A 57671-nucleotide genomic window follows, 5' to 3' on the forward strand; every position below is an offset into this window, starting at 1 on the left:
ATGCCGTCCGGCAGGTTGTGCGCGGTGTAGGCCGCCAGCGCGACCATCGGCAGCGCGATCGACTTGTCGGTGCCGGTCACCTTGAACTCGCCGTTCTCGATGACGATGTCGCCTTCCGACGCCTCGAGTGCGTGGGCCGCGATCTTCTTGGCCTTGGCCTCGACCTTCTCCATCGCCTTGAGAATGGCGGTGAGGCCGACGGCCGCCGAGCGCGAGCCGTAGGTACCCATGCCGAACTGCACCTTGTCGGTGTCGCCATGGACGATCGAGACCTGGCTGATCGGCACGCCCAGGCGGTCGGCGATCAGCTGGCAGAAGGTGGTCTCGTGGCCCTGGCCGTGGCTGTGCGATCCGGTAAGCACCTCGATGGTGCCGACCGGGTTGACGCGGATCTCGGCCGATTCCCACAGGCCGACGCCGGCGCCGAGGCTGCCCACCGCCTTCGACGGCGCGATGCCGCAGGCCTCGATGTAGCAGGACAGGCCGATGCCGCGCAGCTTGCCCTGCGCCTTGGCGGCCGCCTTGCGCGCCGGGAAGCCGGCATAGTCGATCGCCTTCATCGCCGCGTCGAGCGACGCGTTGAAGTCACCGGTGTCGTAGGCCATGATCACCGGGGTCTGGTGCGGGAACTGGGTGATGAAGTTCTTGCGGCGCAGCTCGGCCGGGTCGACCTTGAGCTGACGCGCCGCCGTTTCCACCAGCCGCTCCAGCAGGTAGCTCGCCTCGGGACGGCCGGCGCCGCGATAGGCGTCGACAGGGGTGGTGTTGGTGTAGACGCCCATCACCTCGGCATAGATCGCCGGGATGTTGTACTGGCCCGACAGCAGGGTCGCGTACAGATAGGTCGGCACCGACGACGAGAACAGCGACATGTAGGCGCCGAAATTGGCGTGGGTCTTGACCCTGAGGCCAATGATCTTGTTGTCGCCGTCGAACGCCATCTCAGCCTTGGAGATGTGGTCGCGGCCGTGCGCGTCGGTCAGGAACGCCTCGGTGCGGTCGCCGGTCCACTTCACCGGACGGCCGACCTTCTTGGAGGCCCACAGCGCCACCATCTCTTCCGGATAGATGAAGATCTTGGAGCCGAAGCCGCCGCCGACGTCGGGCGCGATCACGCGCAGCTTGTGCTCGGGCGCGATGTTGTAGAACGCCGACAGCACGAGGCGGGCGACGTGCGGGTTCTGCGACGTGGTGTAGAGCGTGAAGTGCTCCTCGGCGGCGTCATAGTCGGCGATCGCCGCGCGCGGCTCCATCGCGTTCGGCGCCAGGCGGTTGTTGGTCAGCTCGAGGCTGACGACGTTGGCGGCCTTGGAGAAGGCGGCGTTGACGGCGGCCTCGTCGCCGATATGCCAGTCATAGACGACGTTGCCGGGGGCTTCCGGGTGGAGCTGCGGCGCGCCGGCCTTCAGAGCGGAGGGCATGTCGGCCACCGCCGGCAATTCCTCATATTCGACCACGACCGCTTCGGCGGCGTCGCGCGCGAGGTTCTTGCTGTCGGCGATCACGACGGCGACGGCCTGACCGACGAAGCGCACGGTCTCCGGCGCCATCGCCGGCCATGCGCCCATCTTCATCGGCGAGCCGTCCTTGGAGGTGATGGCCCAGCCGCAGATCAGGTTGCCGACCTTGTCGTCGACGATCTGCTTGCCGGTCAGCACCGCGACCACGCCCGGCATCGCCTCGGCGGCCGAGGAGTCGATGCTCTTGACCTTGGCGTGGGCGTGCGGGCTGCGGATGAAATGGGCATAGGTCATGCCCAGAAGCTTGATGTCGTCGACATACCGGCCCTTGCCGGTGATGAAACGCTTGTCCTCCTTGCGGACGACGCTTGCGCCAATGCCTTCCATACCCATGCGAATCTCTCCCCTACCGGAGTTTTGCTGTCCCGCCGCGGCCATCGCGCGCAGCGGTCGTGGTCTCGGTATTGATTGAAGACGTCGAAAGCCGACGGTCCGGCAGCCTTTATTACTCGGCGGCCTGGGCGACCTTCATGCGGCCCGCGGCGTCGAGCACGGCCTTGACGATGTTGTGATAGCCGGTGCAGCGGCAGATGTTGCCCTCGAGCTGCTCGCGGACGGTGGCCTCGTCGAGCTCCCCTCCGTGGCGGTGCACAATATCGATGGCCGACATGATCATGCCGGGCGTACAATAGCCGCATTGCAGGCCGTGATTGTCGCGGAAGGCGGCCTGCATCGGGTGCAGTTCGTCGCCCTTGGCGATGCCCTCGATGGTGGTGACGTTGGCGCCGGCAGCCTGGCCGGCGAGCACGGTGCAGGACTTCACGGCCCGGCCGTCGATATGGACGACGCAGGCGCCGCATTGGCTGGTGTCACAGCCGACATGGGTCCCGGTGAGATTGAGATGATCACGCAAGAGGTGCACGAGCAGGGTGCGATCCTCGACCTCAGCCGAGACCGCTTTGCCGTTCACCGTCAGTTTGACTGTCGACACGAGTAACCTCCCGATGAATTATTCTTATTCTGATTAGAAACAGCGCCCTCAGAACTTTGCAACTCGAATTTTCGTCTGAGATGTCATTGCGACGTCTTGTACGAGCCGTCGCGATTCGGTCGCATCTGCCCGCCGCGGAGGAGGAGCCCGTTGGGTGTCGCCTCGACGCCGGACTGTATGCGGGTGCTGCCCATTTACTGGACCTTAGCCATTGTGACCTAGATTTGATCACGTTCGGGTGCGCTGCGCCCGGCTGGCCCGTTCTGGTCACACTCGAGAATCGACGTCGGGGGTTGGGAATGTCTGCGCGTCTGGCGCCGCAGTCGCGGCGTGGCAACGGTCTTGCCTTGCGCTTCCGCGCCAAGATATTTCTCGGCTTTGCGGTCGTCCTGGCGATCTCCGCCGCCAGCATCGGGTTTGCGTATGTCGGCTTCGAGAAGGTGGCGGCCGCCGTCGAATCCTACCGGATCAGCGTCGCCGAGGCCGATGCTGCCAGGACCATCGACCGCGAGCTCGTCTCCTATCAGGCGCTCGCGCGCTATTTTGCGCTGACCGGAAAGCCGGAGGACGAGGCGGCGGCCACCGCCGCTCAACAGTCGTTGCAGACCGCGATCGACAAGTCGATGGCGGCGGCCGGCGCGGCGGACCGGCGCGCCCAGCTCAGCAAGCTGCAAGCGCAGTTTCAGACCTTCGCCAAGATCTTTTCCGAGATTGTCACGCTGACGCGCGACAACGCCAAGCTGGCCACGGATCAGATCGGGATCCTTGGCAACAAGATCCGCTTCAAGTTCGACGATCTCGCCGATACGGCGGCGCTGGCGGGGCTTCCGACAGTGCAGACCACGGCCAAGGACCTGACCGGCCAGTATCTCACCGCCTCAGCCCTGGTCGGCACCTTCCTGGCCAAGCCGGATCCGAAGACGGCCGATGGTGCCATCGCCCGGACGCGCTTCCTGGAGACGTCGCTGGTTACGATCTACGCCAATGACGAGAAGATCACCCAGCGCGTTGCGGAGCTCGGCGACCTCATCAAGCAGTACCGTGCCGCCTTCATCAAGTTCTCCGACAATTCGAAGGCGCTGGCGAAACTGGTGCAGGACATGGGCTCGGCAGCGACCGAGATTCTCGGCCTGTCGGGCGGGCTGCGGTCCGACCTCGCGGCCGACCAGCAGCGGATCGAGGCCGCCAGCAAGGCGACCATCGGCGAGATCGAGCGGCTGATTGCGATCCTGGCGATCGGCGGCCTGGCACTCGGTGCCGCGCTGGCCCTGATGCTCGGCAACGGCATCTCCAAGCCGATGATCACGATGTGCAAGGCGATGCGCGAGCTCGCCTCCGGCAATTTCGATGTCCGTCTGCCGGGCCTCGGCCGCGCCGACGAGATCGGCGAGATGGCCGCGGCCGTCGAGGAGTTCAAGGTGCAGGCGGTGGCCAAGGCGGAGCGTGACGCAGCCAGCCAGGACGCCCAGAACAAGGTCGCCGGCGCGGCGCGCCGGGCCGAGCTGATCCGCTTTGCCGACCAGTTCGAGACCGCCGTCGGCTCCATCGTGTCCAACGTCTCGACCTCGGCGCAGCAGCTCGAACACGCCGCCTCGACGTTGACGCGGACCGCCGAGACCACCCAGTCACTGGCAAGCCGGGTCAGCGGCTCCTCGGATCAGGCCACCGGACGGATCCAGTCGGTGGCGAGCGCGACCGACGAGCTGTCGGCCTCGGTCAACGAGATCGGCCGCCAGGTTCGCGAATCCAACCGTATCGCCGAGTCCGCCGTGGCGCAGGCCGAGGAGACCGACGGCCGCATCGGCAAACTGTCGCGGGCGGCGCAGGAGATCGGCGACGTGGTCAAGCTGATCACCGCGATTGCCGAGCAGACCAACCTGCTGGCGCTCAACGCCACCATCGAGGCGGCGCGCGCCGGCGATGCCGGGCGCGGCTTCGCGGTGGTCGCCTCCGAGGTCAAGTCGTTGGCCGAGCAAACCGCCAAGGCGACCGACGACATCTCCAACCACATTTCCGGCATGCAGGCCGCGACCCAGGAGTCGGTGACCGCCATCAAGCAGATCGGTGGCACCATTCGCCAGATCTCGACCATCGCCTCGTCGATCGCGACCGCGGTCGAGCAGCAGGGCGGGGCGACCCAGGAGATCGCCAGGAACGTGCAGAGCGTCGCCGCCGGCACGCAGGCCGCGGCGACCGACATCACCCAGGTCAATCGCGGTGCGACCCAGACCGGCGAAGCCTCGGAGGAGGTGCTGCGCTCGGCCCAGTCGCTGTCGTCCGAGAGCGCAAGGCTGCGCGAGGAGCTCAACCGCTTCATGGCGAACATCCGCGCGGCGTAGCGGCGCTGGATCGGCCACTGCCCGCTCCATCGCTGCCCGATCATTTGCCGCGATAGCCGCCTCACATTCCGCTGTCGTCCCTGCGAACACAGGGACTCATACGCCGCGGCGGTCGTGTGACGGGTGGTATTGATCGCCTGCCCCAATCCTGCATCACGCGGTATGGGTCCCGGGTCGGCGTCCGCCGACGCTTCGCGTCAGCGGACTTGCCCGGGACGACAGTTGTGTGTGAACGCGGGACAGGGGGCCAACTTGCGGGCAACGCCACTGGCACGCCTTCCTCAGCCGAGTTCCCCCGCCATTCCCGGAACCCACGGTCCGACGAGACGTTGAGTCGCAGCGGCGGGACATCGCTGCCGCAATTGCTTCATCCTCTCCGGTCAAGTTGTCGGTGCTGTCTCGCGCCGTCGCAGTGGGATTCCATGGCACCCCGGCAGGCATCGTTCCCCAATCTGCGCGTCATCACATCGGAGCCGCCCGGCGAGGCCGCGCGGAAACCGTCGGCTGACGACGACCGCATCATCGAGACCAACATCCCCGCGCGGCTCGATGATCTCCGCTGGAGTCCGTTCCACACCCGCGTGGTGCTGGCGCTCGGCATCACCTGGGTGCTCGACGGGCTCGAGGTGACACTCGCCGGCGCGCTGTCCGGTGCGCTCAAGCAGAGCCCGACCCTGCACTTCTCCAATCTCGACATCGGGCTGGCCAACAGCGCCTATCTCGCCGGCGCCGTGCTCGGCGCACTCGGCTTCGGCTGGCTGACCGACCGCATCGGCCGTCGAAAACTGTTCTTCATCACGCTGGCGCTTTATCTGTCCGCGACCGCGGCCACCGCCTTGTCGTGGAATGTCGCGACCTACGCGCTGTTTCGTTTCCTCACCGGTGCCGGCATCGGCGGCGAATACACCGCGATCAACTCGACGATCCAGGAACTGGTGCCGGCGCGCTATCGCGGCTGGACCGACCTGATGATCAACGGCAGCTTCTGGCTTGGAGCCGCGCTCGGTGCGGTCGGCGCCATCGTGCTGCTCGATCCGGCATTCGCCGGACCGGACGTCGGCTGGCGGCTGGCCTATGGCATCGGCGCCTGTCTCGGCCTCGTCGTGTTGATCATGCGCATGTGGATTCCGGAAAGTCCGCGCTGGCTCATGATCCACGGCTACCCCGAGCAGGCGCATGACATCGTCACTGCGATCGAGCGCGACGTCACCGGCCACGACCGCGAGGAGCGCGCGACATCGCTGCCCAAGATCAAACTGCGCATGCGCGATCATACGCCGCTTGCCGAGGTCGCACGCACGCTGTTCTCGGTCTATCGCCAGCGTTCCCTCGTCGGCCTGACCCTGATGATCGCGCAGGCGTTCTTCTACAACGCGATCTTCTTCACCTTCGCGCTGGTGCTGACCGACTTCTACGGCATCAAGGCCGATCACGTCGGCTGGTACATCCTGCCCTTCGCGGCCGGCAACGTGCTCGGCCCGCTGCTGCTCGGCCGCCTGTTCGACACGCTCGGCCGCCGGGCCATGATCACGTTCACCTACGGGGTCTCGGGCGTGCTGCTGGCGATCACCGGCTATCTGTTCTCGATTGACGTGCTGAGCGCGCAGACCCAGACCGCCGCATGGATGGTGATCTTCTTCTTTGCGTCGCCGGCGGCGAGTGCCGCGTACCTCACCGTGTCGGAGAATTTTCCGCTCGAGGTACGCGCGCTTGCGATCGCGCTGTTCTATGCTGTCGGCACCGGCATCGGCGGTGTTGCGGGGCCGGCATTGTTTGGCGCGTTGCTCGACAGTGGTGCGCGCGGTGCGGTCTTCGCCGGCTATCTGTTCGGTGCGGCGCTGATGGGCGTGGCGGCGTTCGTGGCCTGGCGCTATGCGATCGCGGCCGAGCGCAAGTCGCTCGAGCAGGTTGCGCGGCCGCTGGCCGTGTTGGAGTAGTCGCGCATGTCCGATAATTCCGAGTTGATCGTTCCTCAGACCTCCGTGCCCGCGGAGCTGGTTCCGACGCCGGTCAGCCTGGTGCCGCATCTGCGCGAGGTCGCGATCCTGCTCGATATCGACGGCACGCTGCTCGATCTCGCGACGACGCCGCGCGAAGTGTGGGTACCGCCTGGGTTGTCGGAGACATTGAACATCCTGATGCAGCGCACCTCCGGCGCGCTCGCACTCGTGTCCGGCCGGTCGTTGAACGACATCGATCTGATCTTCGCGCCCGAGATGTTTCCCGCTGTCGGCGGCCATGGCGCGGAGATGCGTCTGGCGGGCGGCAGCGAGGCCGACGCGATCAAGGCGCCGCCGCTGGACAAGGAACTCAAGCGCAGGCTTGCGGCGATCGCGAAGCTCAGTCCCGGCATTCTGCTCGAAGACAAGGGCTATTCGCTGGCGCTGCATTATCGGCTCGCGCCGCAAGCGGAGAAGGCGATCTACGAAGCGGTCTCGCGCATCCGCGCCGAGCTGCCGGGTGCGCCGATCGAGGTGCTGCCCGGCAAATGCGTCTGCGAGATCAAGCCGGCCGGCTTCACCAAGGCGAGCGGCGTGCGCGAGCTGATGCGGCATGCGCCGTTCGAAGGGCGCAGGCCGTTCTTTATCGGCGACGACGTCACCGACGAATCGGTGTTTGCGATCATGCCTGACTTCGCAGGCCTGTCGTTCTCGGTCGGACGCCGCGCCCTCGGCGTCGACGGGCATTTCGACGCACCGGATGACGTGCGCGCATTTCTTTCGCAATTGGCGCAACTCGGAACTAATTCGACATCTTCACGATAAGCCTCGTAGTTCCATCTGCGTGGTGTTCGCACATCGTGCGTGATGTCTTCGATTAGAAATGCTCTGAGATGGCGTACGCTGCGATGACATCGCGCGGCTGCCTGAATTTGGTTTCAATTGGTTGAAAGGGTGGCCCGGAACCATATTGATGAACAGCTGTTAACCGACATGACCAACAGGAGGGGAGCTGTGAACCTCGTCGTGGTTTCGAATCGGGTGGCGCGTGGCAAGGCCAACGAGCCAATGACCGGCGGACTTGCGGCAGCTCTGCTGCCCGTTGTGGAAAAATCCGGGGCAGTATGGGTGGGTTCCTCTGGTCGTGTGCGTGATGGCGCGCAGATGGAACCGATCGCGGAGATCGAACAGCTCGGTGAGGGCGCGCTGGCGCTGCTGGATCTGCCGGCGGCACATTATGCCGGCTACTACGAAGGCTTCGCGAATTCCGCACTGTGGCCGGCGCTGCACTCGCGCAGCGATCTGATCCGCGTCTCTCAGGACGACTACGACTCCTATCGCGAGGTCAACGCCTTCGTCGCGCGTGCGCTGCTGCGCTTCCAGAAGCCGGACACGCTGTTCTGGATCCAGGACTATCACTTCCTCTCGCTCGGAGCCGAGCTGCGCAGGCTGGGCGTGAAGAGTCCGCTCGGATTCTTCCTGCACACGCCGTGGCCGGCGCGCGGCGTCATCGACAGCGTGCCGAACCACCGCGATCTCGTCACGGCGATGCTTGCCTATGACCTGATCGGCTTCCAGACCGAGGACGATCGCGAAAACTTCACCGCCTGCGTCCGCGCCGATCTCGGCCTGCAGGTGCGCGACGGCATCGTCAAGTCGCTGCATGGCCGCACCCGTCTCGCGGTGTTTCCGATCGGCATCGATGCCGACAGGTTCGCGCAGCAGGCGGCGAAGGCGGTCGCGCATCCGGACGTCTCGCGGCTGCGCCGCAGCCTGCACGGCGAGAAGCTCGCAATCGGCGTCGACCGGCTCGACTACTCCAAGGGGCTCGTCAACCGCATCAACGCCTTCGACCGGATGTGGACGATGCACCCGGCCTTGCTGCGTACTGCGTCGCTGCTGCAGATCGCGACACCGTCGCGCGAGGCGATCGAGGCCTATGGCCAGCTGCAGAGCGAGGTGGCTCGCCTGGTCAGCGATGTGAATGGCCGCCATGGCGAGGCCGATTGGACGCCGATCCGCTATCTCAACAAGGGTTATGGCCAGAGCGTTCTGGCGGGACTCTATCGTAGCGCGCAGGTCGGTGTGGTGACGCCGCTGCATGACGGCATGAATCTCGTCGCCAAGGAATATGTCGCAGCCCAAAGCCCGGTCGATCCCGGCGTGCTCGTGCTGTCGAAATTCGCCGGTGCCGCCAACGAGCTCGATGCCGCGCTGCTGGTCAATCCGCACGACATCGACGGCATGGCCCGCACCATCGCGCTGGCGCTGGCGATGCCGCTGAATGAGCGTCGGATGCGCTACGAGATCCTGATGGCCAAGCTGCGGCGCCATTCCATCCAGCAATGGTTCGCGGATTTCCTCGAGGCGCTGCAGGACGGTGATAGCGCCGAGATCGAGCCTCTGCCGGCGCCGTCGGCCGGCTTCCTCGCCGGACGGCTGGCGTCATCGAGCGCGCGCTATCACTGAGCCTTTACGGCTGATCGCGCCGTTGCGCCCTTGGCCGTCCCCTCAATGGCAGTACGAAACGCCGTCCAGCACCGCGCAGCGCAGCTTGTTCGGCGAGCTCGGATTGTCCATCGGCACCATGCCGTTGCCCTGGCCGACGAATACGCCGGGCCCAACCACCACCGAGGCCTTGTTGCCGACGATCACCGAGGGGTGCGGCTTGAGGCTGGACTTGGTCCCGTCCGGCCACAGGATGGCGTCGCCCTGCCAGATGCCCTTGCGGCCGTCGTCACAGGTGACGTCGACGCCCTGCCGGGTGCATTGATCGGCCCGCGCGGCGCCGATTGCGGCCATGCAGAGGGCCGCGGTCAGCATCAGGACGGAGCGGAAACGGGGGGATTGCGGCATGGGCACATGTCCTCGTGGGCCGCCCCGACCAGGGAGCGCAAATCAGTGGTCGCGCCATCGCTGCGGCCGGTTCACCAGCCCCCGCAGGCCTCTGACGGGGCACCGCTCCAACTCGGAGATCGGCCCGATTTTCGATCTTTCGCAAGGATTTGGAGGAAATTTGGCCCGAACCGCTCCACCCCGCTTGCAAAACGCCCCCGACCCCGCCAAGAGAGGGCCGCCGGAGAGATGGCCGAGTGGCTTAAGGCGCACGCTTGGAAAGCGTGTGTGCGGGAAACCGTACCGTGGGTTCGAATCCCACTCTCTCCGCCAGCATGGGCTCCAGCGCCGGTTCTCTGGGCGATGTCGGCGGCGAAAAAGCCCAGCATATGCGGGCATTTCTTATTTCGGGTCCGTTAGGTCAAATCTGGCGAGGGGTCGATTTTTCTCCGAATCGGCGGTTTTTCTCCGGACCCAAACGACGAGCTCCCGCAGCCGTCGCGGTTTCGGGAGTCTTGCTTTACGGTTCCTTTTGCCGTTCGGCCGCGATCCAGCCGGGACGGTCTCTATCCCGTACAGCGTCGGATCGATTTGCCCGCCCTTGGCGACCGGCGATGCTGCAGTGCTGGTCAGGCCGGCCAGCACTGGGTGCCGCCGTCGATGCGCAGCACTTGCCCCGAAACGAAAGCGCCCATCGGGCCTGCGAAGAATTCGACGACGCGCGCGACCTCGTCGACAGTGGCGATGCGGTCGAGCGTGCCGGTCTCGACCAGGCGGTCCGGGTCGACAGCGCGGGTGCCGAGGAAGCGGCCGGTGCGGGTATCGCCAGGCGCGATGCAGTTGACGGCGATGTCGTACGGGCGGAGCTGATCGGCAAGGCAGCGCGTGTAGTGCGTCACGCCCGCCTTCGCCACCGCATAGATCGCACTGTTGGTGCGGCCCTTGAAAGCGGCGACCGAGCCGAGCGTGACGATGCGGCCGCGGCGGCGCTCCATCATGCCGCGCGCAACTGCCTGGCAGGTCAGGATCGTCGAGAGCAGGTTGCGATCGAGCACCGCGCGGACATCGGCCTCCTGAATGTTGACCGCGTCGTTCGGGTCCGGCTTGCCGCCGCCGGCCGCGATATCACCGCCTGCATTGTGAACGAGAATGTCGATGGGACCGAGGGCCGCCTCAGTCTCCGCGATGACTCTTGAAATGTCGTCGGCCTTGGTCAGGTCCCCGAGCGCCCGCATGGTGCGGACGCCAAGGGCGTTGCCGATCTCCGCGGCAACGGCGGTGAGCGTGGTGCCCTCGCCATACTCTGCCGGACCGTTCTCGCGCATGCCATGAATTGCTACATCGGCACCGAGCGCGGCCAGCTTCTCGGCGAAAGCGCGGCCCAGTCCGCGTCCCGCGCCGGTCACCAGCGCGACCCGGCCCGCCAGAGTCTTCGTCGCCTCACGCGATGCCATGATCTTCTCCTTTCAACAATGTCAATCCACCGCGAGATCGAGGCTGATCGCCAGCGCCTGAACCAGGCACATCGGGGCCACCAGGGTGCGTAGCGCCGGTTCGGGCATATCCTGGATCTCGAACACGACGCTCGCGCCGTCGGCGATGGGGCTCAGCAGGCTGTCGGTGATGGAAATGGTCGGCACTCCGCGCCCGACCAGCTCGGCGAACAGTCGCGCCGTATCGGGATAGTAGTTGCGGAAGCTGATCGCGACCAGCGCATCATCGCGCGTCGCCGTGTGCGACTGCTCGTGAATGCTGCCGCCGGTGCCGTCGAGCAGGACAACGCGCCGTCCGAGCTTGCGCAGCACGTAGGCGAGATGGGTCGCGACCGGAAACGAACCGCCGAGGCCGATCAGGTAGATGTCGCGCGCCTTGGCGAGCACTGCGGTCGCGGCGTCGAGCTCGCGCGCATGCACCGACTGGCTGAGCGCCGTCAGCGCCGCCTGCGCTTCCGAGACAAAGCGCGACAGCACCGCGGTCGGCTGACGGCCGAGCACCGACTTCTCCTCGCTCTTCATCCGCGCAAGCCGCGCCTTGTAGCTTGGCGCCACCCCGGCCACCAGGCGCGACCGGAACACCTGCTGCATCTCTGTGAAGCCGCCAAACCCGAGGGCGTGCGCGAAGCGCACGATCGCCGACGGCGGCACGCCCGAGCGCTGGGCGACCTCCGCGACGGTCCCGAGTGCGACATCCGTCGGGTGGTCGAGCACGAACTCGGCGATCTGCTGGAGGCGGCCGGAGAGAGCTCTATGACGCTGCGCGATCGCTCCGCGCAACTCGTCATAGTTCGTCGGGCCGGATGCCTTGTTCATCAATCGAATCTCCAGGTCGGTCCTCTCTCTCTAAGGACATTTTGTCGCGTGGATCAAATATTCCACTTTACAGAAAGAATAGAATGAATATTCTAATCGTCAACAACAAGACACTTCACGGTCGGGAGGGAACGATGAAGATGCGTCAGATTCCACGGCGAAGCGTTCTGAAGGGCAGCCTGATGACGGCAGTCATCGGCGGCACCGGGAGCTTCTTCGGCCCATGGCAGGTGAACCGTGCCTGGGCGCAGGGGAGCAAGCCGATCAAGCTCGGCCTGACCTGTGATGCGAGCGGCCAATACGGCAACAGCGGGCAGGATGATTTCCGCGGCATCAAGATGGCCATCGACGAGATCAACGCCAAAGGCGGCGTGCTCGGGCGCCAGATCAGCTTCATCACCGCCGACACGGAGACGACGCCGGCAACCGGCAGCCGCGTCGCCGAACGCTTCATCACCCGCGAGGACTGCACGATCCTGATCGGCGCGCTGCATTCCGGGGTTGCCAACGCCATCACCCAGGTCGCCAGCAAATACGGTGTGATCTACCTCAACACCAACTCCTCGGCGCCGAGCGAGGCCGGCGAGAATTGCTCGCGCGTCAAGTTCGTCTGGGACGGCAACGGCACCAACTTCTCCAAGGCGTCGGTCAAGAACGCGGTCGAGTCCATCGGCAAGAACTGGATGCTGCTGACCAACGACTATGTCTGGGGTCATACGACCTCTGCCGCCACCAAGGCGCAGGTCGAGGGGGCCGGCGGAAAGATCATCGACAATCTGCTGGTGCCGCAGAATACGCGTGACTTCACCGCCTATCTCCTGAAGATCCAGCAGGCCAAGCCGGATGTCGTGGCGACCGCGATCGGGGGCGACGACATCAAGGCGCTGCGCGAGCAGGTGGCGCAGCTCAAGCTCGACGGCAAGCCGGCCTGGATCAACAATCAGCAGGACTGGCCCGACGTCTGGGGCGCGCCGGACAGCCTGTTCGGCGTGTTCGGCACCACCTGGTATCACAAGCTGCCGCTGCCGGGCGTCGCCGAGTTCGTCAAGAAGTGGCAGGCCGCCAACAAGGACGGCCCGATTCCGGTGCCCGGCAATGTGTCCTACAACGGCTACATGGCGACGCGCGAATTGCTGCGCGCCATCGAGCGCGCCGGTTCGACCAACAACGTCAAGATCATCAAGGAGCTCGAGACCCTCAAGGTCTCCGCGACCGACCGCATGCAGCATTTCGACGCCTACATGGATCCGGCGACGCACCAGATGCAGCAGACGATCTATCTGGCACGGCGCAATGCCAAGCCTGCCGACACGACCGATCTATATGAGCTCATCAGCTGGACGGAGCCGAAAACAGCGGCCGACGATGCGGCGCCGGCCAAATGCAAGCTGACGCCGTATGAGCAGGTGCCGACGGTCGATTCCTGACAGCGGTTTTGTCAGGTCGCAGAAGGGCGGCGCCGGACGCGCCGCCGGCCCCGGGCCGCGTGCGCCGGGCGTAGGCAAAGCCAGTTGCGAGACCAGAATCCGTGTTCGACCTTCTTCCGCATCTCGTCAACGGGCTGACGCTCGGCCTCTTGTTCGCGCTGATCGCGCTCGGATTCATGCTCATTGTCGGGCTGATGGAGCAGATCAACCTGGCGCACGGCTCGCTGTTTGCGCTGGGAGCGTATGTCGCCATGCAGCTCACCGGGCCGCGCCCGCCGCTGCCGGCGGATCTCGCCAAAGCATGGCTCGCGCTGCCGCTCGGCTGGCGCTACGCGGCGACGCTCCTGATCGCGCCGCTCGTCGTCAGCCTCGTCGGCATGGTCATCGAGGTCTGCATGCGGCGCACCTACGGCAAGGACCCGCTCTACGGCCTGCTGCTGACGTTCGGCGCGGCGATGGTGATCGAGGAGCTGATCCGCCTCGTCTGGGGCACGCGCGACTACGTCCTCCAGGTCCCGTCCGCGGTCAACGGCGGCTTCCTGTTCGGAGACCTGATCTGGTCGACCTATCGCTTCTACGCAGCCGGCATCGCGGCGGCGATCATCGGCCTGGTCTGGCTGCTGATCGAGAAGACCTCGTTTGGTGCGACGGTGAAGGCCGGCGCCCATGACAGCGAGATCGTGCGCGCGCTCGGCATCAATCTGGCGCGGCTGAGGCTGCTGGTCTTCGTGTTCGGCACCATGCTCGCGGCGATCGCCGGCATCATCGTCGCGCCGATCTGGGGCATCCGTCCGCATATGGGCGTCGATGCCGTCATCCCTGCGTTCCTCGTCATCGTGCTCGGCGGCGTCGGAAGCTTCTGGGGGGCCGTTGTCGCCGGCCTGCTGGTCGGGCTGTGCGTCGGTCTCGCCGGAGCCTACGCGTCCGAATGGTCGCTGCTGTCAATGTACATTCTGCTCGTTGCCGTCGTGACGTTCCGTGCGCGCGGCCTGTGGGGCAAGAAGAGCGTGCTCGAGGTCTAGGACATGATCGTGGGTTCGTCGACTTCGTCCGATGCGGTGCGCCTCGTCACGCCGACGATGCTGGTGCTCTGGCTCGTGCTCGCAACCGTGCCGCTGTGGATCACGCAGATCGGGCTTTATCCGTATCTCGGAATCGAGATTCTGATCTGGGCGCTCTATGCGCTGGCCTTCAACCTGGTGCTGGGCACCGCCGGATTGCCGTCGTTCGGGCACGGCGCGTATTTCGGCATCGGTGCCTACGCGTTCGGACTGTGTCAGTTCGATATCGCCGCCAATCTCTGGATCTGCCTCGCCGTCGCCGCGCTCGCGGCAGGGGCCGCCGGAGCGCTCGTGGCGCTGTTCATCTCCCACCGCCGCGGCATCTACTACGCCTTCATGACGATCGCCTTCGGTCAGATCTTCTGGACGCTGTCGATCAAGTCGCACCGCATCACCGGCGGCGAGGATGGTCTGCTCAAGATCAGGCGGCTGCCGGCCGATTTCGGCCTGGTGTCGTTCGATCTCACCGACAATGTCGCGTTCTACTATTTCGTGCTCGCGGTCTTCGCGATCGGCGTCGTGGTGTTGTGGCGCCTGGTGCACTCGCCCTACGGCCGCGTGATCGCCGCCATCAGGCAGAGCGAGGTCCGCGCCGCCCATCTCGGATACAATGTCTGGCTCTACAAGGCCTCGGTCTTCACGCTGTCGGCCGCGTTGTCCGGCTTTGCCGGCGGCCTGTTCGCGATGGCGCAGCTCGCTGCATTCCCGGATGTCATGAGCCTTCACCAGTCCGGCTATGTCGTGATGATGACGCTGGTCGGCGGTGGCCTCGTCAGCTTCTGGGGCCCGGTGATCGGTGTGTTGCTGTTCCTTACCGCGCGTGACGTGATCGGGGCACTGACAAACGCCTGGATGCTCTACTTTGGTCTGCTGTTCATGGCGATCGTGCTGTTCCGCCCTGAGGGCATCGCTGGTGCGGTCGCAGCGACCGTGCAGCAGCAGTCGTTCAATGCGCTGCGCCGGCGCGGCAGCTCCGCGATGCGGCTGTTGTTCGGAGGCGGGCGATGAGCATGATCGAGGCCGCAGGCGTGCATGTCCGCTTCGGCGACCGCGTGGTGCTGGAGAGCGTCGATCTGGCGGTTGCCGAGGGCGAATTCCACGGCGTGATGGGGCCGAACGGCGCCGGCAAGACCACCTTCTTCAACGTCCTCACCGGCCGGGTGAAGCCCGATCGCGGATCGATCCGGCTCGGCGGTGAGGACGTCACCGGCCTGAGCCCGCATCGCATCGCCGCCAAGGGCATTGCCCGCTCGTTCCAGATCATGACGCTGTTCGACGAGTTCTCGGCCCGCGACAACGTCATGATGGGCCTGCCCACCTTTCGCGCGCGCGGTCTCGACATGATCCGCGCGGCGGCCGGCGACCGCGGCCTCCTCGACCAGGCGTCCGGAGCGCTTGCGGCGGTCGGGCTTGCCGACAAAGGGGACGTTCGCGCCAAGGATCTGTCCTATGGTGACCGTCGCGCGCTGGAGATCGCGGTCGCGCTGGCCCAGGCGCCGCGGGTGCTCTGCCTCGACGAGCCGACCTCCGGCCTCGGCTCCGACGGCGTGCAGCGGCTTGCTGCCCTGGTCGCGCGGTTGAAGGGCAAGCTCACGATCGTCGCCATCGAGCATGACATGGAATTCCTGTTCTCGCTCGCCGACCGCATCTCGGTCATTCATTGGGGGCAGGTGGTCGCGCGCGGCACGCCGCAGGAGCTGCAGCAGAACGAATGGGTCCGGCGCTCCAATCTGGGAAAATTCGCATGATCCTGGAGGTGGACGCGGTCGATACGTATTACGGCGAGACCCAGGCGCTGTTCGGAGCCTCCATCGCCATCGCTGACGCAAAGGTCTTTGCGCTGCTCGGGCCGAACGGTGCCGGCAAGACCACCATGCTCCGCTCGATCCTCGGGCTGACGCGGCCGCGGCGCGGCGCGGTCCGATTCGACGGCCGCGACGTGACGCGCGAGCCGACGCATGAGATCGCGCGCGCGGGCATCGGCTGGGTGCCCGACGACCGGCGGTTATGCCCAACCCTCTCCGTGGCGCGCAACCTGGCGATTGCGCAGAAGCGTACGCGCTTTCGGCGTTGGACCGTCAAGGAGGCGAGCGAGATCTTCTCGCCGCTCGCCTATCTGATGGAGCGCGACTGCGAAAACCTGTCGGGCGGCGAGATGCAGATGGTGGCGATCGCGCGGGCGCTGATAGGCTCGCCAGGACTGGTGCTGTTCGACGAGCCGAGCCAGGGGCTCGCGCCAAAGATCGTCGGCGACGTGCTCGCTACCATCATGCGCATGAAGCAGGAGGGCATCGCCTCGCTTGTCGTGGAGCAGAATGCGGAGATTGCGTTGTCGGTTGCCGACCATGCCGCCGTGCTCGACCGCGGCCGGATCGTCTGGACCGGCGAGGCCGCCACGCTCCGCGACGACCGCTTGCTTCGTCAGCGTCTGCTGGGAGTCCAATAAGTGTCCGCACCTCTGCTCGTTCTCGATCGCGTCAGCAAGGTCTACACCAGCGGACGCGTCATCCGTCGCCCGACCTTCACGCTCAACGCCGATCTGTCGCTGGACGAGCCGGGCATCGTCGGTGTCGTCGGCCCGAACGGGGCAGGCAAGACCACTTTGTTCGAGATGATGACCGGCTCGAACGCACCGACCTCGGGCCGCGTGCTGGTCGCCGGCACCGACATCCACGGGGTCAAATATCGCGAGCGCGACCGGCTCGCGATCCACTATCATCAGTCCTATCAGGTCAGACGCTTTCGCAAGCGGATTCCGTCGGCGCTCCTGGCGCCGTCGCCGACGGCGACACCGCTCGTGCATCTGTTCGACGAGCCGCAGTTCAACCTGCAGGACGGTTATATCGGCTTCATGCTCGATTTCTTCCGCAAGCTGGCGGGCGAGGGCAGGCTGGTGATCCTCTGCATGCATCCGACGGCGTCCTGGCATCTGGACATTCTCGCCGAGATCGCCGGCCGCTTTCTGTTCGTGGCCGGCGGCGGGGTCACGCAGGTTGCGGACTTTCGCTCCCTGGTCACCGAGCCGCGCTTCCGTCTCTATCTCGGACCGGAGATGACGCGCGCGGCGGATGCGATATGTCATGACGCCGGTTGAATCCGGCAACGCGAACGACAGGAGAGTCCAGTGGCCTATTCGAGCACAGAGCTTTTCATTGCCGGCCGATGGCGTCCCGCCCAATCGGGCAACGTCATCGATGTCAGAAATCCAGCGACCGAAGAGGTGATCGGCAGCGTCGCCCATGCCGGAAAGGCGGACCTCGACGAGGCGCTGGCTGCCGCTGCTGCCGGCTTCAAGGTCTGGCGCAACGTCGCGCCGTTCGAGCGCTGTCGCATCATGCGCAAGGCTGCCGCAATCATGCGCGAGCGCAATGACGAGATTGCGCCGCTCCTGACGATGGAGCAGGGCAAGACGTTGGTCGAAGCCAAGATGGAGGCGATGGCCGCCGCCGACGTCATCGAATGGTTCGCCGAGGAAGCCAAGCGCGCCTATGGCCGCCTCATCCCGGCGCGCGGTCCCGGCATCTACCAGATCGCGATGAAGGAGCCGGTCGGTCCAGTCGCGGCGTTCACCCCCTGGAATTTCCCGATCAACCAGGTCGTGCGTAAGCTCTCAGCCGCGCTCGCCGCCGGCTGCTCGATCATCGTCAAGGCGCCTGAGGAGACGCCGGCCTCGCCAGCCCAGCTCATTCGCGCGTTTGCGGATGCGGGCGTGCCCGATGGGGTCATCAACCTCGTCTACGGCGTGCCGTCGGAAATCTCCGAATACCTGATCCCGCACCCGGTGATCCGCAAGATCTCCTTCACCGGCTCCACCCATGTCGGCAAGCAGTTGAACGCGCTCGCCGGCCTGCACATGAAACGCGCCACCATGGAACTCGGCGGCCACGCGCCGGCAATCGTGTTCAAGGATGCCGATGTCACTTCGGCCGCAAAGATCCTGGCGGCGGCAAAGTATCGCAACGCCGGACAGGTCTGCATCTCGCCGACGCGCATGCTGGTGCAGGACGAGGTATTCCGTGAGTTCGTCGACACGTTCGTGGACAGCGCCAAGGCGTTCAAGGTCGGCAACGGCCTCGATCCGGACTCCAAGATGGGCTCGCTCGCCAACCCGCGCCGCGTTGCTGCGATCGAGGGCATGGTACAGGACGCAGTCGGCAAGGGCGCCAGGCTGGAGACCGGTGGGCACCGCGTCGGCAACAAGGGCTATTTCTACGCCCCGACCGTCGTCAGCGACGTGCCGAAGGAGGCGCGCGCCATGAACGAGGAACCGTTCGCGCCCCTGGCCCTGATCTCGCGCTTCTCGACCTTCGACGAAGTGGTCGAGGAGGCCAACCGATTGCCGTTTGGTCTCGCGTCCTATGCCTTCACCAGCTCGACCAGGACGGCCACTGCGATCGGCTCGGCCGTCGAAGCCGGCATGATGTCGATCAACAGCTTCGGTCTCGCGCTGCCTGAAGTCCCGTTCGGTGGCATCAAGGATTCCGGTTACGGCTCGGAAGGTGGCACCGAGGCGATGGAGGCTTACTTCAACACCAAGTTCATCTCGCAGACTGGCGTATGATCGGCAGCAGAGCTCAGCGGTGGAGGGCGAAGAGGTCAAGGGCGCATCGTGCAATTGAGGCAGCAATAGCTCAGGCTGCGCGGGCGCCGGACCTTTGCAGGCGTGGTGGCATGGACGGCAACTCGGCGTTCATTGCGGCCAGCGCCGATGAGCGGAGCGCGCTTATAGCGGCTTCTCTCTCACCTTCCACGTCCAGGCCTTGCTGAGCAACTGCAGCGCAAGGTCCTCCTTGCGGGCGGGGGTGACGTCGGCCGGGAGACTGCTGGACAACACCGCGCTGAAGTTCCGGTCGATCAAGGCCTGCGACACCCGATCCCTGTAGGCAGAGGCGAGCCTCAGTCCATCGCTCTGTTCGTAGACGCCGCGCGTCAAGACCGACGGCGCGGGAACGGTCACATAGAAATCAGCAATGCTGACGCTCAATCCCGTGCCCAAGCCGGGCGTCGACTCGCTATCCGACACGACCTCCTCGATTTCCTGCGGACAGTCCTTCCTCTCAGGCGTACTCTTCTGCTGCTTGGACACGCGGTACTCGAACGCGAAGTTCGGAAACAGGCTCGTCAGCTTGGCGCTGGAGATCGCGGTCGGCGTGCAGGGCGTTGCGCCGACGAAGTCGCTCTGAGCGAGGCTGAAATAGGTCTGTTGATACGATACGGTTGCAGCCTTGTCGGCGCCGCCGTTGTGATCCTCGATGGCGTGACGCATGGCCCGCATGACGACGTTGCGCGCGAGAACCGGATTGGCCTTCATCGCGGCCAGCGCCAGCTGCTTCCGTGCTCTGGTTTCGCTATCGGCAGCATCGGTGGTGATCGTGCGCTTGCCCGGATCGTAAAGGACCTGCTCCGCAAGCTCCGCCACGTAGTCGCCATAGGTGACGGACTGCTGGAGAAAGGCCGCATCGGCGAGCCAGCGCAATCTGGCCAGGAGTCCGGCGCCCTTCTTCTGACGTATCGCCTCCATCATGCCGGGCGTCGGCCCGTTGGTCGTGAACTTCGCCAGATCATCCGGCTCGACGAACAGAAAGAATCCGTCGTTTCGGCGCTTGGCGAAATCGATGATTGTCGACAGGCTGATGCCCATGTCCATCAGCCAATAGGCGTGAGGGCCGATGAGCGGCGCGTTCAAGATCGCCTGGAAGCGGCCATTGACGGGAGGATTGGGCGATTGCGGCAGGCGGCCGACGCAGAGCAACTCGCCCAGCGAGTCCGACAACACGTCGCTGTCGCTGCACTTGTAGTCCTCGAATCGCTTGCGGATATCATCCCGGGCGAAGGCGACATCGAGCTTGCGCGCGGTCTCGATGTCGCTGACAGGCTGCATTAGTCGGGCCAGGATGCGTGCCTGCGCCTTCCCGGGATCGGCTACGCGCAGGAGAAAGTCGCGCGCAGTCGCGAAGGCTCGCGTCTTCTGAGCCTGATAAGCCTTCATTGCCTTCTGGTAAGCGACGTCGCCGACGATCTGATCGGTCGGAAACAGCTCCGCCGCGATGATGTCGCCGGACCAGTTCGCCGGTTTGACCGTCGCGTTGAGGAAGGTGACGAAATTGCCGTAGCAATCAGCCACCGAGGTCGAGAGATTCACCGATTTGAGCAGCTCTTCGAGCGCCTTGCGGTCCGGAATCTCGAATTGACCGTTGAGAGGCGCGTCATAGAAGAGCGCGTTGCAGGCGCTCCAGCGATGGATGACGATGTTCTGGAGGATCTCCTGGTTCTGCAGAACCGTAGTCTCGATCCGATCGAGCTGCTGCGTCACTTCCTTCCTGAACTGATCCTGGGCCTTGGCCAGATCGGCGATGGCGTTCAGGGTCTTGATCTGCAGATCGATGACCGTATCGAGTTTCCGGTTCACCTCCGCGAACGATTCGCGCAGGAACTTCATGGTCTCGGCATGGCGCTGAGCCGCCGCATCCGGGGCACCGAGACCGACCAGCGAGGTCAGGCCGGCAATGCTGCCGAGGACGTCGCCGGTCGCAAACTTGACGACACTGCCCGCGACGGCCTGCGCCGCCTGCAATCCGTTCACGACATCGTTCGATACGCCGATGTTCCCCGCGATGGTGGCGAGATTGCCAAGCGCGCTCACCGTGCTCTGGATCGATGCGACGGTGTTCTCGATCGATTGCTGAGCCTGCAGCGACTCGACCAGCTTGGTGCGAGCGTCCCCGGCGATGTCCGGAAACAGTCCGCTTTCGACGGCCTGGATCTTTTGTGCGGTGCTCCAGCCGCTGTACGAGACTGCGGCCAGGCTGCGGATCGCCGTCGTGTTGCCGGCGACCTGGTCCTTGAGGGCGTTCAGCTTGACGTTCGCGATCTCCGCATTCCGGCTCAGGGCTCCCAGCCCGGCCTCGACCTTCTGCAGGCGCGAGCCCATTTCCTCCTGATAGGCCTTCAGATTGGATTGAAGGCTGGCAACCTTTCCCTTGATCGCAGCGACATCGTTGCCGATGGCTGCAGATCTCGCCAGGTTTTCGACGCCGAGATTGACTGCGAGATCCAGGCTTTCGGCCTCGAGCATCTGCAGCGCCCGGGGATCGCTCTGGAAGATCTCACTCATCTTCTGGCCTCCGATCTGGAGGTCCTTGACACGCGCCCTCAACTGGTCGGCCGTCATCGTCCTGAGTTGAACGTCGCTGATATGGCTGTTCTTCAGCCCTTGAGCCAGGATGCCGCGCGCGTCGTCCTGCGCCTTGTCGAGGATGGATTTGGTGATCGCATCACCGGCAAGCTTGGAACCCCATGCGGCGGCCGCGGCCGTTCCCTTGGACAGGGGCTCGGGGTCAGTGACCGCCGCATAGGTGAGCGCCGTGGTCTGAAAGTTGAAGTAGGCGGCAACCACTCCGGACGACGACCGTCCTTCGTTGATCTTCGCCTCGACCTTGTAGGCGAGGCGGCTGAAGTCGTCGGGCGCCGTCTCGATCTTTCTGGTGTCGCGATATTGCGTCAGCAGCGCACTGCCGATCGCGGGCCCGAATTCCAGCGCGGCGAGGCCGATCGAAGGCGGCTCCGCCGCCAGGGCCGGCTGAATCAGGAGCGCGGCGACGGCGCAGCCGAGCAGATGCCGGGCCAGGTTCGTCTCGCAGGTGCCAGGATCGCCTTGGAGCCGGATCATTTGCCCTGCTCCTTGTCGAGCCGCGCAGTCAGCGCATCGATCGCTTTGGACAGCGACTCGACGTTCTTGCTCAATAGCTCGTTACTGGCCGTGAGCTCGCTGACCTTCTTCTCGAGCGCCACCGTGGCTTCAATGTTCTTCCTGGAATTCTTGATCTCGTCGGTTGCGCCCAGAGCGCCAAACTTCAGGCAGACGCCGGTCGAATCTTGGGGGTTGCGGATCACATAGTATGTGCCGCTGGGACAACTCGCGTTTCGGCCCTGCGGAAACCCGGTCGCCTCTATCAGCACGTCCTGCGCAAGAGAGGGATGTGAGCCGATAACAACAATCGCCAAAGTCAAACCCGCAATACGCATCAGTTAGCCTCACTCGATAATGAAAAAATCGATAGTGGCGCGCACGCTATTTCGCGCCGAGCTGGTCAATCCGTGCGGTCAGGGCATCCAGCGCCCCGGACACCGCCTTCAAATCCTTCTCGAGAAGTTCGTTCTTCGCGGTGAGCTCCTTGATCCGCTCCTCCTGGAGGGCCAGCGCAGCACTCTGCTTCTGAATGGTCTGCCAGGCCGGGTCTCTGGCGAAATCGACCGTGTGAAGACACAGGACGAGCGCAGGCAGATTGTAGACACCGGTCGTCTCGCTCGTCCTGATCGCGTAGCTGCTACCCTGCGGACAGGTGATGTTGTTGCCGTTTCCGCTCCCTTGGACAGGATTTGCGAGGTAGGTCTGCGCGGCAGCGGACTGAGCGACGAAGCAGCACGTCAGCGAGATGAACGCCCACAACCGAGGATCGGTGCATCGGGTCGCCCAGGCGTAACGAATGACGGATGCAGTCTTTGATGAACTCATGGCTCCCTCTTCGGGCGGAGCCGCTTGCGCTCAACCATTCTGCCGGCAGCGACGCAGAACGATTTCAGCACGGGCCCCACACCCCCCGGGGCAAATGTAAGCCCAAGCCGAACGCCCTGTCATCCTTGCGCTGCAACGGACAGGTCTTGCAGCCATCGGTTACCACTCACCGTCGTTCGAGCTGGTCGAGGCGCGCCGTGAGCGCGTCGAGCGCCGTCGTCACGGTCTTGAGATTGTTCTCGAGCAGGTCGTTGCGCGCCTGCAGCTCGCGGGCGAGCTTCGTCAGGTCGTCCATCAAGGCGATGTGGGCGGTGATGCCATCGACGTTTGGAATTCCGCTGCTGGCTTGCGCGATCAGCGTCGGTCCCTCGGTGACGGTCCAGTTGTTTCCAGCCCGGCTGACCGTCAGCGAAAAGGAGATCGCCTGTCCGACATTCCAATCCGGAAAGTGCGCCGGATTTCTATCCGCCATGACCGTCGTCGCCAATCCAGTGACCGCTAGAGGTTCAGACACGCCTTTCCTCCCCCGAGTGCTTGCGTTCCCGCACAAATCTAGAGCGCATCCTGGATTTGAGTCAAAGGAGGGATGTTGAATCAACGGGACCGTAAAATGACCAATCCTGGTGGCGGTCGCGGCGCAGATCACGCGCCTTTACCTGTGCGGGACCGCCGATATGAGATGCGCGTCGGTCATCAGTTCGATACCGGTGGGGCGGGATGCTGCCGCTGAAGGGGAGGCAGCACCCCCGCAAGGATGAGGGCGGCATTCCGAAACTGCGGGACTATGGCCGCACGAATGCTCTAGAATCGTCAATGCGCCGCGCATTCACGCCAGGTGCCCCTCTTACGCCACGCCCAGCCTTCCCGAAATGCCGCTCGTCATCGCCGACCCTGCCATTCTGCGCGTCCTGATCGTGCTCGCCGTCACCCAGCTGATCGCCTGGGGAACGCTCAGCCTGCCGGCGGTAATCGGCCGGGCCATGGCGGCGGATCTGGAGATGGACCTGACGGCGATCTTCGCCAGCACGACGGTGCTGTACATGTCGATGGGGCTGTGCTCGCCGCTGCTGGCGCGGCCGTTCGTCAAGCAGGGCGGCCGCCGCGTCATGATCGCGGGCACGGTGTTGGCGGCGCCCGGCTACGTGCTGCTGTCGGTCGCGCAGGGGCCGCTGACATACTATGCGGCCTGGCTTCTGCTCGGTATAGCTGGCAGCGCAACGCTCTCGACCGCCTCCTACATCGTCCTCAACGAGATCGCCGGGCCGCGCGCCGGCCGAGCGATCGGCGCCCTGATGCTGGTCACCGGCCTGTCGAGTAGCATCTTCTGGCCGCTCACCTCGGCGCTGTCGGCCTATGTCGGCTGGCGCGGCACCTGTCTCGTTTACGCCGGCCTGCTGCTCGGCGTGTCGCTGCCGCTGTTCGTGTTCCTGCTGCCGCGTCGCGTCCACGACCATCTGTCGCCCGGAGCGGGCGCGGCCACGCCGACCCCTGCAGCCACGCCGGCGCGCAGCACGTTCTATCTGCTGGTCGGCGCCTCCGGCCTCAACGCCTTTGTCGCCTTCGGCATGGGGGCCGTGCTGATCGAGCTGCTGAAGGCCGAAGGCCTCTCGCCTGCTGAGGCGATCGGCTTCGGCTCGATGCTGGGCGTCATCCAGATCAGCGCCCGCGTGGTCGACTTCCTCGGCGGCGGCCGTTGGGACGGCATCGCCACCGCGATCGTCGCGGGGCTGGCGCTGCCGGCGGCGATGCTGCTGCTGATGCTGAGCCATGGCTCGCATGTCGCCATCGCGCTGTTCATGCTGATCTACGGCCTCGGCAGCGGTGCGCTCGCCGTCGCGCGTGCGACCATGCCGCTGGTGTTCTACGACAAGGCGGCGTTTGCCCGGGCCTCGGCGCAGATCGGTCTGCCGATGAACGTGTTGTCAGCGGTGTCGGCGCCGATCCTGGTCGAGCTCCTGACTCGTTACGGCAGCAATGCGCCGCTGGCGCTCAGCCTCGTGTGCTCCTGCGCCGCCGTGGCGATGCTGCTGCTGTTGCGCCAGCGCCGGCCGAAGCGGGTGGCAGCGTCGTCGTAACCACTGAGTCGCCCGTCGGGCAGCGTGCGCGACCTGACAGGGAGCGTCGCCGGGGCTCAATCGCGCTGCGCCGAACAACGAAGTTTGTGCGATCCGTCAGAGACATCAGGACGTCCGGCCCGGGCTGCACAAATTTTGATCTTTCGCTTTATCGGAAATCATGGTTGTCTCAATGCGTCCCGCCTCATCGACGAGGGGCGCTGCGCATCGTCAGGAGCGTTGTGGCGGGATGTGATGGACGTGCTGATGCCGACTGACGAGTGGCGCCGGCACGGACGGCGAAGTCGCGTGGTCCTGATACCCCGACGCTGGTATCCCGCAAGAGCAGGCTGACGCGTGCTGTTGCGCACGGTGGCCAAAAAGCCCGGTGCACCGAGGAGAGCGCGTATAAGTCGTAAGCCGTCGCGCAGGGAAGGCCGGGCAATCCGGCTGAGCCTGTGGTTCCTGCCCCGTGCATTTTTCTCGCACGGGGGCCGCAGGAATCAGCCGATGCCTGGTCTTCCCTGCACCCTCGATGCGTCGAGGGAGCTTCCTTCCAAAGCTCGGACGCCGGCTGCGTCGCGATGATGCGGACCCGTGCCTCGGGCCGTAGTCATAGTGTCATATGTTATCTGGTCCATGCGCTTCGCAGAGTATTCCGGTTGTTGTCTGCCGCAAGTTCGCGCAATCAGATGCGTTCTCGTCCCAAAGACTAATTAGTTCCGGAGCAGTGGCGGATGCACGAATAGCAAACCATTAATGTGGGCTTGGTATCGTGCATACAGTCCACGCAACGAGAATCAGAAAATGCGACACCTGACTGTCTATCAACGTCTGGCGGCGATCATCGCCGTGATGTCGATCGCACTGTTCGCCGTCTCCGCCATGCAGATCCTGATGCTGCGTGGAACCGTCATCGAGGAGCGGCAGACCATGGTCCGCAATCTCGTGGAATCGGCCGTCAAGGTCATGAGCTATTATGACGCTGCGGCGACAGCCGGAAAGATGGCGCCGGAGCAGGCGCGGCAGCAGGCCTTCGCAGCGATCGGCGCGATGCGCTGGGGACAGTACTCCGATTATCTCGGAGTCTATGGCACCGGACCCGCCGATGCCGGCGTGACCTACGTTCATGCCAACCCCAAATACATCAACGTCAACCGCTGGGACTTCAAGGACTCCACCGGCAAGCTGCTGATCCAGGATATCGTCCGCATGGCGCGGGCCGGCGGCGGCTTCGTCGAATATCAGGTGCCACGTGCCGGCGGCACCACCGAGCTCCGCAAGCTGTCCTATGTCGGCGCCTACGGCAGCGGCGACAAGATGCTGGCGATCCAAGCCGGCGTCTATGTCGACGACATCGATGCGGTCGTCTATCAGCGGACGCTGTGGGCGGCGATCGGCGGGCTGGCCGGCCTCATCGTGGCGGCGCTTGTGGCGTTCTGGCTCGGCCGCGGCATCGTGGTGCCGCTCGACCGGACCTGTGCCGTGATGGACGAACTGACCAAGGGCAATTTCGGCGTCGAGGTTCCGTACACCAGCCGCCGCAACGAGATCGGGCGCATGGCGCGCAGCCTGCAGATCTTCAAGGATCATCTCGCCGAAAGCGAGCGCATCAGGGCCGAGCAGGAGCAGTCCAAGCAGCAGGCGGCCGACGAGCGCCGCACGGTGCTGGCGCGCATCGCCGACGAGTTCGAGCGCTCGATCGGCGGCGTGATCCAGACTACGGCGAGTGCCGCCGGCGAGCTGCAGGCCTCGGCGCAGTCGATGTCGACCATCGTCGCCGGCACCAGCGATCAGAGCGCCAAGGTGGCCGGGGCTGCCGAGCAGACCGCGAGGAACGTGCAGACGGTGTCATCGGCGGCCGAGCAGCTGTCATCGTCGATCCAGGAGATCGCCAAGCAGGTGACGCAGTCGTCGTCGATCGCGCAGAACGCGGTGGAGCAGGCGACGCGGACCGGATCGATGGTCGAACGGCTGGTCCATGCGTCGCAGAAGATCGGCGAGGTGATATCGCTGATCCAGACTATCGCCGGGCAGACCAATTTGCTGGCGCTCAACGCCACCATCGAATCGGCGCGGGCGGGTGAGGCCGGCAAGGGCTTCGCGGTGGTCGCCAACGAGGTCAAGGCGTTGTCGGCGCAGACCGCCAAGGCGACCGAGGAGATCACCAGCCAGATCGAGTCGATTCGCGAGGCCACGACGTCGACCGTCACCGCGATCCGCGATATCGGCACCACGATCGGCCAGATGAACGAAATCACCGAGACCATCGCGGCCGCGGTCGAGGAGCAGGGCGTCGCGACCAAGGAGATCGCGCGCAGTGTGCAGCAGGCGGCGCAGGGCACCCAGGGCGTCATGCAGCACATCGTCGGCGTCCGCGAGGCGTCCGGGCAGGTCGGCGCCGCGGCGGCGCAGGTGCTGAGCGCAGCGGCTCAGCTCGGCAGCCAGTCGGATCAGTTGAAGAGCGAGACCGGCCGCTTCCTCGGCAACGTCCGCGCGGCCTGAGTCAGAGGCGGCGGATGGTGGGCACTCACTGTCCGCCAACAGCCGCGAGACGATCGAGCAGCGCGGCCTGCGCCGGATTGATGCGCGCCCGCGCATCGTCGAGGTCGAACCAGGCGGCGCGATCGACCTCCGGAAAGCGCTGCACACGGCCGCTGCGCGGCGGCCATTCGAGCTCGACATCGTTGCTGACGATGGCGTCGGCATCGAGATCGATCTCGGCGGCGAAGGCCTCGACCAGCTTGCCGCCGCGTTGCCTGATCTCGCCGAGCGAGATCAACGCCGCCGTGAGCTCGGTGCCGAGCTCCTCGGCGAATTCACGCCGCGCGACAGCCTCGGCGTCCTCGCCGGCGCCGAACTCGCCCTTCGGAATCGACCAGGCGCCGAGATCCTTGTTGCGCCAGAACGGCCCGCCGGGATGCACCAGCAGCACCTCCAGGGTGCCCGACGTCCTGCGGAAGGCGAGCACGCCCGCGCTGTGCGCCGGCATGGCCTCATGCCTCGCCGGTACGCTGAATCAGATCGCGCTCCCAGCCGAACACCGAGCGTCCGTCGAGATCGGGCGAAGCCGCCCGCTCGGTCGCGATGAACGCGTCGAGCGACGGGCCGGTGGCGGTGCGCTCCAGCCGGCGCGCCTGGTCGTCGAGCCGCTTCAGCGCCGCCAGCGTCTCGTCGCGCCCGAGCCTGGCATGGCCGACCGCCGACTTCAGCACACGGATGGTCTCGTCATAGACCTTGATCGGCACCGGATAGGGATGGCGATCCTTGCCGCCATGCGCCAGCGAGAACCGCGCCGGATCCGCGAAGCGATACGGCGCGCCGTGCACGACCTCGGCGACCATGGCGAGGGAGCGCACCGTGCGAGCGCCAACACCGGGCGTCAGCAGCAGTTCGGGAAAGTCGACCGGCCCGCGTTCGGCCGCCGCAGCCAGCGTGCCGTGCAGCCGGCGGGCGAACACGTCCTTCGGCCTGACGTCGTGGTGGGCGGGCATGACGAGATGCGGCAGCAGCGCCTGCGCCGGCTGCGGCGTGCTCAGCCGTTCGAATTCGGTGACGACGCGGTCGGGTCCGAGTTCGGTCAGCAGCTCGAGCTGGGCGTTACGCGACGGTGCGGCGCGCTTGTCGGTGAGATTGACGATCTCTCCCTGGGCCGGGCCGTCGATCGCGCTGTGCGGGGCGTCGACGAAGTCGGCAAGCTCGCGCGAGTGCCAATGATAGCGCCGCGCTTGGCGCGCGTCGCCGTTCATGCCCTGCTGCACGACGGTCCACTTGCCGTCGGCGGTGACGAAGAAGCCATGCAGATAGAGGTCGAAGCCGTCCTGCACGGCGGCACTGTCGACCTTGGCGACCAGCTTGCTGGTGCGCACCAGACCTTCGCCGTCGAGCCCGAGACGGTCGCTGAGCAGGCGCAGCTCGTCGGGCGTCTTGCGCGAATGCTCGCCGCGGCCGCCGCAGACGTAGATGCCGAGTTCTGGAGCCAGCGGCTTCAGCCCGCGCTTCAGCGCACCGATCACGCTGGTGGTGATGCCCGACGAGTGCCAGTCCATGCCCATCACGGCGCCGAACGACTGGAACCAGAACGGATGCGCCAGCCGGCTGAGGAATTCATCGCGGCCGTAATGATGCACGATGGCCTGGGTGATGATCGCGCCCAGCGTGGCCATGCGCGTGCCGAGCCAGGCTGGGACACGCCCGGAATGGAGCGGGAGATCGGCGCTGCCGGTGCGTCGGGCCATCGGAACCTTGCCAAGGAGCTGCGTCGCGCCAATCTAACAGATGACGCGCCGATGCGCGATCGATCCGGCGGGACGCTGCTATCCGCCCTGGCCGAGATGGCTGATCCAGTTGCGGAACAGCACCGTCGCGGCACTTTCGGCGGCCAGATCAGGCCGCAGCGTCAGCCCCGGCAGCTCGGCCGCCAGGGTCGGGTCGCGCCTGTCCTTGGTGCGCCGCTCGAACGCGTTGAGCACCGCCTCGGTGTCCGCGCTGAAATAGGATTTCGGCAGCCGCGGATAGTCGTCGCGCTGGCCGGCGAGGAAGCGCGCGATGTCGCGCATGTATTCCCGCTGCAGGGAGAGCGCGTCATATTCCGGGTGGCCCTGGAAGAACACGAACCGGCTCGGCATCGAGCGCGCGAAGATGTCGACGCCGACGTCGTCGGAGCGGGTCAGGATGTCATAGCCGCGCGCCGCCAGCAGCGGCTCGTTGACGGCATTGAGCCGCGAATGCGGCACCTTGAGCGGGGAATGGATGTCCTGCGTGAGCCAATCGTCCCGCACCTTCACGCAGTCGAAGACGCCGGAGCATTTGACGGCGAGCCGCTGCCGTTCGATGTCGTCGAGATGCAGCACGGCCGCGTGCGCCGCGAGGCAGGACCAGATCGTCGAACGGGTGTTGGTTCTCGCCCAGTCGATGAGCGAGGTCAGGTCCGACCAATACGGCTCGTCGCGCAACTGTGCGGCGACCGGCTCCGCCCCGGTCACGATCAGCCCGTCGATGCCGAGGCCCTCGATGCGGTCGATGTCGGTGTAGGACTGGGCGATGTGATTCTTGGCGGTGTTCGCGCGCGCGATCGAGGGCAGCGAGAAGCAGTGCAGGCGGATGCGGGCGTGGCGCGGCGCGGCGTGCTGCAGCAGCCGGGCGATCTGAACATCGGTCGCCTTGAGTGCGCTGTCCGGCATGTTGTTGACGAGCCCGATCGTGAGCTCGGCCGGCCGCCGCGTGCGGCCGTCGAAGTCGGCGGGCGCGAGGGCAGGGCTGGTGATCCTGCGATGCCGGTCGAACAGCAGGGTCATCGGCTGATGGCTCTATTCCGCTGCGTCCAACTGGCGCTGAGTAGGACAGGCCGTTGCGAGCGCCTGGTCGAGATCCTCGATGATGTCGTCGATGTGCTCGATGCCGATCGAGAGACGAATCGTCTCCGGCAGCACACCGGCCTTGCGCTGGTCGTCGGGCGGCATCTGCCGGTGCGTCGTCGAGGCCGGGTGGCAGGCGAGCGACTTCGCGTCGCCGATGTTGACGAGCCGCGTGATCAGCTTCAGCGCGTCGTAGAACGCCTTGCCGGCCTCCATGCCGCCCTTGATGCCGAACGTGAACAGCGACGACGCGTTGCCGTCGAGATATTTCTGGACCAGCGGGTAATAGGGGTTGTCGGAGAACCCCGCGTAGTTGACCCAGGCGACGCGCGGATCGTTGCGGAGAAATTCCGCGGCCTTGCGCGCGTTCTCGACGTGGCGCTCCATGCGCAGCGCCACCGTCTCGATGCCCTGCAGCAGCAGGAAGGCGTTGAACGGCGACAGCACGGCGCCCATGGTGCGCTGATAGACGCTGCGGGCGCGCTGGATGTAGGCGCTGCGGCCGAAATGCTCGGCGTAGATCATGCCGTGATAGGACGTGTCCGGCTCGGTGAAGGCCGGGAAGCGGTCGGCGTGGTCCTTCCATGGAAAATTGCCGCTGTCGACCAGCATGCCGCCCAGCGTGGTGCCATGGCCGCCCAGGAACTTGGTCAGCGAATGCAAGGCGATGTCGGCGCCGTAGTCGAATGGCCGCAGCAGGATCGGGGTCGCGACCGTGTTGTCCACGATCAACGGCACGCCGTTGCGATGCGCGACCTTGGCCAGTGCTTCGATGTCGCAGACATTGCCGGCGGGGTTGCCGATCGTCTCGGCGAACACGGCCTTGGTGTTCTCGTCGATCAGACGCTCGATCGCATCGGGCTGATCGCTGTCGGCGAAGCGGCCGGTGATGCCCTGACGCGGCAGGATGTGTCCGAGCAGTGTATGCGTCGTGCCATAGAGCTGCGGCACGGAAACGATGTTGCCGCCGCCGTCGGCGATGTTGACGAATGCGAAGTGCAGCGCCGCCTGGCCGGTCCCGACCGCGAGCGCGCCGACGCCGCCTTCGAGTTCGGCGACGCGCTTCTCGATCACGGCCGTCGTCGGATTCGAGATGCGGCTGTAGCGATAGCCCTCAACCTCGAGATTGAACAGAGCGGCGCCGTGATCGGCGCTGTCGAAGGCGTAGGCGGCGGTCTGATAGATCGGAACTGCTACGGCCTTGGTGGTCGCCTCCGGCTCGTAGCCGGCGTGGATTGCAATCGTCTCATTGCGCATCGGCGATCTCCAACCTCGCTGCTTGTTCAGCGAGCTGCACGTCATCCGCGAGTACCGATGTTGTACGGGGGTAGGCGTAAAGCGGTCCATAATTCGCAACAACAGCGACGAAATAACCCTAACGAGATGTGGCCGATAAACGTCGAATTAACGCGGTGCCGGAACCTGCAGGAGAGACTGAAGCTGGCGGCCGATCAGTTCGAGCGCCGGCTTGGCCTGCGGCAGCAGGGCGCCGAGCGCGTGGAAATTGTGCACCATGTCATCGTGGCAGACGTGAGCGACAGTGACGCCCGCGTCCTGGAGCCGCGCCGCGTAGGCATTGCCCTCGTCGCGCATCGGATCGAACTCGGCCGTATGGATCACGGCCGGCGGCAAGCCAGCCAGGACGGGATTGCACAACGGCGAAATGAGCGGCTCATCGAGGCCGATGTCCGCGGGCAAGTAGTCGGCGAGGTCGGCCTCCCACGTGGCCTTGTCGAGCAGATGGCCGGCTCCGAACAACTCGCGCGACGGCCATGGTCGGGAGAAGTCGAGCACCGGGCAGATCAGGCATTGCCCCGCGATCCTCCGTCTGCCGGCTGCTGCCGCGCGCTGGCATGCGAACGCCGCGAGCGTGGCGCCCGCGGAATCGCCGCCGACCACGACCCGGTCGCTGTCGATCCCGAGCAGAGCCGCGTGCCGGACGACGTAGTCGAGCGCGGCAAGGGCATCATCTACGGCTGCAGGGCATTGATGTTCCGGCGCCAGACGATAGTCGAACGAGAGCAGGCGGCAGCCGGAGGCCGCGGCGAGCGCAGCGGCGACCTTGTCATGAGTCTCGATGCTGCCCGCCACCAGCCCGCCGCCGTGAAAATAGACGAAGCCCGGGAGATGCGCGTCGGCGTCCTGCGAGGCGATTTCGCCGCCCGAGCCAGGCGTGTACATGCGGTACCGCAGGGGCCCCTCCGGACCATCGCAAGAGCCGTCGCGCGTCGTGACCGGGCCGACATCGTTGCGCGAGAACTGCATCAGCTTCGCGAGCGAGAGCCTGCGCTGCTCAGGGCTCGGCCGCTCCCGCTGCTTCGGTGCGATGGCGGCGACCATCGAAAGCAGGCGCTGGGCGCGCGGGTCGAGCGGCATGGGGGTTCCGGATTAACCAAGGCTGCGGTCATTGTGTCACCCAACCGTGAATCGATGATGAGCGGCGGCGGAAACAGGAGATCCTTAAAATTTCCACGCGAGAGCTGTAGGATCGATCGCTGTCCAATCGGAGCGCCGCCATGACCCACATCGTCAAGCCCGTCAGCTATTCGCAGACCTGGACATTCTTTGACGGGGAATGGCGCGAGGGCAATGCGCCGATCATGGGCGTGCGGACGCATGCGACGTGGCTCGCATCGACAGTGTTCGACGGCGCCCGCGCCTTTGAAGGTGTCACTCCCGATCTCGACCGCCATTGCGCGCGGGTCAATCAGTCGGCAGTGAATTTCCGGCTCAAGCCTGTGGTCGATGTGGAGACCTGGATGGGGCTGGCGCGCGAAGGCATCGCGCGGTTCGGCGCGCGGGCGGAGCTCTACATCCGTCCGATGTATTGGGCGCAGCATGGCGCCGGCGGCGGCGTGCTGTTCGATCCTGACACCACCAATTGGTGCCTGTGCATCTACGAAGCGCCGATGCCGCAGCCGACTGGAAACGCCATCACGTTGTCGCCGTTCCGCAGGCCGACCGCCGAATGCGCGCCGGTCGATGCCAAGGCCGCCTGTCTGTATCCGAACAATTCACGCGCGCTGATCGAGGCCGCCTCGCGCGGCTTCAACAATTGCCTGATGCTGGATCTGCTCGGCAACGTCGCCGAGTTCGGCAATGCCAACGTGTTCATGGTCAAGGACGGCGTCGTATTCACGCCGGTGCCCAACGGCACGTTCCTCAACGGAATCACCCGCCAGCGCGTGGTCGACCTGCTGCGCGGTGACGGCGTCAGCGTGGTCGAAACCACGCTGCGCTATGACGATTTCCTGGATGCAGACGAGATCTTCTCATCGGGCAACTTCGCCAAGGTCGCGCCGGTCATTCGCATCGATGAGCGGACGCTGCCGATCGGTCCGGTGTTCACGCGCGCGCGCCGGCTGTATTGGGACTATGCGCATCAGGTCAGGGCGGCCGCCTGAGCTAGGGGCCATACAACGGCAGCTCGGTGTCGCTGAGATCTCCGAGCCGCGGCGGCTGCGGGCCCTTGATGTACTTCCGGCCACGCCGTTCGGTGTAGATGCCGATGAGACCGCCGATCGGCCCGTTGGCGTCGATCATCACGGAGACGCAGGCACGGCGCAGCAGCAGAAGCCGGCCGACGGCGCCGGCACAACTGACATAGTCGGAGATGTCGCGGCAGTAGATCAGCTGCATCGCGGGCAATGCGAAGCGCCCTTGCCGGATGCGGACCTTCTGCAGCACCAGCGGAACGGGTCCCGTCTTCGATCGCACCACGATGCTGAGACAGCCGTAGCGCGCATGGCGGATCAGCAAGTCGGCTTCGTCCGGCGGAATGCCGTCGATAGTCGGGGCGTCTGCACTGATCTGGTCGATCCGCGAGCCGAGGCCAGCGGTCGAGAGCAGGGGCATCGAGAAGAACAGGCCCCTGCAATAGGCGCGAAAGCCCTGCGCCTCGATGATCGGCCAGGTCTGGCGGGCGGCGCTGATGTTGATGTAGGTCACCTCGGGCCGCCGCTGCGCGATCCGGGTCAGCATCGTTGCGTAGTTGCGGAACGCCGGCTCGACATACCAGCTCGACAGGTTGCACCAGATCCGGGGCTCCAAGGCCGTGCCGCGGCCGGTGTAGATCAGCAGCAGCACGCCGACGGCAGCGCCGTCGTTCTCGAGCAGATAGCCGTAGCGGGGGTAGCCCTCAGGAACCGTCCGCGTCGACTGACGTCGCAGGCCGCGGGCCCAGTAGTCGCGGGACCGCCGCGGGAAACCGCGCGTCAGCAGATCGGCGACCGGGTCCAGATCGGAATCTCCGATCTCCCGGCACCGGATCAGCGGCTTGAGCGCGGTCATGGCGTGGACTGCCGATCTCCGAGCAACGGCGGCGTGTCGTCAGGCGACGGCGTCGGCCTGCCGCTCCAACTGCAATGCATTGCGCACGCGCGCGGGCCAGCGTGCGACGTCGACGCCATGGGTGTGGAACAGGGCAACCGCCAGCCGGTCCATGCCGAAGGCGACGCAGCCGGTATGCGCCGGCGCGCCTTGCGCGTCGGCGATACCCCAGGTGGTGCCGAAATGCTCGCGGTGATAGTTGAAGCTCATGCACGCCGTCAGCTGGTCCTCCGAGCGCAGCGGCACCAGCAGCTCGAACTTCAGCGACTGCTGCTTCTGGCTGACGGCCTTCATCTGCCCGACCCGGCCGAAGAACGGATCGCTGGCATGGTCGACGCGGAACGACAGGCCGAGATCCCCAGCGATCGCCTGCGCCTTCACCATCCAGCGGTCGCGGAACGCCGAGACGTCGTCGGGCGTGCCGATGCAGACATACTCCCGCATGCGGAACGATTGCAGGCGGTCGAGATGGCGCGAGGGCTCGCGGCGGAAGCAATCGGCGGCGACGTCGAAGCGCAAGCCGCCGGCCGGCAATGCGCCGCGGCTCGCTGCGATCGGATACACTGGATAGCAGGCCGCCGGCGACAGCACGAGATCGGCTGGAGACAGCGATGTCGTCCAGTCGCCGCCTCGATCGAAACGAGCAACGGCCTCATGGATGTCGCGCTCGGTGCCATGCAGTCCACAGACGCAGCCGAGCAGGTTGGGGAAGCTCTTGAGATAGCCGGACTTCTCCAACTGGGCGCGGCTCATGACCGGCGGAAAGCGCATGACTTCGGTGCCCGGCTCGCGATGCCGCGTGATCAGGGCGCTGAGCTGGTCCACCACGCCTTCATACAGCGGGGTGCGGGCATAGACGCCGTCGGCGCCCATGCGATGAAACAGCACGTCGGTGAGATGATCGAGGGCATCGGCCGGCTGAGGAGCAATCTCGGGCGACAGCGGGAGAACGGGGATCGTCATTCTGCGAAATCCTGGGTGGAGGCAATGGCTGCGATCGGCAAGATCATTCGTAGAGCGAGGTCGGCACCGCGCTCATCAGATTCGCGGTTGCGATGTTGGTCAGGATGCGATCGTTGTTGATCATGATCGGTGCCGACAGCACGTCGCGGAGATGACGGCCGATCGAGAACTCGCCGTCATTGCGGTAGCCAGACAGACCGCAGGCCCGCATCGCATGCATCACGGTCTCGATCGCGAGCTCCGACGCCTGCACCTTCAGCAGCGTGATCGACGATTGGAAATCGAGCGACGCCAGCGCGCGCTCGTCATATTCGTGAGCGACGAACGCATCCATGTTGGTGACGATCATTGCGCGCAATCGCGCCAGCGCCATCTTCGCCGCGGTATAGTGCGCAGCCGCCGGCGGCATCTGTCCGCCGGCGCCGCGGGCTGCCTTGCGAAGGAATTTTTGTGCGCGCTGCACGGCGGCGGCGGCAATGCCGGCCCAGGCCGACGACCAGCAGAGATGCGCGAACGGCGTCATGGTCTGGCCGTGAATGCGGTCATAGGATTCGCTGAACATCCGGTCAGACGGACAGTTCACCTGGAGCGCGAAGCCGGTCGAGCAGGTGCCGCGCATGCCGAGCGTCTCCCAGCCCAGCGTGCGTGTCATGGTGTAGTCGTCCTTGGTCAGCGCCAGCAGCACCTGATCGGACGCTGCGGCGCCATCGGCGCGCCGCGCGATCGTGACCAGACCATCGGCCTCCGCGCCGTAGGAGATCACGGTGGCGTCGCGCTTGAGCGTGATGCGCTCGCCCTCATGGCCGACCGCTGCCGCGCTGGCGCGGATGTTGCCGCCGTTCTGGCCTTCGGTGGTGGAGGAGGCCATCAGCAGCTGCTCGGAAGCGATCCGGCGCATCAGCGCTTCCATATAGGCGGTGCCGCGACCGTGGCGCACCAGGCAGGCGACCTTGGTCTGATGCATGGCGAAGATCATGGCGCTGGAAGCGCAGGCGCTGCCGAGCGCGTAGCAGACGTCTGCGATGTCATGGACCGAGGCGCCAAAGCCGCCGAACTCGACCGGAATCTGCATGCCGAGCAGCTTGTGCTGGCGCGCGGCATCGATCGCGGCTTTTGGGAAACGCCCGTCACGGTCGACGTCGTCGGCCTCTGCTGCGGCCTGTGCGGCAACAGCGTTGCTGCGCTGGACGAACAGTGAGCTGCGATCGAGCAGCAGGCTATCGTCGTCGGAGGTCGGATTGCGAAGCGCGGTTCCCTGGACAGTCATGACCGATCGGTGCTCCGGATTTTGCCTTGTTTGAGAGATCGGCACGCGCATCCCGTCGCGTGCATCGATGTCCTGCACGACAACGCAGGGTATGGATTTGATTCAAATGCGTCGACGAAATTCAGCGTAAACGCCGTGGAATCCCGGGGCAGGGGTTAATTCTAAGTTGTTGCGGCTTGGAGGATTCTCTCCATGACGTTAGCGTTAAAGCCAATTCACCAATGGATCAGGGGGATCGCGTAACCTTTTTGCCAATCGAGTGCGTTACGTCTCAACGATCCGTCCGACGTTGCGTCCGGCGGATCCATTCAATCGATGATCAGAAAGGGGTCGGGCATGGCGGGTTTCGAAGGCGACGTCAGCAAGCGGATTGTCGCGCTGGTGCGTGACATCCTCGCGCAGAATTCGATCGTCGCCGATCCGGCGAGCGATGCGAAGCTCGTCGATGTCGGCCTGACCTCGATGGACATGGTCAATCTGATGCTGGCGATCGAAGCGGAGTTCGACTTCACCATTCCGCAGGAGCTGATTACGCCGGAGAACTTCCAGTCCGTCGCGACGCTCGAGCGACTCGTGGTCGGGCAGCTTGCGGGCGCGAAGGCCGCATAGCGCCGATCCGGCTGCGACCGGTCCCGTCGTCGCTGTTTTCAATTCGCAGCAAAGCTGGCATTCTCATCGCCGTTGGAGATGGGGACGTCATGACGAAGGCTGTGCTTGGCATTATCGGCGGATCGGGCATCTATGATCTGCCGGGCTTGGAAGACGCGCGCGAGGAGATGATCGCGAGCCCCTGGGGCGAGCCGTCGGCGCCGGTGCGCTGTGGAACCATCGCCGGGCTGCCGATCGTGTTCCTGCCGCGTCACGACAAGGGACATCGGCTATCGCCGTCCGACATCAATTACCGTGCCAATATCGACGTGCTGAAGCGGGCCGGCGTGACCGATCTGGTGTCGCTGTCGGCGTGCGGCTCGTTCAAGGAAGAGCTGCCGCCCGGCACGTTCGTGCTGGTCGATCAGTTCGTCGATCGGACCTACAAGCGCGAGAGTTCCTTCTTCGGCAAAGGCTGCGTCGCCCACGTGTCGATGGCGCATCCGGTGTCGCCGCGGCTGCGCATTCATCTGGCTGCGGCGGCCGAGGCCGAAGGCATCGCGATTGCCCGCGGCGGCACTTACGTCTGCATGGAAGGCCCGCAATTCTCGACCTATGCTGAGAGCATGACCTACAAGAGCGCGGGCTATTCGGTGATCGGCATGACCAACATGCCCGAGGCCAAGCTCGCGCGCGAGGCCGAGATCTGCTACGCGACGGTCGCGATGGTGACCGACTTCGACTGCTGGCACCCGGACCATGACGCCGTGACGGTGCAGGACATCATCCGCGTGCTCACCACCAATGCGGACAAGGCCAAGGGACTGGTGGCGCGGCTCGCCCGCGAGTTACCGCGAGAGCACGAGCCGTGCCCGATCGGCTCAGACCGCGCGCTCGATACCGCCTTGATCACGGCACCGGAGGCGCGTGATCCCGAACTCCTGAAGAAGCTGGACGCGGTCGCCGGCCGCATTCTGCGCGGTTGAAGGGAGGTCGGACATGAAGGTCGACGGAAAGCACTATCGCAGCATCTGGCTCGATTCCGACGGCTGGTCGGTCTGCGCGATCGATCAGCGGCGGCTGCCGCATGAGTTTGTGGTAGCGAAGATCACGACCTGCGAGGAGGCGGCGGACGCGATCCGTCATATGCTGGTGCGCGGCGCGCCGCTGATCGGCGCCACCGCGGCGTTCGGCATGGCGCTGGCGATGCGTGATGACCGCTCCGATCCCGGCATCGATCGCGCCTATGAGATGCTGATTGCGACGCGGCCGACGGCGATCAACCTGAAATGGGCGCTCGACACCATGAGCACGATGCTTCGCCGGCTGGCGCCGTCGGAGCGGCGTGATGCGGCCTATGCGCGCGCTGTCGATATTGCGGGCGAGGACGTCACCATCAATCAGGGCATTGCGGCGCACGGTCTGGCGCTGATCGAAGCGGCTGCCGCGCGCAAGAAGCCCGGTGACGTCGTCAACGTGCTGACGCATTGCAACGCCGGCTGGCTTGCGACCGTCGACTGGGGCACCGCGACGGCGCCGATCTATCTCGCGCATGATCGCGGCATTCCGATCCATGTCTGGGTCGACGAGACGCGGCCACGCAACCAGGGCGCTTCGCTCACCGCCTGGGAGCTCGGACACCACGGCGTTGCGCATACCGTGATCCCCGACAACACCGGGGGACACCTGATGCAGCACGGCATGGTCGATCTCGCGATCGTCGGGACCGACCGCGTCGCTGCCAATGGCGACGTCTGCAACAAGATCGGCACCTATCTGAAGGCGCTGGCGGCACACGACAATGGCGTGCCGTTCTATGTCGCGCTGCCGTCGCCGACGATCGACTTCGCCGTGGCCGAGGGACGGCAGATCCCGATCGAGCAGCGCAGTGCGCAAGAGGTCACCGAGATGACCGGCCGGACCGCCGATGGTCGCATCGAGACCGTGCGCATCGTGCCGCCGGGATCACCGGTGGCCAATTACGGCTTCGACGTCACGCCGGCACGGTTGGTGAGCGGACTGATCACCGAGCGCGGCGTGCTGCAGGCGGACGGCGCCGCTCTGGCGGCGGCGTTTCCGGAGCGCGCGAAGCAGACAAATTCCTAGGGCACTCGCCATTGCGAGCGCCGCGCTCGCAATGGCGGCTATGCAAGTCTCAGCCCGGTCGCGGCTTCGAGCTCGGTGATCGCCTGCGAGGCGCTGACGACCTTGATCGTGGTCATGCCCATCTCGCGCGCCGGCTTCAGATTGACGCCGAGATCGTCGAGATAGACGCAGTCGGCCGGGCTGACGCCGAGCGCCTCGGTCATCATCTGGTAAATCCGCGGATCCGGCTTGCGCAGGCCGATCTTGGCCGACTCGATCACATGATCGAACAGCGCCATGACTTCGGCGACGTAGAACGAGCGGCCGCCCAGGCTACCGATCGCGTTGGCCGGCAGATTGTTGGTGATGCAGCCGGTCTTGCATTCGGCCTTGATGCGGCGCAGCGCCTCGACCATCTCGGGGCGGAGATCGCCGGCGAGCAGCGGCAGCACTTCGCGGCCGCTCACCGCGGCGCCGCCCAGGGCCAGCGACTCCTCGGCAAACAGCCGGTCGAACGTATCGATGTCGATTTCGGCACGCTCGAACTTGGCCCAGGCGTTCTCGAGATGGTTGGCGGCGTTGGTGTTGCGGATGATGTCGACCGGATAGCCGCGCTCCTGCTCGAAGCGCGCGAACGCCTCGAACGGCGAGGTCGTCATCACGCCACCGAAATCAAAGATCACTGCCTCGACCATCGCCACCCTGTCCCTCGTTCGATCATGCGATGATCGCTAACACGGCGCGTCACGCTTGGCGATATCGTCGCCGGACGCTATTGCTGCGACCATGAAGCTGTTCACCGCGATCACTCTTGCCGCCATCATGCCGGTCTCGTCGCCGGCGCTGGCCATCGTCGGCAATGCACCGGCCGCAGATGATGGTATCGGGCGCTCGGTCATAACGATCGTCGGCTCGCGCGGCAATTTCTGCAGCGGTGCGCTGATCGCGCCGAAGTTGGTGCTCACCGCCGGCCATTGTGTGCAGCCGGGCGTCGATTACCGCATCGTGGAATACGATCGCGACCACAAGCCGGTCCTGAAGACGGTGCGACGGGTAGCGGTGCATCCCGGCTTCAGCGTGCAGGCCATTCTCGCGCATCGCGCCACCGCAGATGTCGCGCTGCTGGAGATGGAAGCCGCGGCAAAGGACCGCGTCCCGGTGGCGCTCGGTGCGCCGCAGCCGCCGCTTGCGGCCGGCAATGCGTTCGCGGTCGCAGGCATCGGCGTCGCAATTCCCGGTGACGGCAAGAGCGGTGGCGTGGTTCGCGTCGCGCCGCTGGTCGCGACCGGCAAACCCGGCACGTTGCAAATCCGGCTCGTCGATCCAGCAACCCAAGGCGCCAAGCCCGGACTCGGCGGCTGCACCGGTGATTCCGGTGGTCCCGCTTTCGAGACGCAGGCGCAAGGGCAGGTGCTGATCGGCGTGATCTCGTGGTCGACCGGGCCCAATCTCGCTGACGGCTGCGGCGGCATGACCGGCGTCACGCCACTCACGCTCTATCGCGACTGGGTGGTGCAGACCGCGCGTCAATGGGGCATGCCGCTCGGCGGAAATTGAGATCGTCCAGGACTGGCTGCGGCTCGCGCGCGGGTTGACCATCGTCGTGATCGGGTCCAGCCTGTCAGGCGAGCAAACAACAAGACCAAGCCCAAGGACACCCATGAACGTCATCGCGCCCATCCGTGAGGCTGCGTCCTCGCAGGCGACCGAACATGTCGACGTGCTCATCGTCGGAGCCGGCATCTCCGGCATCGGCAGCGCCTATCAGTTGACGAAGCAGATGCCCGGCACGCGCTTCGTGATCCTGGAAAGCCAGGACGGTTTCGGCGGCACCTGGCGCACGCATCGCTATCCCGGCATCCGCTCCGACAGCGATCTGCATACGTTCGGCTACAGCTTCAAGCCGTGGGTCGGCCCGCCGATCGCGACCGCCGAAGAGATCCTCACATACATGGGCGACGTGATCGAGGAAAACGATCTCGGCCGTCATATCCGTTACGGCCATCGCATCCTCTCAGCGAGCTGGTCGAGCGCGACGAATCTCTGGACGGTGCATGCGGTGAAGGGAGCGGATCAGGAGCCCGTCACGATCACGGCCAATTTCCTCTGGATGTGCCAGGGCTACTACCGGCATTCGAAGGGCTACACGCCGGAGTGGCCGGAGATGGCGAGCTTCAAGGGCCGCATCGTCCATCCGCAGTTGTGGCCGGAGGATCTCGATCTCGCCGGCAAGCAGGTCGTGGTCATCGGTTCCGGCGCGACGGCGGCGACCATCCTGCCGTCGATCGCCGGCAAATGCGCGCATGTCACGATGCTGCAGCGTTCGCCGACCTATTTCCGCATCGGCCGCAATGCCATCGAGATCGCCGAGGAACTGCGCCGGCTTGATATCAAGGAGGAGTGGATCCACGAGATCGTCAGGCGCAAGATCCTGTTCGAGCAGGACTGGTTCACCAAGCGTTGCCTGACGGAGCCGGAGCAGGTCAAGAAGGAGCTGATCGGCCAGATCAGTGCCATCATCGGTCCCGAACAGGCGGCCAAGCACTTCACGCCGAGCTATCGGCCGTGGCGACAGCGCATCGCCTTCGTGCCGGATGCCGATCTGTTCGAAGGCATCAAGAGCGGCAAGGCTTCCGTCGTCACCGACGAGATCGAGCGCTTCACGGAAGGTGGCATCAAGCTGAAGTCGGGCGACGAGCTGAAGGCCGACATCATCGTCACTGCGACCGGTTTCGATCTCTGCGTGCTCGGCGACATCGCCTTCACGATCGACGGCAAGCCGCTGGATTTCGCCGACACCGTCACCTATCGCGGCATGATGTTCACCGGTGTGCCGAACCTCGCCTGGGTGTTCGGCTATTTCCGCGCCAGCTGGACGTTGCGGACCGATCTCGTCGCGGACTTCGTCTGCCGGCTGCTCGCGCACATGAAGCAGAAGGGTGTGGGCAGGGTCACGCCGGCCTTGCGGCCCGAGGATCACAACATGCCGCTGCTGCCCTGGATCGATCCGGAGAACTTCAATCCGGGCTACATGATGCGCAACATGCATCTCCTGCCCAAGCGCGGCGACAAGCCGGAGTGGCAGCACAGTCAGGACTATTGGAGCGAGAAGGACCAGATCCCCGCCATCGATCTGGATGACCCGGCGTTCGTGTATGAGTGAGGCGACGTTGGATTGGTGACGAGTTACGTCCAAAAATCCGGTGTCATCCCGGCCAAGCCCTGGCGTCGCGGAGCGACGTCCAGGGCGCAGAGCCGGGATCCATAACCACAGGCGGACGGGTCGGGCTCAAGGTCAACTGACATCCTGGCTCAAGCGACATCACGCGGTATGGGTCCCGGGTCGGCGCCCGCCGACGCTGCGCGTCAGCGGGCTTGCCCGGGACGACAGCGGTGGTTGGCTCACGTTGAGCGGCACGCCTCAACTCTCCCGCCGCGCCGCGCCGCGCCCGTGGCAATGGCGGCGGCGGCGGTGCGGTTCTCGACGCCGAGCTTGGCGTAGATCTGTTCCAAGTGCTTGTCGACGGTGCGCGGGCTCAAGCCCAGTATCTGCGCGATGTCGCGGTTGGTCTTGCCCTTGGACAGCCACGACAGCACCTCGCTCTCGCGCGAGGTCAGGCCGAACTCGCTGGAGAATTGTTTAGGCAGTTCGTCAGCCTCCTTGGCAAGCCGCAGCAGGAACTCGTTGGATCCGGCGCTGCCCATGTAGTACAGGCGCAGCTCGGGATGATCGGGGATCGAGGCTGCCGTCTTGGCGCCACCCCCCTTGCCCTTCTGGGCCTGATCCAGCCAGGACCGCAACGTGTCCGGCAGCATGAGTTCCTCGACATCGCCAAAACTGTCCGACAACAACCGCTGTGCCTGCGGCGTGGCCCACATCAGCCGGCCCTCGCGATTGACCGCAAGCAGGAAGCGGCCGGAGACATCGAGCGCGGCGCGCGCGCTCTGCGTCATCCGGGCATTCGCCAGATGGACGCGGATGCGCGCCAGCATTTCCTCGACCGCGATCGGCTTCGTGACGTAGTCGACGCCGCCGGCCTCCAGCCCCTGCACGATGTGTTCGGTATCAGCGAGCCCGGTCATGAAGATGACGGGCACGTTGGAGAGGCCGGCTTCACGCTTGAGCTTGCGACAGGTCTCGAAGCCGTTCATGCCGGGCATCACGGCGTCGAGCAGGATGATGTCGGGCGTGATCTGGTCGACGATGCGCATCGCGGCGGCGCCATCGAGCGCGACCATCACGGTCATCCCGGCGCCGTCCAGCGCGTCGGTGAGCAGGCGGAGCGTCTCCGGCGAGTCGTCGACGACCAGCGCGACGTCGCGCTTCTTGCTGTCAGTGCTCATGGGCATGCAGGGTCTTCAGAGTGGCCATGTACTGGTCGAGCTCGAACCGATCGACCAGCCCGCGCATCTGTGCCACGAAATCGGCGTGCTCCGGATGGCTGCTGCCGATCTCGTCGAGCTTGATCTGGATGGCCCTGACATAGCCGATCTGGCCAAGGCCCATCAGCTCTTCGACAAATTTCAGGGGCGGTCGCGATCCAGTGTCGGGTCGCCAGTGTGGCTGGGTGACCGGTTGATCGGTCTGATAGCTCCATTCGAGCTTCAGCAATTGACGTATCGCCTCCAGCAGACGGGGAATGTCGATCGGTTTCATCAGATAGCTGTCATGAAACGGCTGCGCCAGCGGCCGGCCATGCGCTTCCAGCGCGCTGGCCGACGTCATGAGGATGCGGGCTTGACGATGCCCAGTGCTGCGCAGTGTTTCTGCGACCGTCCAGCCGTCCATGCCGGGCATCGAAATGTCCAGAATGAACAGGTCCGGCTGGCAATGCTGCGCCAGCGCCAGGCAGGCCGCGCCATCCGGTGCGCTCAGCAGAATGAAGCCGAGCGGCGTCAGCACCTCGCGCAGGAGATCGCGATGCACCGGGTCGTCGTCGGTGACGAGGATGGTCTTGCGCGGACCGAGATAGCCGGCCACCGGCGCCTTCACTGGCGGATGCCGTGTCGGGTTCGTCACCTCCGACAGCAGGATCTTGACCTTGAACGTGCTGCCCGCGCCGACCTTGCTCTCGACCTTGATGTCGCCTCCCATCACGCCGGCGAGCAGACGGCTGATCGTCAGCCCGAGCCCGGTGCCGGTCTGCGGTTGGGAAACACCGAGCGCGCCGCGCTCGAACGGCGCGAAGATGCGCTCGAGATCGTCGGGCTGGATGCCCGGGCCGGTGTCGATCACCTCGAACTCCGCCACGGGGCTGCGATAGTGCACGACGAACTGGACGCTGCCGTCCTGGGTGAACTTGATGGCGTTCGACAGCAGGTTGATCAGGATCTGACGCAGCCGCTTCTCGTCGGCGTAGACGACCAGCGGCAGCACCGCCGGCCGCTTGAACACGAAATCGACGCCTTTTGCCGCCGCCTGTAGCCGGAACATGCCGACGAGCTGGTCGAGGAAGTCGTTCAAACGCACCTCGTCGCGCGACAGATACAGCCGTCCCGCTTCGATCTTGGAGATGTCGAGAATGCCGTCGATCAGGCCGGACAGATGATCCGCGCTGCGGCGGACGACGCGAACCTGGTCGCGCGGCTTCGGCGCCAGGCTGCCGTCCTGCTCGAGCAGTTGCGCGTAGCCCGAGATCGCGTTCAACGGCGAGCGCAGCTCATGGCTCAAGCCAACGACATAGCGGCTCTTGGCGAGGTTGGCGGACTCCGCGACTTCCTTGGCCCGTTGCAACTCGGCATCGGTGCGCTTGTGCGCCTCGATCTCCTGGATCAGGAGCTGGGTCTGGCGCCGTGTTTCGGCCTCCGCCGCGCGGCGGCTCTGCTGCGCCAGCACGAACAGCCAGGTCACCACGCCGATGATGATCGACAGGGCGAAGAACACCTTCCAGAGCACGTCTGAGATGATACCCCTGAAGCCGGGCAGCGCCGCGGATGTCTCCAGGTAGATCATGCCGAGCGTCAGTGCGACGAGACCGGCTGAGGTCAGGAAGACCCCGACGTAGTGCCCGAGCTGTGAGTTGATCCTCGACAGAATGGCGTCCGGCAGCATGCCGCTGAGCGCGGCCGAGACCTGGGCCTGCGCCCGGCCATGCGGCTTGCAGAGATCGTGGCAGCGGGCGTCGAGCGAGCAGCACAGCGAGCAGATCGGACCGGCATAGGCAGGGCAGGATGCGGTGTCCTCCGGCTCGAAATGATGCTCACAGATGCAGCACTGGATCTGCTCGATGTTCTGCCAGCTCCGCTTCGGCTTGCGCGCCAGATAATATTTGCCATCGGTGAGATAGGCGATGGCCGGCGCGGTAACGAGCGCGACGCCGAGCGCGACGAAGGTCGACAGCGCCTTTCCCATCGGGCCGAACAGGCCGTAGAAGGCGCTGATCGAGACGATGGTCGCGATCGTCATGGCGCCGACGCCGACCGGGTTGATGTCGTAGAGATGGGCGCGCTTGAACTCCATCTGCTGCGGCCGCAGGCCCAACGGCCGATTGATCACGAGGTCTGCGACCAGCGCGCCGACCCAGGAGATCGCGATGTTCGAGTACAGCGCGAGCGTCTGCTCCAGTGCCTTGTAGACGCCGATCTCCATCAGCAGCAGCGCCACGACGACGTTGAACACCAGCCAGACGACGCGGCCCGGATGACTGTGGGTCAGGCGCGAGAAGAAGTTCGACCAGGCGATCGAGCCGGCATAGGCATTGGTGACGTTGATCTTGATCTGCGAGACGATCACGAAGGTGCCGGTCAACGCCAGCGCCAGGTCCGGACGCGCCAGCACGTAGCGGAACGCCTCCAGATACATGTGCGCCGGCTCGGCGGCGCGGTCGGCCGAGACCCCGTGGCTCAGCGCAAAGAAGGCGAGGAAAGAGCCAGCCAGCAGCTTCAGTGCGCCGAGCACGATCCAGCCGGGACCGGCCGACAACAGCGCGATCCACCACGATCGTCGCGACGTGCGGCGGTCACGCGGCAGGAAGCGCAGGAAGTCGACCTGCTCGCCGATCTGCGCGACGAGCGAGAACACCACGGCGGCCGCGGTGCCGAACAGCGCCAGATCGAGATGGCCCATGGGGTCGCCATGTTCGCCGGGAAACTGCTGCCACTCGGCGAAAGAGTGCGGGCTTGCATAGGCGATCGCCGCGAACGGAAGAATGTGCAGCACCACCCACAGCGGCTGTGTCCACAACTGGAAGCGGCTGATCAGCGTGATTCCATAGGTGACGAGCGGAATGATGACGACCGCGCTGATCAAATAGCCGATCGGACGCGGTATGCCGAAGCACATCTCCAGCGCGGAGGCGAGGATGACGGCCTCGATCGCGAAGAAGATGAAGGTGAAGGATGCATAGATCAGCGAGGTGACGGTCGAGCCGATATAGCCGAAGCCCGCACCGCGCGTCAGCAGGTCGATGTCGATGCCGCATTTGGCGGCATGGTACGCAATCGGCAGGCCGCAGCAGAAGATGATGAGGCTGGCAACCAGGATCGCGGCGGTGGCGTTGGTGACGCCGTAGTTCAGCGTGATGGTTCCGCCGATCGCCTCCAGCGCCAGAAACGAGATCGCGCCCAGCGCCGTGTTGGCGACGCGCGCGGCCGACCAGCGCCGCGCACTCTTGGCCGTGAAGCGAAGCGCGTAGTCCTCCAACGTCTGGTTGGCGACCCACTGGTTGTACTGGCGCCTGACGCGGTCGATCCGCTGTCGCCCTGCCACTCTCGAACTCCTGAACGCGAAGCGTCCGCTCCGTCCTGCCCCTCGCAGGATCTGCGTAGAGCCTACGTCGCGCTTTTGCGGTGCAGTATACGCAATCTTGCGTATCTGTGCAGTGCACAAAGCGCGCCATCCTTTGTCCGAGCCAAAGCGTGTCCTCGAACCAATGAATGGGGTGCTCATGTCAGACGAAACTAAAAAGGGCCTGAAGTCGCCACTTCGGCGCCAACTGCTGATGGGGATGGCCGCAATTCCGGCACTCGCCATGATGCCGCGGCCGTCCTTCGGCGCCGGTCCCGCAACCTCTGCTGTCAATACCACCGGACTTGCAGTCACTGATAGCGAAGTGACCGTCGGGATCCTGCACTCGGTCACCGGTACCATGGCGATCTCGGAAACCGGCTCGGTGCAGGCCGAGAAGCTGGCCATCGAGCAGATCAACGCCTCGGGCGGCGTCCTCGGCCGTAAGATCAAGTACATCCAGGAGGATGGCGCCTCGGATTGGCCGACCTTCGCCGAGAAGGCCAAGAAGCTCCTCGTCAACGACAAGTGCGCGGCCGTCATGGGCTGCTGGACCTCGGCTTCGCGCAAGGCGGTGCTGCCGGTGTTCGAGCAGTACAACGGCATGCTGTACTATCCGACCTTCTACGAAGGTCTCGAGCAGTCCAAGAACGTCATCTACACCGGCCAGGAAGCGACCCAGCAGATCATCGCCGGCCTCGACTGGGTCAACAAGACCAAGGGCGCGAAGACCTTCTATCTGCTCGGCTCCGACTACATCTGGCCGCGCACCTCGAACAAGATCGCCCGCAAGCACATCGAGGGCCATCTGCAGGGCGCCAAGGTCGTCGGCGAGGAATACTTCCCGCTTGGCCACACCCAGTTCAACTCGGTCATCAACAAAATCAAGCTGACCAAGCCGGACGTGATCTACGCGATCATCGTCGGCGGCTCCAACGTCGCCTTCTACAAGCAGCTCAAGGCGGCCGGCATCGACATGTCGAAGCAGACCTTGCTCACCATCTCGGTGACTGAGGACGAGATCGACGGCATCGGCGGTGAGAACATCGCGGGCGCCTATGCCTGCATGAAGTACTTCCAGTCGCTCGACAACGCCAACAACAAGGCCTTCGTCTCCGAGTTCAAGAAGATGTGGGGCGAGAAGACCGTGATCGGCGACGTCACCCAGGCTGCCTATCTCGGCCCGTGGCTGTGGAAGTTGACGGTCGAGAAGGCCGGCAGCTTCGATATCGACAAGATCGCCGCCGCCTCGCCCGGCATCGAGTTCAAGGGCGCGCCGGAAGGCTATGTGCGGATCCACGAGAACCACCATCTCTGGTCCAAGACCCGCGTCGGCCGCGCCAAGGCGGACGGTCAGTACGAGTTGATCTACGAGACCGCGGACCTGGTCGAGCCCGATCCGTTCCCGAAGGGCTATCAGTAAGCGACTTCGCTGTCGCGTCAGCAAAGGTGCGCTCCCTCCCCCCTTGTGGGGGAGGGTCGGGGAGGGGGGTGCCCAGCAAAGACTGCCGTTGTGGATCCCCACCCCCGACCCCTCCCCGCAAGGGGGAGGGGAGCGCACCGATCATTCGGAAATATCGATCTCTAAAGCACGGGCACTTCGCTCGAGAGGACGGATCATGTTCGGCGACTATTCCATCGGCGACCTCGGGGCCATCTTCGCGATGCAGGGCTTCGCGGGCCTCATCCTGTTTTCGGTCTATGTGCTGATGGCGCTCGGGCTCGCCATCATCTTCGGCCAGATGGGCGTCATCAACATGGCGCATGGCGAGTTCATGATCCTCGGCGCCTACGTCACCTGGATGACGTCGAACGCTTTCCAGCATTTCCTGCCGGCGCTGTTTCCCGGCTATTTCTTCGTCGCAATGGCCCTTGCCTTCGTCGTCTCCGGCTCCCTCGGCATGCTCGTGGAATGGGCGATGATACGCCGTCTCTACAAGCGGCCGCTCGATACGTTGCTCGCCACCTGGGGCCTCAGCCTGATCCTGCAGCAGGCCTATCGCTCTGTGTTCGGCGCGCGCGAGGTCGGCGTCGAGCTGCCGGAGTGGATGATGGGCTCCTGGCAGGCGACCGACGCCATCCAGATCCCGATCAACGGCATGTTCGTGATGTGCCTGACCATCCTGATCACGATCGTCGTGGCCTACGTGCTGTTCCTGTCGCGCTGGGGCAAGCAGGTGCGCGCTGTCGTACAGAACCGCGTGATGGCCGGCGCCGTCGGCATCAATACCGAGAAGGTCGACCGCTACACCTTCGGCCTCGGCTGCGGCATCGCCGGCGTCGCCGGCTCCGCCTTCACCATGATCGGTTCGACCGGTCCGACCGCGGGCCAGCTCTACATCGTCGATACCTTCCTGGTCGTCGTGTTCGGCGGCGCCGCCAGCCTGCTCGGCACCATCGCCTCTGCCTTCACCATCTCCCAGGCGCAGTCGACGATGGAATTCTTCATGTCCGGCTCGATGGCCAAGGTGCTCACGCTGCTGGCGATCGTCGCCATCCTGATGATGCGGCCGCAGGGCCTGTTCGCCCTCAAGGTCCGCAAGTGAGCCAGCTCCGATAGTCCAACAAGAAGGCCCGGCCATGATCAACTCGCGCTTCTTCAACCGCTCGGAGCTCATCGGCTTCGTCTCTCTGCTGCTCTTGCTGGTCGTCATCCTGCCGCTGGCGCTGGACATCTTCCGCCTCAACCTGGTCGCGAAGTATCTGACGTACTCCTTCGTCGCGATCGGCCTGGTGCTGTGCTGGGGCTATGGCGGCATTCTGAGCCTGGGGCAGGGCGTGTTCTTCGGCCTCGGCGGCTACTGCATGGCGATGTTCCTCAAGCTGGAGGCCTCGAGCGTCGCGAACACCAAGATCCAGTCGACACCCGGCATCCCGGACTTCATGGACTGGAATCAGCTGACGCAGCTGCCGTTCTTCTGGAAGCCGTTCCAGAGCTTCCCGTTCGCGCTCGCTGCGATCATCCTGGTGCCGGCGGTCTTCGCCTTCATCATCGGCGCCGCGATGTTCAAGCGGCGTGTCGGCGGCGTCTACTTCGCGATCATCACCCAGGCGATCGCCGCCATCATGACCATACTGATCGTCGGGCAGCAGGGCTACACCGGGGGCATCAACGGCATCACCGACCTGCGCACCCTGCACGGCTGGGACATCCGCACCGATCACGCCAAGTACATCCTCTACTTCGTCGAGGTGTTCTTCCTGTTCGCCGCCATCCTGGTCGCGCAGTTCATCCGCCTGACCAAGCTCGGCCGCATCCTGGTGGCGATGCGTGAGCAGGAGGACCGCGTGCGGTTCTCCGGCTACAGCGTCGCCAACTTCAAGATCTTCGCCTTCTGTGCGGCGGCGGTGTTCGCGGCCGTCGGCGGCGCGCTGTTCACGCTCGAGGTCGGGTTCATGTCGCCGTCCTTCGTCGGCATCGTGCCGTCGATCGAGATGGTGATCTACACCGCGGTCGGCGGCCGTCTGTCGATCTTCGGGGCGGTCTACGGCACGATCCTCGTCAACTTTGCCAAGACCAGTCTGTCCGAGACCTTTCCGCAGCTCTGGCTGTTCGGACTGGGCGCGCTGTTCATCGCGGTGGTCCTCGCCTTCCCGAACGGATTGGCCGGCATCTGGGGCGACTACGTGCAGCCGCGCATCGACCGGCTGCTGGCCTCGCGCACCAAGAAATCCGGCAATGGCGGCCTGGTCGCCGACGGCGCCCCCGCAGAGTGAGGACACAGCGATGCTCATCGGTCATCAGCCCAAGGAATTCCTGCTCGCGGTCGAAGCACTCACCGTCTCCTTCGACGGCTTCAAGGCGGTCAACGATCTCTCCTTCTATGTCGAGGAGAACGAGATCCGCGTCATCATCGGCCCGAACGGCGCCGGCAAGACCACCGTGCTCGACCTGATCTGCGGCAAGACCAAAGCGACCTCCGGCTCGATCCAGTTCCGCGGCAAGGAGCTGACCAAGCTGCGCGAGAACGAGATCGTCCAGGCGGGTGTGGGGCGCAAATTCCAGACGCCGTCGGTGTTCGAGGATCTCAGCGTGTTCGAGAATCTCGAGATCTCGTTCCCGCGCGGCCGCACCGTGTTCGGCTCGCTCGCCTTCAAGCGCGACGCCGTGGTCAAGGACCGCGTCGAGGAGGTCGCCGAGATGATCTTCCTGAAGGATCGGCTCAAGACTTCGGCGGCCGAGCTGAGCCACGGCCAGAAGCAGTGGCTCGAGATCGGCATGCTGCTGATCCAGAACCCCGACCTGTTGATGCTCGATGAGCCCGTCGCCGGCATGAGCGTCAGCGAGCGCGCCAAGACCGCCGAGCTGCTCAACCGCATCATCAAGGACCGCTCGGTGCTGGTGATCGAGCACGACATGAAGTTCGTCGAGGACATCGCCCACAAGGTCACCGTGCTGCACCAGGGGCAGATCCTGTCTGAGGGCACGATGGACAAGGTCAAAAACGATCCCAAGGTCGTCGAAGTCTATCTCGGACATTGAGCAGGAGCAGAACTGATGTTGGCAATCTCCGATCTCCATGTCGCCTATGGCCAGAGCGAGGTGCTGCATGGCCTGAACGTCAAGGTCGCGCCCAACGAGATCGTTGCGATCATGGGTCGCAACGGCATGGGCAAGACCACGCTGATGAAGTCGCTGATGGGCATCCTGCCGTCCAAGAGCGGTTCTATCGACATGAACGGCACCGAGCTGTCGGGCCTGAAGAGCTATGAGCGCGTCGCGAAGGGCCTCGCCTACGTGCCGCAGGGCCGCATGATCTTCTCCACCATGACGGTCAAGGAGAACATCGAGACCGGCCTCGTCGTGTCCGGCGAGACCGAGGTGCCCGGCGACATCTACGAGCTGTTTCCGGTGCTGCTGGAGATGAAGGGCCGCCGCGGCGGCAATCTCTCCGGCGGCCAGCAGCAGCAGCTCGCGATCGCGCGCGCGCTCGCCACCAAGCCGAAGGTGCTGCTGCTCGACGAGCCGACCGAAGGCATCCAGCCGTCGATCATCAAGGAGATGGCGCGCACCCTCAAGCGCATCCGCGATGAGAAGGGGCTGTCGATCGTCGTCTCCGAGCAGGTGCTGAGCTTCGCGCTCGACATCGCCGACCGCGTGCTGGTGATCGAGAACGGCGAGATCGTCCGCGACGATCCGCGCGACCAGGTCGATGCCGCGCAGGTCTCCAAATATCTGTCCGTCTAACCACTCCGTCCAAGCAAAGGTAAAGGGGAGCTCTTGATGCCTGACACACTGATCAAGGTCGATCTGACTAAGTCGGCCTACGAGAACGACAAGGTGCACAATCGCTGGCACCCGGACATTCCGATGGTGGAGTGGGTCAATCCCGGTGACGACTTCATCATCGAGACCTATGACTGGACCGGCGGCTTCATCAAGAACAACGATTCCGCCGATGACGTGCGCGACATCGACCTGTCGATCGTGCACTTCCTGTCGGGTCCGATCGGCGTCAAGGGCGCCGAGCCCGGCGATCTTCTCGTCGTCGACCTGCTCGACGTCGGTCCGCTGAAGGAGAGCCTGTGGGGCTTCAACGGCTTCTTCTCCAAGCAGAACGGCGGCGGCTTCCTGACCGACCATTTCCCGCTGGCGCAGAAGTCGATCTGGGACATCAAGGGCCTCTACACCTCGTCGCGCCACGTGCCCGGCGTGAACTTCGCAGGCCTGATCCACCCCGGCCTGATCGGCTGTCTGCCTGATCCGAAGCTGCTCGCGACCTGGAACGAGCGTGAGACCGCGCTGATCGCGACCAACCCGACCCGCGTGCCGGGCTTGGCCAATCCGCCATTCGCGCCGACCGCGCATGCCGGCCAGGCCAAGGGCGACGTCAAAGCCAAGATCGGCGCCGAGGGCGCCCGCACGGTTCCGCCGCGTGAGCATGGCGGCAATTGCGACATCAAGGACCTGTCGCGCGGCTCGAAGATCTACTTCCCGGTCTACGTGCCCGGCGGCGGCCTCTCGATGGGCGACCTGCACTTCAGCCAGGGCGACGGCGAGATCACCTTCTGCGGCGCCATCGAAATGGCCGGCTGGTTGCACATCAAGGTCGACGTCATCAAGGACGGCGTCGCGAAGTACGGCATCAAGAACCCGATCTTCAAGCCGTCGCCGATCACGCCGAACTATCGCGACTACCTGATCTTCGAGGGCATCTCGGTCGACGAGGCCGGCAAGCAGCACTACCTCGACGTTCACATCGCCTATCGCCAAGCCTGTCTCAACGCCATCGAGTATCTGAAGAAGTTCGGCTACTCCGGCGCCCAGGCCTATTCGATCCTCGGCACGGCACCGGTGCAGGGCCACATCTCCGGCGTCGTCGACGTGCCGAATGCCTGCGCGACCTTGTGGCTGCCGACCGAGATCTTCGACTTCGACGTGATGCCGTCGTCGGCCGGGCCGATCAAGCACATCAAGGGCGACATCCAGATGCCGATCTCGCCGGACAAGTAATTCTCCTCCCTGCGCGACGGGATGCGGGACGGCAGCGTATCGGCCGCCCCGCATCCGCCGCGCGGACTGGAGAGACGATGTTGCGCAGGAGACGAGACAATGCCGGTCTATGAATATCTCTGTAATGAATGCGGTCCGTTCACCGACTTCAGGCCGATGGCGGAATGTGATGAGCCGCAGGTCTGCCCGCAATGCCAGGACATGGCGCCGCGCGTGATCCTCACCGCGCCCGCCTTCGCCTGCATGCCGGCGGAGCGGCGCACGGCGCATGCCACCAACGAGCGCAGCCGCCACGCGCCGCAGACGGTGGCCGAGTACAAGGCGAAGCACGGGGCGGGTTGCGGCTGCTGCTCGCCTAAGAAATCGCCGCGGCTGATGACCAAGACCAAGAGCGGTGCCAAGGGTTTTCCGACGGCGCGGCCCTGGATGATCAGCCACTGACCTTGCGGGAGGGGCGGCGCGGCCGCCCCTCAGCGTGCCGCCGGCACCCGCCGCGGTCCCGGCGCCACCGGCTGGCCGCCGAACTTCGCGCTCATCGCATTGGCGCCGTCGCTGATGTCGACCAGCGTCTTGCGGCTGTCGTCGATCACCTTGGCAGATTTGCGCTTGAAGCCGTCGACCAGCTCGCGCATCGACTTGATCTGATCGAACAACTGTCCAGGATTGCCGTCCGCGAAACCGGGAATGGCGCCGTCGATCTTGGTGACCAGCGTATCGAAGCCCTTGAAGATGTCCTCGGCCTTGTCGATCGCGGCATCGAACGCGGCCGTCTTGGCCTGCAGCGAGGCGGTCTCGGTTTCGAAGCTCTGCAGCGCGTCCTTGATGGCCGGGGCATTGCTGACGACGTATTTGTCGATGTTGTGCACCGTCTCGATCATCGTCTCCTGGTCCTTGAGATCGGCCGTGAGCACCGGCACGCCGTCGTGATCGAGCGGCACCGGCGGCGCCGTCGGCGCGCCGCCGACCAGCGAGATCGCGGCGATGCCCGTCAGGCCCTGGAACTCGATGCCGGCCGTGGTGTCCTTGCGGATCGGCGCTGACCTGTCGAGCGTGATCATGGCGACGATCTTGCGCGGACTCTCGAGGTTGATCGACAGGATCTGCCCGGCCTGCACGCCATCGAAATTGACCGGGCCGCCCTTGCGCAGCCCCGCCGCCGAGCCGCCGTCGAACACCACGCGCATGGTGCTGCGCTGCTCGGCGAGGCGACGCTTCTGCGTAATCAGCACGCCGCTGATGCCGGCCGCGACGATCGCGATCGTCAGGGTTCCAACAATGAGATTGATCGCGCGCATTCGGTATCCGCTGCTGCCTCGGCTCGATTTTAGCCGCTAACCCGCCGAGTGGGAAGCTCAGCGCGCCAGGCCCGGGCGGGACGGGGCGGCGAGGCCGGCCAGCAGCACCGCAAGGATGCCGGTCAAAAAGACCCCGTCGAACGTCCCGGCGCCGCCGATCGAGGCCACCGGCGCGCCGAGGCTGCCGATCTTGTCGAGGTTCATCAGGTCGGCCCCGACCAGCGTGCCCATCGAGCCGCCGATATAGGCCAGCGGCGCAGCGTATTCGCGCGACAGCAGGAAGGCGAGGATCGCCGTGACGACCACCGGCGCGAACACTGGCACAGCGATACCCACGCCTTGCACGGGCGTTGCCATGGCATGGATGATCACCGCGATCACCAGCACGGCGATCGTGGCCCGCAGCCACAGCTGATAGCGCAGCACGAGATAGGTCGACATGATGGTCGGAATGACCGCGCCGCCGACGTTCACCGCGAGCAGCGTGCCCGGCCATTGGTGCACCAGCGGCACGACATATTGCATGCCGAAAAAGTCGATGATCTCGCCGGAGCGCGCGACCTGCCCCGGCAGCATCGTGATCGGGATGTTGAAATAGCTGCCGACCAGTGAACCGAACAGCAGCAGCATCGCCGTGCCCGAGCTGACGCCGAGCTTCATGTAGGCGTAGCGCAGGATGCCGAGCTGGATCAGGACGATCACGACGCCGAACGCCAGCACCAGGATGGCGAAGAAGGCCGGCGTGATCGGCAGGTATTGGACCTGGGAATGCATGTCGAAAGCGCTTCGCAGTTGAGCCTTGCTGTCTCCCTGGGATCATCCCACGAGGACAGCAGGGTGACAAATGGGCATTCGGCGCTTGGTTCCCAGGGGTGACCATGATCGCCCTCACTCTCCCGTCGCGATCAGTCGGGCATGCAGCACGTAGCGTTCCGGCCCCTGTGTCAGCGCGTCGAACGGCCAGCAGGTCGACAGCACCAATTCCGAGCCGTCGGTCGCCGGATCGATGCCCGAGGCATCGAAGCGGACGACGTGGCTTGCATCGGCGCGGTAGCGGAAGGTCTTGCCGTCGCGCCTGACAATGTCGATCTCGTCGCCGATGCCGACGTCCTTCAGGAAGCGGAAGTGCGTGTCGCGATGCGCGGAGTAGACAGCGATGCCGCGCTCGCCGGGCTCGGCGGTCCCCTCGACATGACCAGCGCCAAAGGCGAGGGCCTGGCCGCTGGATCCAGCCAGCGCGATGGTGGAAACGCCGAGGCGTTTGATTTCGATGCGCGCCACCGGGACGGTGTCGGCCCAGGACCACGGCTTGACTGTGTGGCCTGTTGCGATGCTCTGGCTGAAGGCGCGCTCGAGCAGCACCTGCGCGACAATGGCCTTGGCATGGATGAGCGCGCCGTGGCCGAACAGGATGAGGCCGACGAGCGCGACTGCGAGCGGAATGACAAAGCGGGGCATTCTCTCTCCTCCGTCATTGCGAGCGAAGCGAAGCAATCCAGAGTCGTCGTGCAGCCCCTGGATTGCTTCGTCGCTTCGCTCCTCGCAATGACGCCATCAGTTAGTTTGCAGCCCGCCGCCGTATGGCGACGAGCCAGATCAGTTCGAGCATCAGCAGGCCCAGCCCAAGCAGCATGCTGAGCTCCGCATCGGTCGCCGTCTTCGGCAGCGCGATCGTCCCAGGTGTTGCCGGCACCACCGGACGCTTCAGCGCGGCCAGTTGAACGTCGCCGTCAGCTTCAGCGCGACGGTCCTTCTGCAGCGCGGGCGGACGGCCGCGCTCGCCGAATACCTTCTCGAAATCCCAGCCGGCCGGCAGGTTGATCGGCAGCTCGGCCAGCCGGAGCGGCTCGCCATCGGGACGGCGCGGGGTCTTGTCGACGGCGACGAGGCTGGTCAGGCGGGTCACCAGCTGATGCTCCATCGCCAGCTTGAGGATGGCGCCGTCGGCTTCCTCCGGCGTCATCTGCCGCATCGTCTTGGCCACTTCGGCGTCGCCTATCTTGCGCCGCGCCCACAGCTTCGACAGGCCCTTGCCTTCGGCGGCACCGGACAGCGGCAGCGTGATCGTCCAGGGCTGGTCGCCGATGCGGCCCTTGAGCTGCAGCGAGCCGGCGAGACGATCGATCTTCGCGGCCAGCACCAGCGGCTCGTTGCGATAGACGTCCGGGAGCACGGCCGGCGTGAGATCGGCGGAGGCTTCGGAGAACGTCGCGTTCAATCCCGTCACGACCGGGTTCTCCAGCTTGGCAAAGAGATCGCGCATGCGCTCCTCGACCTGCTCGACCGAGCCGATATGGGTGAAGGCACCGCGGCCGAGCTCCGAAGCGCGCGTCATCAGGTAGGTGTTGGGCGCCGAGCCGATGCCGACCATGAAGATGCGCGAGCGGCCGCGCATCGCGGTGATCGTCTCGAACAGCTGCTGCTCGTTGCCGATCGCGCCGTCGGTTAGGAACACAACTTGGCGCACGCGATCGCTGTCGCTGCCATCGTCGGTGAGCGCCGCGCGCATCGCCGGCACCATCTCGGTCCCGCCCCTTGCGTCCAGCGAACTCACGAAACTGGTGGCGCTGCCGACATGCTCGGGATCGGCCGGCACCGAGGCGGGAAACAGCACGGTCATGGTGTCGTCGAAGCGGATGACGTTGAAGTGGTCGCCCGGCTGCAGCCGTCCCAGCG

The 57671-nt window shown here is 65.2% G+C and carries 50 protein-coding genes and 1 tRNA gene (2 of these 51 cut by a window edge); 27 read left to right on the forward strand and 24 right to left on the reverse strand.

The features are described from left to right. Both ACQR07_RS08185 and ACQR07_RS08190 read right to left on the reverse strand, forming a co-directional pair. Positions 1–1853 carry the 5' portion of a xanthine dehydrogenase family protein molybdopterin-binding subunit gene (locus ACQR07_RS08185; RefSeq protein WP_434901819.1) on the reverse strand. The gene continues 493 nt to the left of window position 1, outside the view, so 1853 of the gene's 2346 nt are visible here — the first part of the coding sequence; it begins with the start codon at positions 1851–1853; its stop codon lies beyond the left edge, outside the window. 112 nt (positions 1854–1965) lie between these two features. Next, on the reverse strand, positions 1966–2451 hold the full coding sequence (locus ACQR07_RS08190) for a (2Fe-2S)-binding protein (protein WP_434866254.1): 486 nt from the start codon (positions 2449–2451) through the stop codon (positions 1966–1968). A gap of 299 nt (positions 2452–2750) precedes the next feature. On the opposite strand from ACQR07_RS08190, the gene ACQR07_RS08195 reads away from it, so the two are divergent. From ACQR07_RS08195 to ACQR07_RS08210, 4 genes are all read left to right on the forward strand, one after another. Next, a complete protein-coding gene (locus ACQR07_RS08195; protein ID WP_434901820.1) occupies positions 2751–4790 on the forward strand; it encodes a methyl-accepting chemotaxis protein in 2040 nt (679 codons plus the stop codon). 422 nt (positions 4791–5212) lie between these two features. Then, entirely contained in the window at positions 5213–6727 is a 1515-nt protein-coding gene (locus ACQR07_RS08200; RefSeq protein WP_434901821.1) for an MFS transporter, read from the forward strand. Between the two features lie 6 nt (positions 6728–6733). Continuing rightward, a complete protein-coding gene (gene otsB, locus ACQR07_RS08205; protein WP_434901822.1) occupies positions 6734–7555 on the forward strand; it encodes a trehalose-phosphatase in 822 nt (273 codons plus the stop codon). A gap of 189 nt (positions 7556–7744) precedes the next feature. Then, entirely contained in the window at positions 7745–9199 is a 1455-nt protein-coding gene (locus ACQR07_RS08210; protein ID WP_434901823.1) for a trehalose-6-phosphate synthase, read from the forward strand. Positions 9200–9241: 42 nt separating this feature from the next. Here the strand turns inward: ACQR07_RS08210 and ACQR07_RS08215 are convergent, their stop codons facing one another. Beyond that, positions 9242–9553 carry a hypothetical protein gene (locus ACQR07_RS08215; RefSeq protein ID WP_434902265.1) on the reverse strand — a complete coding sequence of 104 codons (312 nt, stop codon included), beginning with the start codon at positions 9551–9553 and terminating at the stop codon, positions 9242–9244. Positions 9554–9808: 255 nt separating this feature from the next. Between ACQR07_RS08215 and ACQR07_RS08220 the strand changes: the two genes are divergently transcribed. Beyond that, positions 9809–9898: transfer RNA gene (locus ACQR07_RS08220), tRNA-Ser, on the forward strand. 296 nt (positions 9899–10194) lie between these two features. On the opposite strand, the gene ACQR07_RS08225 is transcribed toward ACQR07_RS08220, so the two are convergent. Together ACQR07_RS08225 and ACQR07_RS08230 are read right to left on the reverse strand one after the other, a co-directional pair. Beyond that, positions 10195–11019 (reverse strand): SDR family NAD(P)-dependent oxidoreductase, encoded by an 825-nt coding sequence (locus tag ACQR07_RS08225; RefSeq protein WP_434901824.1) that lies wholly within the window; start codon positions 11017–11019, stop codon positions 10195–10197. Positions 11020–11040: 21 nt separating this feature from the next. Further along, positions 11041–11874, reverse strand: coding sequence for a MurR/RpiR family transcriptional regulator (locus ACQR07_RS08230; RefSeq protein WP_434901825.1), 834 nt, complete (start codon positions 11872–11874; stop codon positions 11041–11043). Positions 11875–12008: 134 nt separating this feature from the next. On the opposite strand from ACQR07_RS08230, the gene ACQR07_RS08235 reads away from it, so the two are divergent. From ACQR07_RS08235 to ACQR07_RS08265, 7 genes are all read left to right on the forward strand, one after another. Further along, on the forward strand, positions 12009–13301 hold the full coding sequence (locus tag ACQR07_RS08235; RefSeq protein ID WP_434901826.1) for an ABC transporter substrate-binding protein: 1293 nt from the start codon (positions 12009–12011) through the stop codon (positions 13299–13301). A 101-nt stretch (positions 13302–13402) separates the two neighbouring features. Further along, a complete protein-coding gene (locus ACQR07_RS08240; RefSeq protein WP_434901827.1) occupies positions 13403–14323 on the forward strand; it encodes a branched-chain amino acid ABC transporter permease in 921 nt (306 codons plus the stop codon). 3 nt (positions 14324–14326) lie between these two features. Then, the gene (locus ACQR07_RS08245; protein ID WP_434901828.1) at positions 14327–15370 is read left to right on the forward strand and encodes a branched-chain amino acid ABC transporter permease; all 1044 of its coding nucleotides are present in this window, start codon (positions 14327–14329) and stop codon (positions 15368–15370) included. Continuing rightward, positions 15367–16110, forward strand: coding sequence for an ABC transporter ATP-binding protein (locus ACQR07_RS08250; RefSeq protein WP_434901829.1), 744 nt, complete (start codon positions 15367–15369; stop codon positions 16108–16110). The genes ACQR07_RS08245 and ACQR07_RS08250 overlap by 4 nt, the downstream gene beginning before the upstream one ends. Next, on the forward strand, positions 16107–16808 hold the full coding sequence (locus ACQR07_RS08255; RefSeq protein ID WP_434901830.1) for an ABC transporter ATP-binding protein: 702 nt from the start codon (positions 16107–16109) through the stop codon (positions 16806–16808). Before ACQR07_RS08250 ends, ACQR07_RS08255 begins: the two co-directional genes overlap by 4 nt. After that, positions 16809–17456, forward strand: a complete 648-nt coding sequence (locus ACQR07_RS08260; protein ID WP_434901831.1) for an ATP-binding cassette domain-containing protein — start codon at positions 16809–16811, stop codon at positions 17454–17456. Positions 17457–17486: 30 nt separating this feature from the next. Next, positions 17487–18923 carry an NAD-dependent succinate-semialdehyde dehydrogenase gene (locus ACQR07_RS08265; protein WP_434901832.1) on the forward strand — a complete coding sequence of 479 codons (1437 nt, stop codon included), beginning with the start codon at positions 17487–17489 and terminating at the stop codon, positions 18921–18923. A gap of 162 nt (positions 18924–19085) precedes the next feature. Here ACQR07_RS08265 and ACQR07_RS08270 read toward each other — a convergent pair whose 3' ends face one another. The 4 genes from ACQR07_RS08270 to ACQR07_RS08285 form a co-directional block, all read right to left on the reverse strand. Next, entirely contained in the window at positions 19086–22031 is a 2946-nt protein-coding gene (locus ACQR07_RS08270) for a hypothetical protein (protein ID WP_434901833.1), read from the reverse strand. Then, positions 22028–22387 carry a hypothetical protein gene (locus ACQR07_RS08275; protein WP_434901834.1) on the reverse strand — a complete coding sequence of 120 codons (360 nt, stop codon included), beginning with the start codon at positions 22385–22387 and terminating at the stop codon, positions 22028–22030. The genes ACQR07_RS08270 and ACQR07_RS08275 overlap by 4 nt, the downstream gene beginning before the upstream one ends. Positions 22388–22433: 46 nt before the next feature. After that, entirely contained in the window at positions 22434–22811 is a 378-nt protein-coding gene (locus ACQR07_RS08280) for a hypothetical protein (RefSeq protein WP_434901835.1), read from the reverse strand. Between the two features lie 232 nt (positions 22812–23043). Beyond that, the gene (locus tag ACQR07_RS08285; RefSeq protein ID WP_434901836.1) at positions 23044–23391 is read right to left on the reverse strand and encodes a hypothetical protein; all 348 of its coding nucleotides are present in this window, start codon (positions 23389–23391) and stop codon (positions 23044–23046) included. Positions 23392–23746: 355 nt separating this feature from the next. Between ACQR07_RS08285 and ACQR07_RS08290 the strand changes: the two genes are divergently transcribed. Both ACQR07_RS08290 and ACQR07_RS08295 read left to right on the forward strand, forming a co-directional pair. Then, positions 23747–24952 (forward strand): MFS transporter, encoded by a 1206-nt coding sequence (locus tag ACQR07_RS08290; RefSeq protein WP_434901837.1) that lies wholly within the window; start codon positions 23747–23749, stop codon positions 24950–24952. A gap of 786 nt (positions 24953–25738) precedes the next feature. Continuing rightward, positions 25739–27436: a methyl-accepting chemotaxis protein gene (locus ACQR07_RS08295; RefSeq protein WP_434901838.1), complete on the forward strand. Its 1698-nt coding sequence runs from the start codon at positions 25739–25741 to the stop codon at positions 27434–27436. A gap of 25 nt (positions 27437–27461) precedes the next feature. Here the strand turns inward: ACQR07_RS08295 and ACQR07_RS08300 are convergent, their stop codons facing one another. The 5 genes from ACQR07_RS08300 to ACQR07_RS08320 all read right to left on the reverse strand — a co-directional run bounded on the left by ACQR07_RS08300 (position 27462) and on the right by ACQR07_RS08320 (position 32664). Continuing rightward, positions 27462–27923 carry an NUDIX domain-containing protein gene (locus tag ACQR07_RS08300; RefSeq protein WP_434901839.1) on the reverse strand — a complete coding sequence of 154 codons (462 nt, stop codon included), beginning with the start codon at positions 27921–27923 and terminating at the stop codon, positions 27462–27464. 4 nt (positions 27924–27927) lie between these two features. Then, entirely contained in the window at positions 27928–29169 is a 1242-nt protein-coding gene (locus ACQR07_RS08305) for a DUF763 domain-containing protein (protein ID WP_434901840.1), read from the reverse strand. Between the two features lie 78 nt (positions 29170–29247). Continuing rightward, complete coding sequence (gene metA / locus ACQR07_RS08310; protein WP_434901841.1) at positions 29248–30228, reverse strand: homoserine O-succinyltransferase MetA; 981 nt, start codon at positions 30226–30228, stop codon at positions 29248–29250. A gap of 12 nt (positions 30229–30240) precedes the next feature. Continuing rightward, positions 30241–31545 (reverse strand): O-acetylhomoserine aminocarboxypropyltransferase/cysteine synthase family protein, encoded by a 1305-nt coding sequence (locus ACQR07_RS08315; protein ID WP_434901842.1) that lies wholly within the window; start codon positions 31543–31545, stop codon positions 30241–30243. 147 nt (positions 31546–31692) lie between these two features. Beyond that, complete coding sequence (locus tag ACQR07_RS08320; RefSeq protein WP_434901843.1) at positions 31693–32664, reverse strand: alpha/beta hydrolase; 972 nt, start codon at positions 32662–32664, stop codon at positions 31693–31695. A 140-nt stretch (positions 32665–32804) separates the two neighbouring features. Here ACQR07_RS08320 and ACQR07_RS08325 point away from each other — a divergent pair, with 140 nt between their 5' ends. Beyond that, complete coding sequence (locus tag ACQR07_RS08325; protein ID WP_434901844.1) at positions 32805–33692, forward strand: branched-chain amino acid aminotransferase; 888 nt, start codon at positions 32805–32807, stop codon at positions 33690–33692. Between the two features lies 1 nt (position 33693). Here ACQR07_RS08325 and ACQR07_RS08330 read toward each other — a convergent pair whose 3' ends face one another. The 3 genes from ACQR07_RS08330 to ACQR07_RS08340 are packed head-to-tail and all read right to left on the reverse strand — an operon-like array spanning position 33694 to position 36847. After that, positions 33694–34578 (reverse strand): acyl-CoA acyltransferase, encoded by an 885-nt coding sequence (locus ACQR07_RS08330; RefSeq protein ID WP_434901845.1) that lies wholly within the window; start codon positions 34576–34578, stop codon positions 33694–33696. 39 nt (positions 34579–34617) lie between these two features. Beyond that, the gene (locus ACQR07_RS08335) at positions 34618–35580 is read right to left on the reverse strand and encodes an amino acid--[acyl-carrier-protein] ligase (RefSeq protein ID WP_434901846.1); all 963 of its coding nucleotides are present in this window, start codon (positions 35578–35580) and stop codon (positions 34618–34620) included. Positions 35581–35623: 43 nt separating this feature from the next. Further along, positions 35624–36847, reverse strand: coding sequence for an acyl-CoA dehydrogenase family protein (locus tag ACQR07_RS08340; protein WP_434901847.1), 1224 nt, complete (start codon positions 36845–36847; stop codon positions 35624–35626). 336 nt (positions 36848–37183) lie between these two features. Here ACQR07_RS08340 and ACQR07_RS08345 point away from each other — a divergent pair, with 336 nt between their 5' ends. From ACQR07_RS08345 to mtnA, 3 genes are all read left to right on the forward strand, one after another. After that, entirely contained in the window at positions 37184–37456 is a 273-nt protein-coding gene (locus tag ACQR07_RS08345) for a phosphopantetheine-binding protein (RefSeq protein ID WP_434901848.1), read from the forward strand. 89 nt (positions 37457–37545) lie between these two features. Beyond that, entirely contained in the window at positions 37546–38421 is an 876-nt protein-coding gene (locus ACQR07_RS08350; protein ID WP_434901849.1) for an S-methyl-5'-thioadenosine phosphorylase, read from the forward strand. 13 nt (positions 38422–38434) lie between these two features. Further along, positions 38435–39541 (forward strand): S-methyl-5-thioribose-1-phosphate isomerase, encoded by a 1107-nt coding sequence (gene mtnA, locus ACQR07_RS08355; protein WP_434901850.1) that lies wholly within the window; start codon positions 38435–38437, stop codon positions 39539–39541. A 38-nt stretch (positions 39542–39579) separates the two neighbouring features. Here the strand turns inward: mtnA and ACQR07_RS08360 are convergent, their stop codons facing one another. Then, entirely contained in the window at positions 39580–40215 is a 636-nt protein-coding gene (locus tag ACQR07_RS08360; protein ID WP_434901851.1) for an HAD-IA family hydrolase, read from the reverse strand. A 91-nt stretch (positions 40216–40306) separates the two neighbouring features. Here ACQR07_RS08360 and ACQR07_RS08365 point away from each other — a divergent pair, with 91 nt between their 5' ends. Beyond that, positions 40307–41077: a S1 family peptidase gene (locus ACQR07_RS08365; RefSeq protein ID WP_434901852.1), complete on the forward strand. Its 771-nt coding sequence runs from the start codon at positions 40307–40309 to the stop codon at positions 41075–41077. A gap of 103 nt (positions 41078–41180) precedes the next feature. Further along, positions 41181–42683: a flavin-containing monooxygenase gene (locus ACQR07_RS08370; protein ID WP_434901853.1), complete on the forward strand. Its 1503-nt coding sequence runs from the start codon at positions 41181–41183 to the stop codon at positions 42681–42683. A gap of 239 nt (positions 42684–42922) precedes the next feature. On the opposite strand, the gene ACQR07_RS08375 is transcribed toward ACQR07_RS08370, so the two are convergent. Both ACQR07_RS08375 and ACQR07_RS08380 read right to left on the reverse strand, forming a co-directional pair. After that, on the reverse strand, positions 42923–43864 hold the full coding sequence (locus tag ACQR07_RS08375; RefSeq protein ID WP_434902266.1) for a response regulator: 942 nt from the start codon (positions 43862–43864) through the stop codon (positions 42923–42925). After that, positions 43854–47228, reverse strand: coding sequence for a hybrid sensor histidine kinase/response regulator (locus tag ACQR07_RS08380; protein ID WP_434901854.1), 3375 nt, complete (start codon positions 47226–47228; stop codon positions 43854–43856). The genes ACQR07_RS08375 and ACQR07_RS08380 overlap by 11 nt, the downstream gene beginning before the upstream one ends. Positions 47229–47406: 178 nt before the next feature. Here ACQR07_RS08380 and urtA point away from each other — a divergent pair, with 178 nt between their 5' ends. The 7 genes from urtA (at position 47407) to ACQR07_RS08415 (ending at position 54141) form a co-directional block, all read left to right on the forward strand. Beyond that, positions 47407–48669: an urea ABC transporter substrate-binding protein gene (urtA, locus tag ACQR07_RS08385; protein ID WP_434901855.1), complete on the forward strand. Its 1263-nt coding sequence runs from the start codon at positions 47407–47409 to the stop codon at positions 48667–48669. Between the two features lie 196 nt (positions 48670–48865). Then, positions 48866–49792, forward strand: coding sequence for an urea ABC transporter permease subunit UrtB (gene urtB, locus ACQR07_RS08390; protein WP_434866151.1), 927 nt, complete (start codon positions 48866–48868; stop codon positions 49790–49792). A gap of 34 nt (positions 49793–49826) precedes the next feature. Continuing rightward, a complete protein-coding gene (urtC, locus tag ACQR07_RS08395) occupies positions 49827–50963 on the forward strand; it encodes an urea ABC transporter permease subunit UrtC (protein ID WP_434901856.1) in 1137 nt (378 codons plus the stop codon). A 10-nt stretch (positions 50964–50973) separates the two neighbouring features. Beyond that, the gene (gene urtD / locus ACQR07_RS08400) at positions 50974–51729 is read left to right on the forward strand and encodes an urea ABC transporter ATP-binding protein UrtD (protein WP_434901857.1); all 756 of its coding nucleotides are present in this window, start codon (positions 50974–50976) and stop codon (positions 51727–51729) included. 15 nt (positions 51730–51744) lie between these two features. After that, positions 51745–52434, forward strand: a complete 690-nt coding sequence (urtE, locus tag ACQR07_RS08405; protein WP_434901858.1) for an urea ABC transporter ATP-binding subunit UrtE — start codon at positions 51745–51747, stop codon at positions 52432–52434. Between the two features lie 36 nt (positions 52435–52470). Further along, complete coding sequence (fmdA, locus tag ACQR07_RS08410) at positions 52471–53700, forward strand: formamidase (RefSeq protein WP_316226994.1); 1230 nt, start codon at positions 52471–52473, stop codon at positions 53698–53700. A gap of 99 nt (positions 53701–53799) precedes the next feature. Beyond that, entirely contained in the window at positions 53800–54141 is a 342-nt protein-coding gene (locus ACQR07_RS08415; RefSeq protein ID WP_434901859.1) for an FmdB family zinc ribbon protein, read from the forward strand. A 29-nt stretch (positions 54142–54170) separates the two neighbouring features. Here ACQR07_RS08415 and ACQR07_RS08420 read toward each other — a convergent pair whose 3' ends face one another. The 4 genes from ACQR07_RS08420 to ACQR07_RS08435 form a co-directional block, all read right to left on the reverse strand. Beyond that, complete coding sequence (locus ACQR07_RS08420) at positions 54171–54995, reverse strand: MlaD family protein (RefSeq protein WP_434901860.1); 825 nt, start codon at positions 54993–54995, stop codon at positions 54171–54173. Between the two features lie 57 nt (positions 54996–55052). Next, on the reverse strand, positions 55053–55769 hold the full coding sequence (locus ACQR07_RS08425; protein WP_434866144.1) for a DUF1614 domain-containing protein: 717 nt from the start codon (positions 55767–55769) through the stop codon (positions 55053–55055). A gap of 114 nt (positions 55770–55883) precedes the next feature. Beyond that, positions 55884–56453, reverse strand: coding sequence for a class GN sortase (locus ACQR07_RS08430; protein WP_434901861.1), 570 nt, complete (start codon positions 56451–56453; stop codon positions 55884–55886). A gap of 100 nt (positions 56454–56553) precedes the next feature. Beyond that, positions 56554–57671, reverse strand: the 3' end of a protein-coding gene (locus tag ACQR07_RS08435) for a marine proteobacterial sortase target protein (protein WP_434901862.1). 1150 nt of this gene lie beyond the right edge of the window; the window shows 1118 of its 2268 coding nt (coding positions 1151–2268); its start codon lies off the right edge, out of view; it ends in the stop codon at positions 56554–56556.

The organism is Bradyrhizobium sp. HKCCYLS20291 (assembly GCF_051167715.1).
Lineage (GTDB): Bacteria > Pseudomonadota > Alphaproteobacteria > Rhizobiales > Xanthobacteraceae > Bradyrhizobium.

Coding starts and splice junctions, on each gene's coding strand:
- ACQR07_RS08275 (WP_434901834.1), bottom strand. CDS start 22,387: ATGCGTATTGCGGGTTTGACTTTGGCGATTGTTGTTATCGGCTCACAT.
- urtA (WP_434901855.1), top strand. CDS start 47,407: ATGTCAGACGAAACTAAAAAGGGCCTGAAGTCGCCACTTCGGCGCCAA.
- ACQR07_RS08230 (WP_434901825.1), bottom strand. CDS start 11,874: ATGAACAAGGCATCCGGCCCGACGAACTATGACGAGTTGCGCGGAGCG.
- mtnA (WP_434901850.1), top strand. CDS start 38,435: ATGAAGGTCGACGGAAAGCACTATCGCAGCATCTGGCTCGATTCCGAC.
- urtD (WP_434901857.1), top strand. CDS start 50,974: ATGCTCATCGGTCATCAGCCCAAGGAATTCCTGCTCGCGGTCGAAGCA.
- ACQR07_RS08425 (WP_434866144.1), bottom strand. CDS start 55,769: ATGCATTCCCAGGTCCAATACCTGCCGATCACGCCGGCCTTCTTCGCC.
- ACQR07_RS08375 (WP_434902266.1), bottom strand. CDS start 43,864: ATGAGCACTGACAGCAAGAAGCGCGACGTCGCGCTGGTCGTCGACGAC.
- ACQR07_RS08345 (WP_434901848.1), top strand. CDS start 37,184: ATGGCGGGTTTCGAAGGCGACGTCAGCAAGCGGATTGTCGCGCTGGTG.
- ACQR07_RS08270 (WP_434901833.1), bottom strand. CDS start 22,031: ATGATCCGGCTCCAAGGCGATCCTGGCACCTGCGAGACGAACCTGGCC.
- ACQR07_RS08200 (WP_434901821.1), top strand. CDS start 5,213: ATGGCACCCCGGCAGGCATCGTTCCCCAATCTGCGCGTCATCACATCG.
- ACQR07_RS08245 (WP_434901828.1), top strand. CDS start 14,327: ATGATCGTGGGTTCGTCGACTTCGTCCGATGCGGTGCGCCTCGTCACG.
- urtE (WP_434901858.1), top strand. CDS start 51,745: ATGTTGGCAATCTCCGATCTCCATGTCGCCTATGGCCAGAGCGAGGTG.
- ACQR07_RS08325 (WP_434901844.1), top strand. CDS start 32,805: ATGACCCACATCGTCAAGCCCGTCAGCTATTCGCAGACCTGGACATTC.
- ACQR07_RS08195 (WP_434901820.1), top strand. CDS start 2,751: ATGTCTGCGCGTCTGGCGCCGCAGTCGCGGCGTGGCAACGGTCTTGCC.
- ACQR07_RS08330 (WP_434901845.1), bottom strand. CDS start 34,578: ATGACCGCGCTCAAGCCGCTGATCCGGTGCCGGGAGATCGGAGATTCC.
- ACQR07_RS08215 (WP_434902265.1), bottom strand. CDS start 9,553: ATGCTGACCGCGGCCCTCTGCATGGCCGCAATCGGCGCCGCGCGGGCC.
- ACQR07_RS08250 (WP_434901829.1), top strand. CDS start 15,367: ATGAGCATGATCGAGGCCGCAGGCGTGCATGTCCGCTTCGGCGACCGC.
- metA (WP_434901841.1), bottom strand. CDS start 30,228: ATGACCCTGCTGTTCGACCGGCATCGCAGGATCACCAGCCCTGCCCTC.
- ACQR07_RS08290 (WP_434901837.1), top strand. CDS start 23,747: ATGCCGCTCGTCATCGCCGACCCTGCCATTCTGCGCGTCCTGATCGTG.
- ACQR07_RS08305 (WP_434901840.1), bottom strand. CDS start 29,169: ATGGCCCGACGCACCGGCAGCGCCGATCTCCCGCTCCATTCCGGGCGT.
- ACQR07_RS08315 (WP_434901842.1), bottom strand. CDS start 31,545: ATGCGCAATGAGACGATTGCAATCCACGCCGGCTACGAGCCGGAGGCG.
- ACQR07_RS08350 (WP_434901849.1), top strand. CDS start 37,546: ATGACGAAGGCTGTGCTTGGCATTATCGGCGGATCGGGCATCTATGAT.
- ACQR07_RS08320 (WP_434901843.1), bottom strand. CDS start 32,664: ATGCCGCTCGACCCGCGCGCCCAGCGCCTGCTTTCGATGGTCGCCGCC.
- ACQR07_RS08235 (WP_434901826.1), top strand. CDS start 12,009: ATGAAGATGCGTCAGATTCCACGGCGAAGCGTTCTGAAGGGCAGCCTG.
- otsB (WP_434901822.1), top strand. CDS start 6,734: ATGTCCGATAATTCCGAGTTGATCGTTCCTCAGACCTCCGTGCCCGCG.
- ACQR07_RS08360 (WP_434901851.1), bottom strand. CDS start 40,215: ATGGTCGAGGCAGTGATCTTTGATTTCGGTGGCGTGATGACGACCTCG.
- ACQR07_RS08340 (WP_434901847.1), bottom strand. CDS start 36,847: ATGACTGTCCAGGGAACCGCGCTTCGCAATCCGACCTCCGACGACGAT.
- ACQR07_RS08255 (WP_434901830.1), top strand. CDS start 16,107: ATGATCCTGGAGGTGGACGCGGTCGATACGTATTACGGCGAGACCCAG.
- ACQR07_RS08370 (WP_434901853.1), top strand. CDS start 41,181: ATGAACGTCATCGCGCCCATCCGTGAGGCTGCGTCCTCGCAGGCGACC.
- fmdA (WP_316226994.1), top strand. CDS start 52,471: ATGCCTGACACACTGATCAAGGTCGATCTGACTAAGTCGGCCTACGAG.
- ACQR07_RS08335 (WP_434901846.1), bottom strand. CDS start 35,580: ATGACGATCCCCGTTCTCCCGCTGTCGCCCGAGATTGCTCCTCAGCCG.
- urtB (WP_434866151.1), top strand. CDS start 48,866: ATGTTCGGCGACTATTCCATCGGCGACCTCGGGGCCATCTTCGCGATG.
- urtC (WP_434901856.1), top strand. CDS start 49,827: ATGATCAACTCGCGCTTCTTCAACCGCTCGGAGCTCATCGGCTTCGTC.
- ACQR07_RS08300 (WP_434901839.1), bottom strand. CDS start 27,923: ATGCCGGCGCACAGCGCGGGCGTGCTCGCCTTCCGCAGGACGTCGGGC.
- ACQR07_RS08365 (WP_434901852.1), top strand. CDS start 40,307: ATGAAGCTGTTCACCGCGATCACTCTTGCCGCCATCATGCCGGTCTCG.
- ACQR07_RS08295 (WP_434901838.1), top strand. CDS start 25,739: ATGCGACACCTGACTGTCTATCAACGTCTGGCGGCGATCATCGCCGTG.
- ACQR07_RS08420 (WP_434901860.1), bottom strand. CDS start 54,995: ATGCGCGCGATCAATCTCATTGTTGGAACCCTGACGATCGCGATCGTC.
- ACQR07_RS08225 (WP_434901824.1), bottom strand. CDS start 11,019: ATGGCATCGCGTGAGGCGACGAAGACTCTGGCGGGCCGGGTCGCGCTG.
- ACQR07_RS08415 (WP_434901859.1), top strand. CDS start 53,800: ATGCCGGTCTATGAATATCTCTGTAATGAATGCGGTCCGTTCACCGAC.
- ACQR07_RS08430 (WP_434901861.1), bottom strand. CDS start 56,453: ATGCCCCGCTTTGTCATTCCGCTCGCAGTCGCGCTCGTCGGCCTCATC.